Source organism: Stenotrophomonas ginsengisoli (genome assembly GCF_001431485.1).
Taxonomy (GTDB): Bacteria; Pseudomonadota; Gammaproteobacteria; order Xanthomonadales; family Xanthomonadaceae; genus Stenotrophomonas; species Stenotrophomonas ginsengisoli.
Genome location: NZ_LDJM01000017.1, coordinates 1 through 55,895 on the forward strand (window position 1 = coordinate 1; position 55,895 = coordinate 55,895).

General features: G+C 65.7%; 51 protein-coding genes, 8 tRNA genes and 2 pseudogenes (1 of these 61 running past the window's edge). 51 read left to right on the plus strand and 10 right to left on the minus strand.

Features of this window, described 5'->3' with window-relative positions:
• Positions 1–81: 81 nt before the first annotated feature.
• The 24 genes and pseudogenes from ABB30_RS06855 (at position 82) to ABB30_RS06970 (ending at position 21,846) form a co-directional block, all read left to right on the plus strand.
• Positions 82–158 (plus strand) — tRNA-Met (locus ABB30_RS06855).
• Between the two features lie 186 nt (positions 159–344).
• Positions 345–938, plus strand: coding sequence for a ribosome maturation factor RimP (rimP, locus tag ABB30_RS06860; RefSeq protein WP_057637575.1), 594 nt, complete (start codon positions 345–347; stop codon positions 936–938).
• Positions 939–945: 7 nt separating this feature from the next.
• Complete coding sequence (nusA, locus tag ABB30_RS06865) at positions 946–2,451, plus strand: transcription termination factor NusA (protein WP_057637576.1); 1,506 nt, start codon at positions 946–948, stop codon at positions 2,449–2,451.
• Positions 2,452–2,548: 97 nt separating this feature from the next.
• Positions 2,549–5,197, plus strand: a complete 2,649-nt coding sequence (infB, locus tag ABB30_RS06870; RefSeq protein ID WP_057637577.1) for a translation initiation factor IF-2 — start codon at positions 2,549–2,551, stop codon at positions 5,195–5,197.
• A gap of 54 nt (positions 5,198–5,251) precedes the next feature.
• Positions 5,252–5,680 (plus strand): 30S ribosome-binding factor RbfA, encoded by a 429-nt coding sequence (gene rbfA / locus ABB30_RS06875; RefSeq protein ID WP_057637578.1) that lies wholly within the window; start codon positions 5,252–5,254, stop codon positions 5,678–5,680.
• A gap of 87 nt (positions 5,681–5,767) precedes the next feature.
• A complete protein-coding gene (gene truB, locus ABB30_RS06880; protein ID WP_057637579.1) occupies positions 5,768–6,679 on the plus strand; it encodes a tRNA pseudouridine(55) synthase TruB in 912 nt (303 codons plus the stop codon).
• A gap of 172 nt (positions 6,680–6,851) precedes the next feature.
• Positions 6,852–7,112, plus strand: coding sequence for a 30S ribosomal protein S15 (gene rpsO / locus ABB30_RS06885; RefSeq protein WP_057637580.1), 261 nt, complete (start codon positions 6,852–6,854; stop codon positions 7,110–7,112).
• Between the two features lie 149 nt (positions 7,113–7,261).
• Positions 7,262–9,373: a polyribonucleotide nucleotidyltransferase gene (gene pnp / locus ABB30_RS06890; protein WP_057637581.1), complete on the plus strand. Its 2,112-nt coding sequence runs from the start codon at positions 7,262–7,264 to the stop codon at positions 9,371–9,373.
• 154 nt (positions 9,374–9,527) lie between these two features.
• A pseudogene (locus ABB30_RS06895) lies at positions 9,528–11,991 on the plus strand (DNA internalization-related competence protein ComEC/Rec2).
• Positions 11,909–12,586 carry a MotA/TolQ/ExbB proton channel family protein gene (locus ABB30_RS06900; protein ID WP_057637583.1) on the plus strand — a complete coding sequence of 226 codons (678 nt, stop codon included), beginning with the start codon at positions 11,909–11,911 and terminating at the stop codon, positions 12,584–12,586. Before ABB30_RS06895 ends, ABB30_RS06900 begins: the two are co-directional and overlap by 83 nt.
• A gap of 1 nt (position 12,587) precedes the next feature.
• The gene (locus ABB30_RS06905; RefSeq protein WP_057637584.1) at positions 12,588–13,010 is read left to right on the plus strand and encodes an ExbD/TolR family protein; all 423 of its coding nucleotides are present in this window, start codon (positions 12,588–12,590) and stop codon (positions 13,008–13,010) included.
• Entirely contained in the window at positions 13,007–14,746 is a 1,740-nt protein-coding gene (gene msbA / locus ABB30_RS06910) for a lipid A export permease/ATP-binding protein MsbA (RefSeq protein ID WP_057637585.1), read from the plus strand. The genes ABB30_RS06905 and msbA overlap by 4 nt, the downstream gene beginning before the upstream one ends.
• A gap of 6 nt (positions 14,747–14,752) precedes the next feature.
• Complete coding sequence (lpxK, locus tag ABB30_RS06915; protein ID WP_057637586.1) at positions 14,753–15,757, plus strand: tetraacyldisaccharide 4'-kinase; 1,005 nt, start codon at positions 14,753–14,755, stop codon at positions 15,755–15,757.
• Between the two features lie 52 nt (positions 15,758–15,809).
• Positions 15,810–16,580, plus strand: a complete 771-nt coding sequence (kdsB, locus tag ABB30_RS06920) for a 3-deoxy-manno-octulosonate cytidylyltransferase (RefSeq protein ID WP_057637629.1) — start codon at positions 15,810–15,812, stop codon at positions 16,578–16,580.
• Entirely contained in the window at positions 16,577–17,041 is a 465-nt protein-coding gene (locus ABB30_RS06925; RefSeq protein WP_484600287.1) for a low molecular weight protein-tyrosine-phosphatase, read from the plus strand. The genes kdsB and ABB30_RS06925 overlap by 4 nt, the downstream gene beginning before the upstream one ends.
• 23 nt (positions 17,042–17,064) lie before the next feature.
• The gene (locus ABB30_RS06930) at positions 17,065–18,480 is read left to right on the plus strand and encodes an outer membrane protein assembly factor BamB family protein (protein WP_057637587.1); all 1,416 of its coding nucleotides are present in this window, start codon (positions 17,065–17,067) and stop codon (positions 18,478–18,480) included.
• Positions 18,480–20,339, plus strand: a complete 1,860-nt coding sequence (uvrC, locus tag ABB30_RS06935) for an excinuclease ABC subunit UvrC (RefSeq protein ID WP_057637588.1) — start codon at positions 18,480–18,482, stop codon at positions 20,337–20,339. Before ABB30_RS06930 ends, uvrC begins: the two co-directional genes overlap by 1 nt.
• 4 nt (positions 20,340–20,343) lie before the next feature.
• Positions 20,344–20,964, plus strand: coding sequence for a CDP-diacylglycerol--glycerol-3-phosphate 3-phosphatidyltransferase (gene pgsA, locus ABB30_RS06940; RefSeq protein WP_057637589.1), 621 nt, complete (start codon positions 20,344–20,346; stop codon positions 20,962–20,964).
• A gap of 46 nt (positions 20,965–21,010) precedes the next feature.
• Positions 21,011–21,086, plus strand: a tRNA-Gly gene (locus ABB30_RS06945).
• A gap of 70 nt (positions 21,087–21,156) precedes the next feature.
• Positions 21,157–21,232 (plus strand) — tRNA-Gly (locus ABB30_RS06950).
• Positions 21,233–21,291: 59 nt separating this feature from the next.
• Positions 21,292–21,367, plus strand: a tRNA-Gly gene (locus tag ABB30_RS06955).
• A 58-nt stretch (positions 21,368–21,425) separates the two neighbouring features.
• Positions 21,426–21,501, plus strand: a tRNA-Gly gene (locus ABB30_RS06960).
• Positions 21,502–21,625: 124 nt separating this feature from the next.
• Positions 21,626–21,701 (plus strand) — tRNA-Gly (locus ABB30_RS06965).
• 71 nt (positions 21,702–21,772) lie between these two features.
• A tRNA-Cys gene (locus ABB30_RS06970) sits at positions 21,773–21,846 on the plus strand.
• A gap of 147 nt (positions 21,847–21,993) precedes the next feature.
• Here the strand turns inward: ABB30_RS06970 and ABB30_RS06975 are convergent.
• Positions 21,994–23,028 (minus strand): 4Fe-4S dicluster domain-containing protein, encoded by a 1,035-nt coding sequence (locus ABB30_RS06975; protein WP_057637590.1) that lies wholly within the window; start codon positions 23,026–23,028, stop codon positions 21,994–21,996.
• Positions 23,019–23,315, minus strand: coding sequence for a hypothetical protein (locus tag ABB30_RS06980; protein ID WP_057637591.1), 297 nt, complete (start codon positions 23,313–23,315; stop codon positions 23,019–23,021). The genes ABB30_RS06975 and ABB30_RS06980 overlap by 10 nt, the downstream gene beginning before the upstream one ends.
• A 167-nt stretch (positions 23,316–23,482) precedes the next feature.
• On the opposite strand from ABB30_RS06980, the gene hemN reads away from it, so the two are divergent.
• The 4 genes from hemN (at position 23,483) to ABB30_RS07000 (ending at position 28,104) form a co-directional block, all read left to right on the plus strand.
• On the plus strand, positions 23,483–24,892 hold the full coding sequence (gene hemN, locus ABB30_RS06985; protein ID WP_057637592.1) for an oxygen-independent coproporphyrinogen III oxidase: 1,410 nt from the start codon (positions 23,483–23,485) through the stop codon (positions 24,890–24,892).
• Positions 24,893–24,943: 51 nt separating this feature from the next.
• Positions 24,944–25,030: transfer RNA gene (locus ABB30_RS06990), tRNA-Leu, on the plus strand.
• Between the two features lie 131 nt (positions 25,031–25,161).
• On the plus strand, positions 25,162–26,448 hold the full coding sequence (locus ABB30_RS06995; RefSeq protein ID WP_057637593.1) for a nucleotide sugar dehydrogenase: 1,287 nt from the start codon (positions 25,162–25,164) through the stop codon (positions 26,446–26,448).
• Between the two features lie 30 nt (positions 26,449–26,478).
• Entirely contained in the window at positions 26,479–28,104 is a 1,626-nt protein-coding gene (locus ABB30_RS07000; protein WP_057637594.1) for an FMN-binding glutamate synthase family protein, read from the plus strand.
• 74 nt (positions 28,105–28,178) lie between these two features.
• On the opposite strand, the gene ABB30_RS07005 is transcribed toward ABB30_RS07000, so the two are convergent.
• Complete coding sequence (locus ABB30_RS07005) at positions 28,179–29,417, minus strand: TIGR03862 family flavoprotein (protein ID WP_057637595.1); 1,239 nt, start codon at positions 29,415–29,417, stop codon at positions 28,179–28,181.
• Complete coding sequence (locus tag ABB30_RS07010) at positions 29,417–29,863, minus strand: FKBP-type peptidyl-prolyl cis-trans isomerase (protein ID WP_152980621.1); 447 nt, start codon at positions 29,861–29,863, stop codon at positions 29,417–29,419. The genes ABB30_RS07005 and ABB30_RS07010 overlap by 1 nt, the downstream gene beginning before the upstream one ends.
• 71 nt (positions 29,864–29,934) lie before the next feature.
• On the opposite strand from ABB30_RS07010, the gene ABB30_RS07015 reads away from it, so the two are divergent.
• From ABB30_RS07015 to ABB30_RS07025, 3 genes are all read left to right on the plus strand, one after another.
• Positions 29,935–30,288: a DUF6164 family protein gene (locus tag ABB30_RS07015; protein WP_057637596.1), complete on the plus strand. Its 354-nt coding sequence runs from the start codon at positions 29,935–29,937 to the stop codon at positions 30,286–30,288.
• Positions 30,289–30,317: 29 nt separating this feature from the next.
• Positions 30,318–31,157, plus strand: a complete 840-nt coding sequence (locus ABB30_RS07020; protein ID WP_083489748.1) for a sulfurtransferase — start codon at positions 30,318–30,320, stop codon at positions 31,155–31,157.
• A gap of 63 nt (positions 31,158–31,220) precedes the next feature.
• On the plus strand, positions 31,221–32,216 hold the full coding sequence (locus ABB30_RS07025; RefSeq protein WP_057637597.1) for an LLM class flavin-dependent oxidoreductase: 996 nt from the start codon (positions 31,221–31,223) through the stop codon (positions 32,214–32,216).
• Here the strand turns inward: ABB30_RS07025 and ABB30_RS07030 are convergent.
• Positions 32,209–32,859 carry an exopolysaccharide biosynthesis protein gene (locus tag ABB30_RS07030; protein WP_057637598.1) on the minus strand — a complete coding sequence of 217 codons (651 nt, stop codon included), beginning with the start codon at positions 32,857–32,859 and terminating at the stop codon, positions 32,209–32,211. The two genes, ABB30_RS07025 and ABB30_RS07030, sit on opposite strands and share 8 nt — an antisense overlap.
• Entirely contained in the window at positions 32,840–34,144 is a 1,305-nt protein-coding gene (locus ABB30_RS07035) for a hemolysin family protein (RefSeq protein ID WP_057637599.1), read from the minus strand. Before ABB30_RS07035 ends, ABB30_RS07030 begins: the two co-directional genes overlap by 20 nt.
• Before the next feature lie 275 nt (positions 34,145–34,419).
• Between ABB30_RS07035 and ABB30_RS07040 the strand changes: the two genes are divergently transcribed.
• Together ABB30_RS07040 and ABB30_RS07045 are read left to right on the plus strand one after the other, a co-directional pair.
• Entirely contained in the window at positions 34,420–35,046 is a 627-nt protein-coding gene (locus ABB30_RS07040; protein WP_057637600.1) for a DUF47 domain-containing protein, read from the plus strand.
• A 12-nt stretch (positions 35,047–35,058) separates the two neighbouring features.
• Positions 35,059–36,180 carry an inorganic phosphate transporter gene (locus tag ABB30_RS07045; RefSeq protein WP_057637601.1) on the plus strand — a complete coding sequence of 374 codons (1,122 nt, stop codon included), beginning with the start codon at positions 35,059–35,061 and terminating at the stop codon, positions 36,178–36,180.
• 245 nt (positions 36,181–36,425) lie between these two features.
• Here ABB30_RS07045 and parE read toward each other — a convergent pair whose 3' ends face one another.
• Positions 36,426–38,315: a DNA topoisomerase IV subunit B gene (gene parE / locus ABB30_RS07050; RefSeq protein ID WP_057637602.1), complete on the minus strand. Its 1,890-nt coding sequence runs from the start codon at positions 38,313–38,315 to the stop codon at positions 36,426–36,428.
• Between the two features lie 170 nt (positions 38,316–38,485).
• Between parE and ABB30_RS07055 the strand changes: the two genes are divergently transcribed.
• The 8 genes and pseudogenes from ABB30_RS07055 (at position 38,486) to truD (ending at position 45,537) form a co-directional block, all read left to right on the plus strand.
• The gene (locus tag ABB30_RS07055) at positions 38,486–38,734 is read left to right on the plus strand and encodes a hypothetical protein (RefSeq protein ID WP_057637603.1); all 249 of its coding nucleotides are present in this window, start codon (positions 38,486–38,488) and stop codon (positions 38,732–38,734) included.
• A gap of 125 nt (positions 38,735–38,859) precedes the next feature.
• Positions 38,860–40,506, plus strand: coding sequence for a CTP synthase (pyrG, locus tag ABB30_RS07060; RefSeq protein ID WP_057637604.1), 1,647 nt, complete (start codon positions 38,860–38,862; stop codon positions 40,504–40,506).
• Between the two features lie 92 nt (positions 40,507–40,598).
• Entirely contained in the window at positions 40,599–41,429 is an 831-nt protein-coding gene (gene kdsA / locus ABB30_RS07065) for a 3-deoxy-8-phosphooctulonate synthase (RefSeq protein ID WP_057637605.1), read from the plus strand.
• 153 nt (positions 41,430–41,582) lie between these two features.
• Complete coding sequence (gene eno / locus ABB30_RS07070) at positions 41,583–42,875, plus strand: phosphopyruvate hydratase (RefSeq protein WP_057637606.1); 1,293 nt, start codon at positions 41,583–41,585, stop codon at positions 42,873–42,875.
• 8 nt (positions 42,876–42,883) lie between these two features.
• Entirely contained in the window at positions 42,884–43,219 is a 336-nt protein-coding gene (gene ftsB, locus ABB30_RS07075) for a cell division protein FtsB (protein WP_057637607.1), read from the plus strand.
• Positions 43,216–43,905: pseudogene (gene ispD / locus ABB30_RS07080) on the plus strand (2-C-methyl-D-erythritol 4-phosphate cytidylyltransferase); the annotation flags it as partial. The gene ftsB and the pseudogene ispD, both read left to right, overlap by 4 nt.
• Before the next feature lie 43 nt (positions 43,906–43,948).
• Positions 43,949–44,449, plus strand: a complete 501-nt coding sequence (ispF, locus tag ABB30_RS07085; protein ID WP_057637609.1) for a 2-C-methyl-D-erythritol 2,4-cyclodiphosphate synthase — start codon at positions 43,949–43,951, stop codon at positions 44,447–44,449.
• Positions 44,446–45,537, plus strand: coding sequence for a tRNA pseudouridine(13) synthase TruD (gene truD, locus ABB30_RS07090; protein ID WP_083489747.1), 1,092 nt, complete (start codon positions 44,446–44,448; stop codon positions 45,535–45,537). Before ispF ends, truD begins: the two co-directional genes overlap by 4 nt.
• A gap of 55 nt (positions 45,538–45,592) precedes the next feature.
• Here truD and ABB30_RS07095 read toward each other — a convergent pair whose 3' ends face one another.
• A complete protein-coding gene (locus ABB30_RS07095; protein WP_057637610.1) occupies positions 45,593–46,138 on the minus strand; it encodes a Smr/MutS family protein in 546 nt (181 codons plus the stop codon).
• 84 nt (positions 46,139–46,222) lie between these two features.
• On the opposite strand from ABB30_RS07095, the gene surE reads away from it, so the two are divergent.
• From surE to ABB30_RS07115, 4 genes are read left to right on the plus strand one after another with little or no spacing between them, the layout of a single operon-like run.
• Positions 46,223–47,002 (plus strand): 5'/3'-nucleotidase SurE, encoded by a 780-nt coding sequence (surE, locus tag ABB30_RS07100; protein WP_057637611.1) that lies wholly within the window; start codon positions 46,223–46,225, stop codon positions 47,000–47,002.
• A 41-nt stretch (positions 47,003–47,043) separates the two neighbouring features.
• The gene (locus ABB30_RS07105; RefSeq protein WP_057637633.1) at positions 47,044–47,685 is read left to right on the plus strand and encodes a protein-L-isoaspartate(D-aspartate) O-methyltransferase; all 642 of its coding nucleotides are present in this window, start codon (positions 47,044–47,046) and stop codon (positions 47,683–47,685) included.
• Between the two features lie 2 nt (positions 47,686–47,687).
• Entirely contained in the window at positions 47,688–48,335 is a 648-nt protein-coding gene (locus ABB30_RS07110; protein WP_057637612.1) for an exopolysaccharide biosynthesis protein, read from the plus strand.
• Positions 48,336–48,388: 53 nt separating this feature from the next.
• Positions 48,389–49,213: a peptidoglycan DD-metalloendopeptidase family protein gene (locus ABB30_RS07115; RefSeq protein WP_245626445.1), complete on the plus strand. Its 825-nt coding sequence runs from the start codon at positions 48,389–48,391 to the stop codon at positions 49,211–49,213.
• Between the two features lie 95 nt (positions 49,214–49,308).
• Here the strand turns inward: ABB30_RS07115 and ABB30_RS07120 are convergent, their stop codons facing one another.
• Together ABB30_RS07120 and yhbY are read right to left on the minus strand one after the other, a co-directional pair.
• Positions 49,309–49,683, minus strand: a complete 375-nt coding sequence (locus tag ABB30_RS07120) for an Mth938-like domain-containing protein (RefSeq protein WP_057637613.1) — start codon at positions 49,681–49,683, stop codon at positions 49,309–49,311.
• A gap of 7 nt (positions 49,684–49,690) precedes the next feature.
• On the minus strand, positions 49,691–49,996 hold the full coding sequence (yhbY, locus tag ABB30_RS07125) for a ribosome assembly RNA-binding protein YhbY (RefSeq protein WP_057637614.1): 306 nt from the start codon (positions 49,994–49,996) through the stop codon (positions 49,691–49,693).
• 66 nt (positions 49,997–50,062) lie between these two features.
• On the opposite strand from yhbY, the gene rlmE reads away from it, so the two are divergent.
• The 6 genes from rlmE to miaA all read left to right on the plus strand — a co-directional run.
• Positions 50,063–50,692: a 23S rRNA (uridine(2552)-2'-O)-methyltransferase RlmE gene (gene rlmE / locus ABB30_RS07130; protein WP_057637615.1), complete on the plus strand. Its 630-nt coding sequence runs from the start codon at positions 50,063–50,065 to the stop codon at positions 50,690–50,692.
• A gap of 54 nt (positions 50,693–50,746) precedes the next feature.
• A complete protein-coding gene (ftsH, locus tag ABB30_RS07135) occupies positions 50,747–52,684 on the plus strand; it encodes an ATP-dependent zinc metalloprotease FtsH (protein WP_057637616.1) in 1,938 nt (645 codons plus the stop codon).
• A 4-nt stretch (positions 52,685–52,688) separates the two neighbouring features.
• Entirely contained in the window at positions 52,689–53,036 is a 348-nt protein-coding gene (locus tag ABB30_RS16770) for a hypothetical protein (RefSeq protein WP_245626446.1), read from the plus strand.
• The gene (gene folP, locus ABB30_RS07145) at positions 53,036–53,935 is read left to right on the plus strand and encodes a dihydropteroate synthase (protein WP_057637617.1); all 900 of its coding nucleotides are present in this window, start codon (positions 53,036–53,038) and stop codon (positions 53,933–53,935) included. The genes ABB30_RS16770 and folP overlap by 1 nt, the downstream gene beginning before the upstream one ends.
• A 72-nt stretch (positions 53,936–54,007) precedes the next feature.
• Positions 54,008–55,495, plus strand: coding sequence for a sodium/proline symporter PutP (putP, locus tag ABB30_RS07150; RefSeq protein ID WP_057637618.1), 1,488 nt, complete (start codon positions 54,008–54,010; stop codon positions 55,493–55,495).
• 18 nt (positions 55,496–55,513) lie between these two features.
• Positions 55,514–55,895, plus strand: the beginning of a protein-coding gene (miaA, locus tag ABB30_RS07155; protein ID WP_057637619.1) for a tRNA (adenosine(37)-N6)-dimethylallyltransferase MiaA. The gene runs 602 nt beyond the window's last position; only the first 382 of its 984 coding nucleotides appear in the window; the start codon lies at positions 55,514–55,516; its stop codon lies beyond the right edge, outside the window.

Consider the following 55,895-nt stretch of genomic DNA (forward strand, 5'->3'; position numbering starts at 1 on the left):
AATCCTGCCCCCGCTACCAGATCGGTGATGTCGCAACGCTTGATTTATGTTCAAGCCTGCCGCATCATGTGCAACTTCTGTTGCGGGATGGAGCAGTCTGGCAGCTCGTCGGGCTCATAACCCGAAGGTCGCAGGTTCAAATCCTGCTCCCGCTACCAGTTGACGGTGCATCTGCAAGGATGTCGCGGTCGTACTGGGCTCCAAGGGTGGTCAAGGCCCTTGATACCGGAATCCAGTATTACCGGAGTTGTACCGGATAAGGGCCCAGAGGGCCCTTTTTCGTTTTCTGGCGCCGGCAATTCATCTTGCCCGGAGCCCCCAATCAAGAACTATCAAGGCAGGCCGTGAGCGACAAGGCAACCGAAATCGCCAATTTGCTGGCTCCCACCGTCCAGGCACTGGATCTGGAACTGCTGGGCGTGGAATACCTGACTGCGCCGGGTGGTGCAACCCTGCGTCTGTACATCGAAGTGCCGCAGGCGTTGCTTCAAACCCGTGGCGAAGTGGATATCGACGATTGCGAGCGCGTCAGCCGCGAAGTGTCCGCGCAGCTGGACGTGGAAGATCCGATCAGCGTGAATTACACCCTGGAGGTGTCTTCGCCGGGTCTGGATCGCCCGCTGTTCACCCTGGCCCAGTTCGCCCGCCACCAGGGCGAGTCGGCCAAGGTCCAGCTCAAGCTGGCCAGCAACGGCCGCCGCCGTCTGCAGGGGGAGATCCTCGCCGTTGACCAGGCTGCTGGCGAAGTGACCTTCAAGGTCGACAATGCCGAGTTCGTGGTCAGCTTCGAGAACATCGACAAGGCACGCATCATTCCGGACTGGGCCGCACTGGGCCTGGCTCCGAGCAAGCCCAAGGGCCCGGCGCCGAAAAACGCCGACAAGGCCAACAAGAAACCATCCAACCAGTCGGCGGCCAAGAAGCCGCGCGCGGAGTAAGCCAACAATGAGCAAGGAACTTTTGCTGGTCGTGGATGCGGTCGCCAATGAAAAGGGCGTGCCGCGCGAAGTGATCTTTGATGCGATCGAGGCCGCACTGGCTTCGGCTGCCAAGAAGCGCTACGTCGACCAGGATGTGCTGGCACGTGTGACCATCGACCACAAGGATGGCAGCTATGTCACCTACCGTCGCTGGGAAGTGGTGGCCGACGACGTGGTGATGGAGTCGCCTGACCGCCAGATCCGCATGATGGATGCGGTGGACGAGGCTGAAGACCCGCAGATCGGCGATTACATCGAAGAAGTGATTGAAAACCCGGATTTCGGCCGCATTGCCGCCCAGGCTGCCAAGCAGGTGATCGTGCAGCGTGTGCGCGAAGCCGAGCGCCAGCAGGTGGTGGATGCGTGGATTGACCGTGTTGGCGAGCTGATCACCGGTGTGGTCAAGCGCGTGGAGCGTGGCAATGTGTATGTGGACCTGGGCGGCAACGCCGAGGGCTTCATTCCCAAGGACAAGGGCATCCCGCGCGACGTGCTGCGTGCCGGCGACCGCGTACGCGGCTACCTGGCTGAAGTGCGCAGCGAACCGCGTGGCCCGCAGCTGTTCATCAGCCGCGCCGCACCGGAATTCATGATCGAGCTGTTCAAGCTGGAAGTGCCGGAAGTGGGCCAGGGCCTGGTCGAGATCAAGGCCTGTGCACGCGACCCGGGCGACCGCGCCAAGATCGCCGTGCTGACCAACGATCCGCGTACCGATCCGATCGGTGCCTGCATCGGCATGCGCGGTTCGCGCGTGCAGGCGGTGACCAACGAGCTCAATGGCGAGCGCGTGGACATCGTGCTGTGGAACGAGAACCCGGCCAACTTCGTCATCAATGCCATGGCCCCGGCCGAAGTGCAGTCGATCATCGTTGATGAGGACCGCCACTCGATGGACCTGGCCGTGGCCGAGGAGCGTCTGGCCCAGGCCATCGGCAAGGGCGGCCAGAACGTGCGTCTGGCCTCGCGCCTGACCGGCTGGCAGCTCAACGTGATGACCTCCGAGCAGGTCCAGGCCAAGAGCGAGGCCGAGCAGGCCAAGGCCCGCGACCTGTTCATGGAAAAGCTGGAAGTGGACGAGGAAATCGCCGCCATCCTGGTGGGCGAGGGCTTCGGTACCGTGGAAGAAATCGCATACGTCCCGGTCGGCGAACTGCTGGCCGTGGATGGCTTTGACGAGGATGTCGTGGAAGAGCTGCGTGCCCGTGCACGTGATGCCCTGCTCAACGACGCCCTGGCGGTGGAAGAGGCTGATGATGCGCCGGCAGCTGACCTGCTGGCCATCGAAGGCATGGATGAGGCGACGGCCTTTGCCCTGGCGGCAAATGGCGTTCGCACCAGTGAGGACCTGTCGGATCTGGCGGCCGACGAGATCCTCGAGTTTGGCATCGAGAACATGGACCAGGCCCGCGCTGCGGCGCTGATCCTGGCCGCTCGTGCCGAGGAGATCGCCCGCCTGGAGCGCGGCCAATGAGCCAGCGATGACCCCGCCCCTGGTCCGCCCAGGGCGTAGAATTCGCGCCCCCCTGCACGAGGTGTGAGGGGGGCGCCAGAACGATCATAGGATCTCAATGTCGCAGCAAACTACCATCCGCAAGCTTGCCGAACTGGTCAACACGCCAGTGGACACCTTGCTTGAACAGCTGGCTGGCGCCGGCATGAAATTCAGTGGCCCCGATCAGGTGGTGACATCCGCCGAGAAGGTCAAGCTGCTGGGTTTCTTGCGTCGCAGCCATGGCAAGACCGAAGAAGCGCCCAGCGCTGATGCCGGTGCTGCCAAGAAGATCACCCTGGCTCGTCGCAAGGTCCAGGAAGTGACCGTGGACGGCAACAAGGGTGGCCGTGGCAAGACCACGGTCAATGTTGAAGTCCGGCAGAAGCGCAGCATCCCCAAGGTTGCCGGCGCCGGCTCGAAGATGACGCCCGACGAGGAGCGTGCCGACATCCTGCGCAAGCTGGAAGAGTCGCGTCAGCGCAACCTGGAAGAGCAGCGCATGTTGGCCGAAAAGGACCGTCTGCGTGACGAGACGCGTGCCCGTGAGCAGGCCGAGGCCGAAGCGGCCAAGCAGCGCGCCGAAGAAGAAAAGCGTGCTGCCGAAGAGGCTGCCCGTGCTCCGGCACCGGCTCCTGCGCCGGCTGCCGCCGCTCCTGCGCGCGAGGCCGAAGCACCGGCCCGTGCTGCACGTCCGGCCGCCCCGGCCCGTGACGCCGCCGCTCCGGCCCGTCGTGGCCCGGGTGGCAACACCGGTGGCAATGATGACCGTGGCCGTGGTCCGCGCGGCCAGCTGCACCTGCCGCCGGGTGACCGCAGCGGCCGTCGTGGCCCGTCCTCGGCCAATACCGCAGGTCGCGGCCGCCCCGGTGCCAAGGGTCCGGCCGGCCGTCGTGGCTTTGACAACCACAGCCGTGGCAGCAGTGCCAACAGTGGTCCGCACGGGTTTGAGCGTCCGACCGCACCGGTGGTGCGCGAAGTGGCCCTGGGTGACACAGTCACCGTGGCCGACCTGGCCCAGAAGCTGGCCCTGAAGGGCGGCGAAGTGGTCAAGGCGCTGTTCAAGATGGGCGTGATGGCCACCATCAACCAGTCCATCGACCATGACACCGCAGTGCTGGTCACCGAGGAACTGGGCCACAAGGCCGTGCGTGCCAGCAGCGATGACGCTGAAGACGCACTGCTGGCGCTGGTGGACAACGACCAGGGCGAAGCCCAGGCACGTCCGCCGGTGGTCACCATCATGGGCCACGTCGACCACGGCAAGACCTCGCTGCTGGATTACATCCGCCGCACCAAGGTCGCCAATGGCGAAGCCGGCGGCATCACCCAGCACATCGGTGCCTACCACGTTGAAACGCCCAAGGGCGTCATCAGCTTCCTGGATACCCCGGGCCATGCCGCGTTTACCTCGATGCGCGCCCGTGGTGCCAAGCTGACCGACGTGGTCGTGGTGGTGGTGGCAGCCGATGACGGCGTCATGCCGCAGACCAAGGAAGCCATCCAGCACGCCCGCGCTGCCAATGCGCCGATCGTGGTGGCGATCAACAAGATCGACAAGTCCTCGGCCGACCCGATGCGGGTCAAGAACGAGCTGCTCTCCGAGCAGGTCGTGGCCGAAGATTTCGGTGGCGATGTGCAGATGATCGAGATCTCGGCCAAGACCGGCCAGGGCATCGATGACCTGCTTGATGCGATCAGCCTGCAGGCCGAAGTGCTGGAGCTGAAGGCCGTGTCCGAAGGCCGCGCCGCTGGCGTGGTGATCGAATCCTCGCTGGACAAGGGTCGTGGCCCGGTGGCTACCGTGCTGGTCCAGAGCGGCACCCTGAAGAAGGGTGACTACCTGGTCTGCGGCGTGCAGTACGGCCGCGTGCGTGCCCTGTTCGACGAAACCGGCGCCCAGCCCGACCAGGCTGGCCCGTCCATTCCGGTCCAGGTTCTGGGTCTGTCCGGCGTGCCGGATGCCGGTGATGACTTCGTCGTGGTTGAAGACGAGCGTCTGGCCAAGGAAGTGGCCCAGCAGCGCGAGGTCAAGCGTCGTGAGTCGCGTCTGGTGGCTTCGGCCGGCAGCCGCATGGAAGACATCATGGCCCAGCTGGGCAAGGGCGAAGGCCAGCAGGTGCTCAACCTGGTGATCAAGGCCGACGTGCAGGGTTCGGTGCAGGCACTGAGCCAGGCCCTGGTGGCCCTGTCCAACGAAGAAATCCGCATCGATGTGATCCGCGCCGGCGTGGGCGGCATCACCGAGTCGGACGCCAACTCGGCAGCTGCTTCCAAGGCCACCGTGATCGGCTTCAATGTGCGTGCCGATGCAGCTGCGCGCAAGATCATCGAGTCCAACGGCATCGACCTGCGTTACTTCTCGATCATCTATGACGTGATCGACCAGGTGAAGCAGGTGGCCTCCGGTCTGCTCGGCGTGGAAATCCGCGAAGAGATCATCGGTACGGCCGAAGTGCGCGATGTGTTCCGCTCCTCCAAGCTGGGTGCGGTGGCCGGCTGTATGGTCATCGAAGGCGTGGTCAAGCGCTCCAAGCCGATCCGCGTGCTGCGCGACAGCGTGGTGGTGTTCGAAGGCGAGCTGGAATCGCTGCGTCGCTTCAAGGAGAACGTTGATGAAGTCCGCAACGGTACCGAATGCGGTATCGGCGTGAAGGCTTACAACGACGTCAAGCCGGGCGACCAGATCGAGTGCTTCGAGCGTATCGAAGTGGCTCGTACGCTGTAACCCAAAGGCAAGGCCCGGATCCGTCCGGGCCTTGCGTTGAACCACGGAGGCACTATGCCGAAGAGTTTTCACCGTACCGATCGCGTCGCCGCCCAGCTGCGTCGTGAACTGGGTACCCTGGTGCACGAGGCCGTGCGCGAAACCGGCCTGCCGTCGGTCAGCGTCTCGGACGTGGAAATCAGCCGTGACCTGGCCCATGCCAAGGTGTTTGTCACCGCACTGATGCCCGAGCGTTCGGTCGAGGCGGTCAAGGGCCTGCGCGAAATGGCCCGCGAGATCCGCATGGAGCTGGCCCGGGCGATGAAGCTGCGGCATGTGCCGGAGCTGCATTTCCATTACGACCAGTCGCTGGACAACGGCGAACGCATCTACAACCTGCTGCGTGACCTGCCCGAGTTGCAGGCCGACCGCGAGCAGGCTGAGGGTGAGCAGGCCGACGCTGCCGACGACGACGTCGACGGCCAGCCGTCCGCGCCGCGCTGATCCAGCCAGGGCCCGCAACGTGCGGGTTGCCACATCCGACAACGGGCGGCCATTGCAGGCCGCCCTTGTCCTTTCTGACCAACTGTCATGCGTGAAAAGATCCAATTCCGTCGCCTGGACGGCATCCTGCTGCTGGACAAGCCGCAAGGCCTGAGCTCGAACAATGCGCTGCAGATGGCCCGCCGGCTGCTGCGCGCCGACAAGGGCGGCCACACCGGTGCGCTGGATCCGTTGGCCACCGGCCTGCTGCCGCTGTGCTTTGGCGAAGCGACCAAGATTGCCGGCCTGCTGCTGGGTTCGGCCAAGGCCTACGAGGCCGAAATCGCGCTGGGCACGACCACCGACACCGACGATGCCGAAGGCCAGGTGTTGCGCACGCGGCCGGTGCCGGCGCTGTCGCTGGCCCAGGTGGAACAGGCCCTGGCCGGGTTCATCGGCCTGATCGAGCAGCGTGCCCCGATTTACTCGGCGCTCAAGCAGGGCGGGGAACCGCTGTATGTGAAGGCCCGTCGTGGCGAGAACATCACCGCGCCGGTACGCCAGGTGCAGGTCGATGCGATCGAACTGCTGGCCCTGGAGGGCGAGCGCCTGCGCCTGCGCATCACCTGTGGTTCGGGTACCTACATCCGCTCCATTGCCCGCGACCTGGGCGAACTGCTGGGCTGTGGCGCCCATATCACCGTGCTGCGCCGGCTCTGGGTGACCCCGTTCGATGCGCCGCGCATGTACAGCCTGGAAGAGCTTCGGCAGATCCTGGCCGAGGGTGGGGAGGCGGCGCTGGAGGCCTGCCTGCTGCCGCTGGGGCAGGGCTTGTCGCACTTTCCGCGCATCGAGCTGGAACAGGCCCATGCCGACCGTTTCAACATGGGCCAGCGCCTGCGCAACCGTGAATGGGCGGCCGGGCAGGTCACCGTGTTCGATCCCGCTGGCCGGGCCATCGGCCTGGGGCAGGTGGATGCAGACGGGCTGTTGGCCCCGCAGCGGCGCTTCAATCCCTGAACGATCACGCTGCGCTGCACCAGTCGCCTTGTGGCTGACACCGGCGGCCGGTACAATCTCGCGGCCGTGCATGGCCTGTGTCATGTGCGGCCCATTCCATTACAACCGGCGGGCATGTGTGGTTGCGTCATCAGGACGTTTCTACCGGCCTCGCATCTAAAGAGAAGCAATCATGTCGATCGACACCCAGAAGGTCATTGAAGAAAACAAGCGCGGCGCTGCCGACACCGGTTCGCCGGAAGTCCAGGTCGCCCTGCTGACTGCCCGCATCGAGCAGCTGACCGAACACTTCAAGATCCACAAGAAGGATCACCACAGCCGTCGCGGCCTGCTGCAGCTGGTCAACCGCCGCCGCAGCCTGCTGGACTACCTGAAGTCCAAGAACGTCGAGCGCTACAAGGCTCTGATCGAAAAGCTCGGTCTGCGTCGCTAATCGAGTTTCCAACCGCGGCGCAGCGATGCGCCGCGGTTTGTTTATGGCTGTTGCTGTTTTGTAAACAAGCCGGATCCTCCCGGCAAACCGTTGGTGGCATGGGTTGCCGGCGGCCCAACTGAAGAAAGCATTCCGAAAGGACACCCCTCGTGGCAAAAATCACCAAAACCTTCCAGTACGGCAAGCACACCGTCACGCTCGAGACCGGCGAAGTCGCCCGTCAGGCAAGCGGCTCGGTCATCGTCAAGATGGATGACACCGTGTTGCTGGTCACTGCCGTCGCTGCCAAGAGCGCGCGCGAAGGCCAGGACTTCTTCCCGTTGACCGTGGACTACCAGGAAAAGTTCTACGCCGGTGGCCGTATCCCGGGTGGTTTCTTCAAGCGTGAAGGCCGTGCGACCGAAAAGGAGACCCTGATCTCCCGCCTGATCGACCGTCCGATCCGTCCGTTGTTCCCGGAAGGCTACAAGAACGAAGTCCAGATCATCGCCACGGTGATGTCGATGAACCCGGAAGTGGACGGTGACATCCCGGCCCTGATCGGTGCCTCGGCTGCCCTGTCGCTGGCCGGCACCCCGTTCAAGGGCCCGATCGGCGCTGCCAAGGTCGGTTACAAGGACGGTGAATACATTCTCAACCCGACCGTCTCCGAGCTGAAGGAATCGCAGCTGGAGCTGGTGGTTGCCGGTACAGCCAATGCCGTGCTGATGGTGGAATCCGAAGCGGCCCTGCTGAGCGAAGACGTGATGCTGGGCGCCGTGACCTTCGGTCACCGCGAAATGCAGAAGGTCATCAACGCGATCAACGAGCTGGTTGCCGAAGCCGGCGCCAAGACCTCGACCTGGGAAGCCCCGGCCAAGAATGACGCGCTGATTGCCGCCCTGAAGGACGCCGTTGGCGGCCAGCTGGCAGCTGCCTTCCAGATCCGCGACAAGCTGGAGCGTCGCGACGCCATCGCTGCGGTCAAGAAGTCGGTGGTCGAAGCCCTGGCCGAGCGCGTTGCCGCCGAAGGCTGGAGCAATGCCGAGCTGTCCTACGAATTCGGCGAGCTGGAATACCACACCATGCGTGACTCGGTGCTGGAAACCAAGGTCCGCATCGACGGCCGCGCCCTGGACACCGTGCGTCCGATCACCGTGAAGGCCGGCGTCCTGCCGCGCACCCACGGCTCGGCGCTGTTCACCCGTGGTGAGACCCAGGCCATCGTGGTCACCACCCTGGGCACCGCCCGTGACGGTCAGGTCATCGACGCCGTCTCCGGTGAGTACAAGGAAAACTTCCTGTTCCATTACAACTTCCCTCCGTACTCGGTGGGTGAGTGCGGCCGTTTCGGTGCCCCGAAGCGTCGCGAAATCGGCCACGGCCGTCTGGCCAAGCGCGGCGTGCTGGCCGTGATGCCGACCATCGAGGAATTCCCGTACACCATTCGCGTGGTCTCGGAAATCACCGAATCCAACGGTTCCTCGTCGATGGCCTCGGTCTGCGGTTCCTCGCTGGCCCTGATGGACGCCGGCGTGCCGGTCAAGGCACCGGTGGCTGGTATTGCCATGGGTCTGGTCAAGGAAGGCGACAAGTTCGTCGTCCTGTCCGACATCCTGGGTGACGAAGATCACCTGGGCGACATGGACTTCAAGGTGGCCGGCACTTCCGAAGGTATCTCTGCCCTGCAGATGGATATCAAGATCGAAGGCATCACCGAAGAGATCATGAAGCAGGCACTGGCCCAGGCAAAGGGCGGCCGTCTGCACATCCTGGGTGAAATGGCCAAGGCCCTGACCGCTCCGCGCGAAGAGCTGTCCGATTACGCCCCGCGCCTGCTGACCATCAAGATCCACCCGGACAAGATCCGCGAAGTGATCGGCAAGGGCGGTTCGGTGATCCAGGCGATCACCAAGGAAACCGGCACCCAGATCGACATCCAGGACGACGGCACCATCACCATTGCATCGGTGAACAATGCCGCTGCCCAGGAAGCCAAGCGTCGCATCGAGCAGATCACCTCCGACGTCGAACCGGGCCGCATCTACGAAGGCAAGGTCGCCAAGATCATGGACTTCGGTGCATTCGTCACCATCCTGCCGGGCAAGGACGGTCTGGTCCACGTCTCGCAGATTTCCTCTGATCGCGTGGAGAAGGTCTCCGACGTGCTCAAGGAAGGCGATGTGGTCAAGGTCAAGGTGCTGGAAGTGGACAAGCAGGGCCGTATCCGCCTGTCCATGAAGGCTGTGACCGAAGGCGAAGGCGTGCCGGCTGCCGAATAAGGCCGCTGCAGCGTCAACGTGATGAAAAAGCGGGCCTTGTGCCCGCTTTTTCTTTGCCTGTGCATTTGCCTGAGGCCGGCTTGCGGGCTTGGCTGCTGTGGGCCGGCAGTGTCCGCGGCCAAGCTGGCAGCAATGCAGGCAAAGGGGCAGGGCAATGCGGCAAGCGTGTTGGCACGGCGCGGGTGGCGCCTTGTTGGTGGCCTTGCTCGCCGGTGCCGGGCTGGGCCTGCTGTTGCCGGTACTGCTGCCGCGGCTGGTGCTGTGCTTGATCGCCCTGGTTGCCGGCTTGCTGGTCTGGCGCAGGCCCGTGCTGCGCCTGCCGGCGCTGGTGTTGCTTGGTGCGGTGTGGGCGCAGCTGCATGCCGCCCAGGTGCTGGGGCAGCAGTGGCCGGCCACACGCGATGGGCAGGTGCTGCAGGTGCATGGGCGCATCGTCAGCCTGGTCGAGCAGCAGCCCGGGCGCAGCCGTTTCACCCTGTTGGCCGATGAGGTGGGGCACAACGACGGGCAGGTGCGCGGGCGGCGGCTGGCCGTGGTGTGGAGTGACCGGCCTGATGGCAGTGTGGATCCGCAGCGTGCGCAGCTCGATGCCGGCCAGCACTGGCAATTGAGCCTGCGCCTGCGGCGCCCGGACAGCCGGCACAACCCTGGTGGTTTCGATGCGGGGCGTCAGGCGCTGTCGCTGGGGCTGCATGCCAATGCCCAGGTCAGTGCGGGTGGACAGCAGCTGGCGGCGGCCAGGGGCGGCCTGCAACCGTGGCGGGCACGCATGGCGCGGGCAATCGAGCAGGCCGTACCGGCCAGCCAGGCCGGCTATCTGCGGGCACTGACCGTGGGCGATACCGGTGGGCTGACCCAGGCGGACTGGCAGCGCCTGCGTGTCACAGGCCTGACCCATCTGGTGGCCATCTCCGGGTTCCATGTGGGCCTGCTGGGTATCGTGGCCGCCCAGTTGGCCTGGGCTGTGTGGCGCCTGTTCCCGGCCCTGGCCCGGCGCTGTCCGCGGCCACAGGCCATGGCACTGGCGGCGCTGGGCGGTGCGCTGCTGTACGCCGCCGCTGCCGGTATGGGGCTGCCGGCGGTGCGTACCGTGTTGATGATTGCCGTGGTCTGTCTGGCACGGCTGTCGCGGCGGGTGATCGGCATCTGGCGCAGCGTGGGCCTGGCCTTGTTGGCGGTGCTGGTGGTCGATCCGTTGGCCCTGCTGATGGCCGGTTTCTGGCTCAGTTTTGCCGGTGTGGTCTGGTTGGCCTGGACCCTGCCGCATGGGCTGACCTCGCCGCTGCGCAGCCTGCTGGCGGCCCAGGGCGTGGCTACGCTGGGGCTGTTGCCGCTGACCGTGCTGCTGTTCGGCCAGGCCTCGCTGATCGGACCGCTGGCCAATCTGCTGGCCATTCCGTGGTGGTCGCTGGTGGTGGTGCCGCTGTGTGTGCTCGGGCTGCTGCTGGAGGCGTCGGCTGACGGGGCAGGGCAGTGGGCCTGGCAATTGGCCGGGCAGGCCTTCATGCCCAGTTGGGAGCTGTTCGGCTGGATGGCAACAACGGGCCGGGCATTGTGGTGGCTGCCTGAAAGCGGCCTGTTGGCCGCCTTGCTGGCCCTGTGTGCCGCGGCGGTGGCCTTGTTGCCGCGCAGCCTGCCCGGGCGATGGCTGGGGCTGCTGTTGTGGCTGCCCTTGTTGTGGCCGCAGCGGCAGGCACCGGCAGTGCATGGCGCGGTGGAGCTGCACGTGCTCGATGTCGGCCAGGGGTTGGCGATCGTGGTGCGCACGGCAGGGCACACCCTGCTGTATGACGCCGGGCCGCGCTCGCGCAGCGGCTTTGATGCCGGCGAACGCATCGTGCTACCAGCCCTGCACGCACTCGGGGTGCGTCGGCTGGATCGTCTGATGCTCAGCCATGGCGATGCCGACCATGCCGGTGGATTGCAGGCGGTGCGCGATGGCCTGCCGGTGGCCCGGGTCAGTGGCCCGGCCGGTGTGCCGCAGCCGGTGGACACGCATTGCCGGGCAGGCGAGCAGTGGCACTGGGACGGGGTCCACTTCCAGGTGTTGCACCCAGGCCTGCATTTTCCCTATCTGGGCAACGATGCCAGTTGCGTGCTGCGCATCGACAGCGCGCATGGACGTGTGCTGCTGACCGGGGACATCAGTCAGGTGGTGGAGCAGCGCTTGCTCGCGGTGGACCGGGCGGCCCTGCGCGCGCAGGTGGTGGTGGCCGCGCACCACGGCAGCAATTCCTCCTCCTCCGGTGCTTTCGTCAAGGCGGCCCAGGCACGCCTGGTGCTGGTTTCGGCCGGTGCCGGCAACCGTTTCGGCCATCCGCATCCGGACGTGGTGCGGCGCTGGCAGCATGCCGGTGCCGAGGTGCTGGAAACTGCAGACAGCGGCGCGTTGCGGGTCTGGCTGGATGACGATGGCCTGTCTGTGCGCCAGCGCCGGTTCTGGCGCAAACGGCTGTGGCACGGCAACGGATGATGCGTTGCGGCTGTTATCCTATCGAGCAGATAGCTTGTGGCCGATGGCCTGGGGGTTGAAAGGTGTGGGAACTGGTCAAGGCCGGCGGATGGCCGATGTTGCCGTTGATTGTGCTGGGCATCCTGGGGGTGGCAATCATCCTTGAGCGCCTGTGGACCCTGCGCCGTAACGAGGTGCTGCCTCCGGGGCTGGGCGCCGAAGTGCGCAGCTGGGCTGCCCGTGGCCGGCTGGAACCGTCCCACCTGCAGACCCTGCGTGACAATTCACCGCTGGGCGCGCTGCTGGCTGCCGCACTGGAAGCACGCAACCGTCCGCGCGAGCAGATGCGCGAGCGCATCGAGGACACCGGCCGTCATCTGGTCCACCGCATGGAACGTTACCTGCCGGCGTTGTCCACCATTGCTTCGGCTGGCCCGCTGTTGGGTCTGCTGGGAACGGTGATCGGCATGATCCAGATGTTCCTGGGCCTGATGGACCACGGCGCCGGCGACGTCAGCCAGCTGGCCGGCGGCATCGGCAAGGCGCTGGTGTGTACCGCCACCGGTATGGCCGTGGCCATTCCGGCCCTGATTGCCCACCGTTTCTTCCGCGCCCGCGTCAGTGGCTACGTGGTGGAGATGGAGAAGGAAGCCGGCGCGCTGATGGATGCGCTGGATGGCCGTCCGGCGGTGATGGCGGCAGCGGCCAAGCCGGCAGCACCGGCAGCGGCGGCCCCGGCTGCGCAGCCGGCGCGGAGCTGACATGCGTATCGGTGACAACAGCCAGCACGATGACACCCAGATTGATCTGGTGCCGCTGATCGACGTGATCCTGGTGCTGATCATCTTCTTCGTGGTCACCACCACCTTCGACGTGCGCTCGACCATCCAGCTGGAGCTGCCCAAGGCCAGCGAGCAACCGGCCAGCGAGCCGCTGCGTGGTCTGGGGGTGCTGGTCAATGCCGATGGCCGTTACTTCGTCAACGACCAGGAAGTGCTGCGCACCGATATCGAATCGCTCAAGCACGCTCTGGCCGAAGCGGCCGGTGATGACCGCCAGCAGACCGTGTTGCTGCGTGCCGATGCACGCACCCCCTACCAGGCAGTGGTGACGGCGCAGGATGCGCTGGGCCAGCTCGGCTTCCGCCGGATTGCCATTGCCACCGCTCCGGATGCCGCGCAATGAAACCCGAGGCAACTGCCTGGCAGGTTTACCGCCGCTTGCTCGGCTTCGCCAAGCCCTACCGCTTGCTGCTGGGCATGGCGGTGCTGGGCCTGCTGATCGAGGCCGGTGCCGGCAGCTATTTTCTGGCCATGATGAGCCCGGTGACCAACAGCCTGGTCAATCCGAAGGACATCAACCTGTGGATGCCGGCGGCGATCATCGGCCTGTTCCTGCTGCGCGGGGTGGCCGGTTACCTGACCGACATCGGCATGGGCAAGGCGGCGCGCAGCATTGCCCGTGACCTGCGGGTCAAGGTGCTGGACAAGTACATGCGCCTGCCCGGCCAGCGCTTTGACGCCGAACCGGTGCCGTCGATGCTGGTGCGCCTGGGGTCGGATGCCGACCAGGTGGCCCAGGCTGCCGTGGATGCGATGAAGGTGGTGCTGCAGCAGTCCATGCAGGCGCTGGGCGCCTTGCTGGTGATGCTGTGGTACAGCTGGCAGGTGACCCTGGCCATCTTCGTGCTGGCACCGCCGCTGGCCTGGGTGATGAGCAAGGTGGCCAAGCGCTACCGCAAGATCAGCCACCGCATCCAGGAAAGCAGTGCCGAACTGATGCAGTCGGCCGAGCAGACCCTGTCGGCCAACCAGGACGTCAAGATCTACGGTGCCCAGCAGGGCGAGCTGCAGCGCTACCAGGGCCAGGCCAATGTGCACCTGCGCCTGGCGGTGAAGGTGGAGGCCACGCGCAGCATTTCCTCGGCCATGGTGCAGCTGATCGGCTCGGTTGGCCTGGCTGCGCTGTTGCTGATTGCCAGCCACGAGGCGGCTGCCGGGCGCTTGAGCGTGGGTGATTTTGTCGGCCTGATGATGGCAATGATGGCCATCATTCCGGCCCTGAAGCAGCTGACCAATGTGCAGAACATGACCCAGCGCGGGATTGCCTCGGCGCAGCGTCTGTTCAACGTGCTCGATGCCGCCGACGAGCCGGACAGCGGCAACCGTGCGCTGCAGCGCAGCCGCGGCGAGCTGGAGTTCCGCGGCGTCACCGCTACCTATGAAGGGCAGACCAAGCCGGCCCTGGCCGATGTCAGCTTCATTGCCCGCCCCGGTACGGTCACCGCAATTGTCGGGCGTTCGGGCAGTGGCAAGTCGACCCTGATCAAGCTGATTCCGCGCTTCTACGAGGCCCAGGGCGGGCAGATCCTGCTCGATGGCCATCCGTTGCAGGATTACCGCCTGGCCGATCTGCGCCGGCAGATTGCCATGGTCGGCCAGCAGGTGATGCTGTTTGATGGCAGCATTGCCCAGAACGTGGCCTATGGCGAACTGCGCGAGCGCAGCGACGAGCAGTTGCAGCAGGCCATTGTCGGGGCCAATGCGCGCGAATTTGTCGCGCAGATGCCGCATGGCCTGGACGAGCCGGTCGGGGCCAAGGGCGGCCGCCTGTCCGGTGGCCAGCGCCAACGCCTGGCCATTGCCAGGGCGATGCTCAAGGACGCGCCGATCCTGATCCTGGACGAGGCCACCGCCGCGCTGGACAACGAATCGGAGCGTCTGGTGCAGGAGGCGCTGGAAACCCTGATGCCCGACCGCACCACCCTGGTGATCGCGCATCGCCTGTCCACCATCGAACATGCCGACCAGGTGCTGGTGATGGATCACGGCCGCATTGTCGAACGCGGTACCCATGCCCAGCTGCTGGCCACTGGTGGCCTGTACGAGCATCTGTACCGCATGCAGTTCCGCGAAAGGTAAGACCTGATGGGCGCACAGACCCCTGATTACTGGTACGACGCCGAAGCGCTGGTGCCGTTGTGGGCTGCGGCCCTGGCGCCGCTGTACGAAGGCGTGGGCGCACTGCGTCGCGGCCTGTACCGGCGCGGCTGGCTGCGCAGCCAGCGGGTCGAGGTGCCCGTGGTGGTGGTGGGCAACATCACCGCCGGGGGCACCGGCAAGACCCCGTTGACCATTGCCCTGGTCCAGCGCCTGCGCAGTGCCGGCTACAAGCCGGGTGTGGCCAGCCGTGGTTATGGCCGCGAGCAGGCCGGCAGCCCGCGTTGGATCGAGGCAGACACGCCGGCCAGCCTGGGGGGCGACGAGCCGGTGCTGATTGCACGCAAGACCGGGGTGCCGGTGCGGGTGGATGCCGACCGCGTGGCCGCGGCACGGGCCCTGATCCAGGCCGGCTGTGATGTGGTGATCAGTGATGACGGCCTGCAGCACTATCGTCTGGCGCGCGATATCGAGATCGAAGTGGTCGATGCCCAGCGGCGTTACGGCAACGGGCGCCTGATTCCGGCCGGGCCGCTGCGTGAGCCGGTGCAGCGCGCGGCCGCCTGCGATTTCCGCGTCGTCAACCTGGGCGTGGACGGACGTGCCGAGGATGTGGGTTTTGGTCATTGGCCGATGCGTCTGGACATCAACCAGGCCTTGCCCCTGGTGGGCGGGCGCGAGCGCAGCCTGGCCAGCTTTGAAGGCCAGCGTGTGCATGCGGTGGCCGGTATCGCCCACCCGGAGCGGTTTTTCCAGATGCTGCGCCAGCGCCATGTGGCGGTGGTGCCGCATGCCTTTGCCGACCACCATGAGTTCGTGCCGGCCGATTTCGAGTTTGCCAGCCGCCTGCCGTTGCTGATGACCGAAAAGGATGCGGTGAAGTGCGCCGGCTTCGCCCAGCCCGGACAGTTCAGCGTGCCCCTGCTGGCCGAGCTGCCCGAGGCATTCTGGGTTGGCCTGCTGGACCGGCTGGAACAGCTGCGCCCACGTTGAGTGCGGGTCTGGGGCACACTAGGCCGTCTGTTTTCCTGTCGAGCCTGTGATCATGTCTGCCCCGGATTTTGTCGTTGCCATTCCCGCCCGTTTCAGCTCATCGCGCCTGCCCGGCAAGCCGCTGGGGTTGATCGGCGGCGAGCCGATGGTGGTACATGTGGCGCGCCGCGCGCTGGCCGCCGGCGCCCGCCAAGCCTGGGTGGCCACCGATGATGTGCGCATTGCCCAGGCCCTGGACGGGGTGGAGGGCATCCAGGTGGCGATGACCGCGGCCACGCATGCATCGGGTACCGACCGTCTGGCCGAATGTGCAGCCATCGCCGGTTGGCGTGATGACACCATCGTGGTCAACCTGCAGGGCGATGAACCGTTCGCCCCGGCTGCCGGTATCCGCGCCGTGGCCGCGGCCCTGGTGGAGCAGGCCACGCCGATGGCGACCCTGGCCACCCCGGTGAGCACGGCCGCCGATCTGTTTGATCCCAACGTGGTCAAGGTCGTGCGTGATGCGCAGGGGCGGGCGCTGTATTTCTCGCGTGCACCGCTGCCGTGGCCGCGTGATGCCTTTGCTGTTGACCGCACTGTGTTGCCGCAAGGTCAGCACTGGCTGCGCCATATCGGCATCTATGCCTACCGTGCCGGTTTCCTGCGCCAGTTCGCGGCGATGCCGGCCGGGCGTCTGGAGCAGATTGAATCGCTGGAGCAGCTGCGGGTGCTGGAGGCAGGCCATGCCATTGCGGTGGGCTTGAGCCCGGCCCCCTTCCCGCCCGGCATTGACACGGCCGAGGACCTGGCGCGGGCCAACGCCTGGCTGGCCGCACAGTGACCGCGCTGCTGGTGGTCTGCCTGGGCAACATCTGCCGCTCCCCGCTGGGCGAAGGCGCGTTGCGCGCGGCCTTGGCCGTAGCCGGGCTGGCATCGCAGGTGCGGGTGGATTCGGCCGGTACCGGCAGCTGGCATGCCGGCCAGGCACCGGATGCGCGTGCGCAGGCCTGTGCGCTGCGTCACGGCGTGGACATCGGCGCGCAGCGTGCGCGGCAATTGTCGGCGCAGGATTTTTTCGACTTCGACTGGCTGCTGTGCGCCGATGCCGACAACCTCGCCGCCGCCCGCGCACTGGCTCCTCCGGGGCTGGAAAGCCGCGCCGTGCTTTGGCTGGAATGGGCCGGGCAGGGACAGGGCGCGCAGCTGCCTGACCCCTATTACGGCAGCGATGCCGACTTCGGGCAGGTCTGGTCCCTGGTGAGCGCCGCCGCCCGGGTCACCTGCCAACGGGTGGCACGATAATTGCCTTTGGGCATAATCGGGGAATGAACGCTACCCAGCTCTCGCAAGATCTGCCCGAATCGGCTACCTGGCTCAATGCGCCGCCGGCCACCCTGATGCACTTCCAGGGCCGGCCGTTGGTGGTGGCCTTTGTCAATGCGGCTTCGGCCTGGTGCCAGCAGCGGCTGCAGGAGTTGCAGCAATGGCAGGTGCGTCATCCCGGGCGGGTGCAGCTGGTCGTCGTACAGGTGCCGCGTTTTGACTGCGAGCGTGACGGCCAGCACTCGTTGGCCATGCTGGCACAGTGCGGCATCCAGGCGCCGGTGCTGCTGGATCTGGACTGGCAGGCCTGGCGCCGTTTCAGCGTGGAAAGCTGGCCGACCTTGGTGATGATCGATGCCGGCAGCCGCGAGGTCGAGCGTCTGGTTGGCCTGGGCCAGGCGCTGGACCCGGTACTGAGCCAGCTCAGCCAGGGGGTGAAGCCGCTGCCGGTCAATCCGATGACCCAGCAGCTGCTGGGAGGCGCCGCGCTGGAACGTACGCTGCGCTACCCGGCCGGCCTGCATGCCACCCGTGATCGCCTGTACATCGCCGACTGCGGGCATCACCGCATCCTGGAGTGCACCCATCAGGGGCGGATCCTGCGTCAGTTCGGCATGGGCACCGCCGACTGGTCCGACGGCAGCAGCGATGTGGCGGCCTTCAACCGCCCGCGATCGGTGACCCTGGGGCACGGCCATCTGTATGTGGCCGATACCGGCAACCACTGCATCCGCCGCATCAACCTGCTCAGCGGCCAGGTCGATACCCTGATCGGCACCGGCAAGGCGGGCGAGCCGCGCGAGATGGTGCTGGCCCAGGCCGGTGACAGTGCCCTGCTGCAACCTGCCGCGGTGAGCCTGATGGACAACCAGTTGCTGCTGGCCATGACCGGCGACAACCGCATCTGGAGCTATGACCTGGGCACGCGCCAGCTGAGCTGGCGGGCCGGCTCCGGGGCGGTCGAGCTGCGTGATGGCAGCGGCCAGATGGCCGCCTTTGCCCAGCCCTGCGCGCTGACCGTGGCCAACAAGACCCTGTATGTGTGTGATGCGCTGAGCTCCTCGGTGCGCAGCATGCAGCTGCGTGGCGAGCTGGTGCAGACCGTGACCGGGCAGGGCATGTGGCAGCACGGTCTGGCCGACGGCAACCGCAGCCAGGCTCTGCTGCAGTACCCGCTGGCCATTGCCGCCGACCAGGAGGCGCAGGTGCTGTGGGTGGCCGATGCCGGCAACGGCAAGCTGCGCCGCATCCGTTTGGGCAATGGCCAGGTCAGCACTGTGGAACTGGCCCGCCCGCTGTACGGCGCGGCCGGTCTGGCGGTGGATTCGGGTGTGGTCTGGATTGCCGATACCGAGGCCTGTGCGGTACTGCGGTACGATCCGCACACCGGCCAGTGTGTCGACGTTCCGATCGGATAATGAGTCCAGGCAGTACCGCTGACAGCAGTTTTGATGGCAAGGCCTTTGCGGCCGGATTGAGTACGGCCCCGGGGGTGTACCGCATGTATGCGGACGATGACACCCTGTTGTATGTGGGCAAGGCGCGCGCGCTGCGCAAGCGTGTGGGCAGCTACTTCAACGGCTCGCCGAAGAACGCACGCATCAGCGTGATGCTCTCGCAGGTGGCGCGGATGGAGGTCACGGTCACCCGTACCGAGGCCGAGGCCTTGCTGCTGGAAAACCAGCTGATCAAATCCCTGGGCCCGCGTTACAACGTGGCCCTGCGCGATGACAAGAGTTACCCCTATGTGCTGCTGACCCGCGAGCGCTGGCCGCGGATCGCCCTGCACCGTGGCCCGCGCAGCCACAACGGGCGTTACTTCGGCCCGTATCCCGGCGTCACCGCGGTGCGCGAGACCTTGAACCTGATGCACAAGCTGTTCGGCCTGCGCAGCTGCGAGGACAGCGTGTTCCGCAACCGCACCCGGCCCTGTCTGCAACATCAGATCGGGCGCTGTTCGGCGCCCTGCGTGGAGCGCGTCAGTGATGTGGAGTACACCGAGGCGGTACGGCGTGCGGCGATGTTTCTGGACGGGCGCAGCGATGCCCTGATCAACGAGCTCGGCCAGCAGATGCAGGTGGCCAGTGATGCGCTGGATTTCGAGCAGGCCGCGCGTCTGCGTGACCTGGTCAAATCCCTGCGCAGCATGCACAACCGGCAGTACGTCGATGGCCAGGCGCTGGACCTGGATGCCCTGGCCTGTGCGATGGACGGCGCCAATGCCTGCGTGATGCTGTTGTCCTTCCGCGATGGCCGCAACCTGGGCACGCGTGCGTTCTTCCCGCGCACCAACGGCCAGGACAGCGCCGAAGAGGTGCTGGCCGCCTTCGTGTCGCAGTACTACAGCGAACAGCCGGCGCCGGCAGAGATCCTGCTGGACCGTGAAATCGAGGAGTCCGGGCTGATCGAGGCGGCACTGAGCGAGGCGGCCGAGCGCCGGGTGCAGCTGAAGTGGAATGTGCGCAACGAACGTGCCGGTTACATCGCCCTGGTCAGCCGCAATGCGCAGGCGGCGCTGTCCCAGGAGCTGTCCAGCCGGGGTGCCCAGCGTGTGCGCAGCGAGGGCCTGCAGGCGTTGTTGCAGTTGCCGGCCCCGGCCAACCGGGTGGAGTGTTTTGACATCAGCCACACCATGGGCGAAGCCACCGTAGCCTCATGCGTGGTGTTTGATGCCAATGGCCCGGTCAGCAGCCAGTACCGGCGCTACAACATCAGCGGCATCACGCCCGGTGATGATTACGCGGCCATGCACCAGGCGCTGGAGCGTCGTTTCCGCAAGTCGGTGGAGGAGGACGGGGTGTTGCCGGATGTGCTGCTCATCGACGGCGGCGCCGGGCAGCTGGCCCAGGCCCAGTCGGTGCTCGATGCACTCGGCGTGCAGGGCGTGATCCTGGTCGGTGTGGCCAAGGGGCCGCAGCGCCGCGCCGGCGAGGAGACCCTGGTCCTGCCCGATGGCAGCAGCCTGCGGCCGGGGGCGGCCAGCCCGGGCCTGCAGTTCATCCAGCAGGTGCGTGACGAGGCGCACCGCTTTGCCATCACCGGCCATCGCGCGCGCCGGCAGAAGGCCCGCGCCACCAGTCGTCTGGAAGACATCGAGGGAATCGGCCCGCGCCGGCGGGGCGCATTGCTGCGCCATTTCGGCGGCCTGGGTGGGCTCAAGGCGGCCGGACAGGCGGAAATTGCCCGGGTTGAAGGCATCAGCGCTGCGCTTGCTGCGCGTATCTACGCTAATCTTCATGGATTGTCGGAAGTGCCTCCGACGAATGAGTCGACGTAACGTAATGAATTTGACCCTCCCCACCTGGTTGACCCTGTTGCGCATCGTGATGATTCCGGTGCTGGTGCTGGTGTTCTACCTCCCCTACAAGTGGACCAACTTTGCCTGTGCGGCAGTATTTGGCCTGGCTGCGATCACCGACTGGCTGGACGGCTGGATCGCCCGGCGCTGGAACATGCAGTCTGCCTTCGGTGCTTTCCTGGACCCGGTCGCCGACAAGCTGATGGTGGCGGTGGCGCTGTTTTTGATCGTGCAGGGTCATCCGACCCCGTGGATGGCGTTCTGGGCCGCAGTGATCGTCGGCCGGGAGATTGCGGTGTCGGCCTTGCGTGAATGGATGGCCGAGCTGGGCCAGCGGGCCAAGGTCGGTGTGGCCATGATCGGCAAGATCAAGACCACCGTGCAGATGATCGCCCTGTTGTGCCTGCTGTACTCGGTGACCCCGGGTCAGCAGCAGACCCGCGATATCTGGCTGGGTGAGCCGATCTTCCACCTCGGTGACTGGCTGTTGGCCGCTGCCGCATTGCTGACCCTGTGGTCAGGCCTGCAGTACCTGTGGGCTGCCTGGCCGAGCCTGAAGGCCGATGAGATGGCGGCCCGGGAAAAAGTGAAATCCAAGCAATAAATACTGTTGACGAAGGCGTGAAGTGGTGTATTATTTCGCCTCCCATGCGGGAATAGCTCAGTTGGTAGAGCGCAACCTTGCCAAGGTTGAGGTCGCGAGTTCGAGTCTCGTTTTCCGCTCCAGTCTGCAAAGCCCTGTTCACAGGTGCTTGCAGGCAGTGAAGCGAAAGCAACGCTGAGGGAAGGAAAATCTGCGGGAATAGCTCAGTTGGTAGAGCGCAACCTTGCCAAGGTTGAGGTCGCGAGTTCGAGTCTCGTTTCCCGCTCCAATTTTCCAGCAGCCGCAAGGCTGCAGTCACCACCGGATACCAAGCGGTGGGGCATCAATGCGGGAATAGCTCAGTTGGTAGAGCGCAACCTTGCCAAGGTTGAGGTCGCGAGTTCGAGTCTCGTTTCCCGCTCCAGTTTCCAGCGGCCGCAAGGTCGTGGTCATCACCGGATACCAAACGGTGGGACATCCCTGCGGGAATAGCTCAGTTGGTAGAGCGCAACCTTGCCAAGGTTGAGGTCGCGAGTTCGAGTCTCGTTTCCCGCTCCACGATGTCATGACCGACCTGTCTTCCAGTGGACAGGGCCTGCATCATCAGCCCTTCGGGGATGAAATTCAGGCAGATAAATACTGGTGTGGAACGTGAAATTTCGGTATCATGTTCGCATCCCAAGCGGGAATAGCTCAGTTGGTAGAGCGCAACCTTGCCAAGGTTGAGGTCGCGAGTTCGAGTCTCGTTTCCCGCTCCAGATTCAACAAGGTTCCGTGTCGCGGGGTCTTGTGCGCAATGGGCATCGTTGGCCCGATGCAACAGCTTGTTGGCCTGATGGCAGAGTGGTTATGCAACGGATTGCAAATCCGTGTACGCCGGTTCGATTCCGACTCAGGCCTCCAATAAAAAGCCCCGCATAGCGGGGTTTTTTATTGCCTGTTTGTCCCCTGGGGCTTGTCGTGGCCTGCTTTGCAGGTCCGGGTGGTCCCTTGGGCAAGCCAGGCAGACATGGGGCGGTGTGTGGATGCGTAATGCAGCTGCACTACGTGTTACAGCACGATCAGCGCGATCACGGCACTGGCGACCAGCATCACGCAGGCCAGCATGGTGCGCCGCCGCCAGTAACGCACAGGCAGGCCGTCAGCGGCCGCCTGGCTCTGATGGAGGATCAGGCCGCCGGGCAGGCCGTGCCGGGCCAGGGCGTCATCACAGGCGGTGATGCAGCGGCCGCAATCCAGGCAGCTGGCATCAAATCCGTTGCGCACGTCCAGCCGCAGGGGGCATTGCTGTTGGCAGGCGCCGCAATCCAGGCAGTCGCCCAGTCGGTCCGGGGCAAAGCGAGGCCAGCTGCCTGCGATGGCTGGATTGGCCGCACGCAGCACGTAATCCTGGGCGGTGGTCCGGTTGAGCAGGGCCCGTCCGCGGGCCTGGATTCCCGGCAGGCCGGCCGCACGCGGGCCACGAGGTTCACCGCGGCGCAGCTGGTAGCGCACATGCGGGGTGTGCGCATCGCCAATGAAGGGCTGCAGACGGGCGAAGGGGCACAGTTCGGTGCACAGGCGGCTGCGCAGGAAGTGGATGTTGGCCCAGGTGGCCAGGGCATAGAAGGCTGCCCAGAACACGGTCCACGCATTCCAGCCGTCGCCGGCTGGAGGCAACAGGCTGCGGATCGGGGTGAAGTAGCCGATGAAGCTGATCCCGGTCCAGATCGCGAGCAGGACCCAGAGCAGGTTGCCGAGGGGTTTGCCGGCACGCATCAAGTGCTGGTGCACGCGGCCCAGGATGGACTGCGGGCAGGCCAGGCCGCACCACAGACGCCCGCCCAGATGGGTAAGCAGGTACAGCAGGCTCAGGGCACAGGCGCCCAGGGCGAGCAGGACGGGCAGGGCGGCGGTGTCCAGCTGCCAGCCCAGCAGCAGGGCCCGGCGCTGGGCCAGATCGAGCAGGATCGCCGGCTGGCCCTGGATCAGCAGCCAGGGCAGGCCGTAGAACGCGGCCAGCAGCAGGGCCGCCAGCGGCCGGCGCAGGCGTTGTGTCAGTGCGGGTGTGGTGGCGCAGGGCGGTTGCGGCAGGGTCAGTCCCATTGCTCGTCATCCATGCGGGCCGGCGGTGGCGGGGTGGGGCGCAGCATCAGCCAGGTGATGGCACTGGCCAGGCTGGCCACTGCCCAGAACATGAAAAAGCCCAGGCTGTAGCCGGTGATCCGGCTGCTGGCCACCGCCGGCCAACTGATGGCGGCCAGCGCCAGTGGATCGATCAGGGTGAAAAAGACCCCGGTGGCCAGTGCGGCCGCCACGAAGGCCGGCCACAGGATCAGGCCGGCGGTGCGCAGGTGTGGGCGGGTTGGCGATGAATCGATGGGCTTGGACATGAAGGCCTCACGACAAGGTCGCCCGGACGGGCAGCGAGCGGACCTAGGCTAGGGGCTGGATGCGGGGCCGGCATTGATCGCGATCAATGGGGTCGGTGCAAGGCCGGCGTGTACGGGATTGATCGGCATCAACGCAGGCCAATGCGGAGTGTGCGATCTTGCGCACTATGGAAAACGACCACTCCCCGGCAGCCCGTCTGGGCTGGAACTTCGATGCCGAACTGCTGCGCCGCCATGACCGGCCGGGTCCGCGCTATACCTCCTATCCGACCGCACCGCAGTTCCACGATGGTTTCGGCCAGCAGCAGCTGCAGGCAGCGGCGGCGCGCAGCAATGCCAGTGGCCGGCCGCTGTCGCTGTACGTGCATGTGCCGTTCTGCACCAGTCCCTGCTTTTACTGTGGCTGCAACCGCATCATCACCCGTGACCTGAGCCGTGGTGCGGCCTATGTGGCGCAACTGCTGCAGGAGGCCGAGCGCATGGCGGCCCTGTTCGGGCCCTGCCGGGAAGTGGTGCAGCTGCATTTCGGCGGTGGTACCCCCAACTTCCTGAGCCCGGCGCAGTTGCGTGAGTTGCTGGGCGGGCTGCGCCGCTTGTTCCGTTTCAGTGATGATCCCGGGCGCGACATCTCCATCGAGCTGGATCCGCGCATGATCACGCCGGCCCAGGTGGCCGAACTGGGGGCGATGGGTTTCAACCGCGCCAGTCTGGGCGTGCAGGACATCGACCCCTGCGTGCAGGAGGCCATCAACCGGATCCAGCCGCTGGAGCAGACCCTGGCGGTGATCAATGCCTGCCGTCAGTACGGCCTGCGTTCGGTCAACCTGGATCTGATCTATGGCCTGCCGCGGCAGTCGGCGGCCGGATTTGCGCAGACTGTCGATGAAATGCTCGAGCAGCGTCCGGAGCGGCTGGCCATCTATGGTTATGCGCACCTGCCGCACCTGTTCCGGGCCCAGCGCCAGATCGATGATGCCGATCTGCCCAGTGCCGAGGACAAGCTGGCCCTGCTCGGCATCGCCGTGGACAAGCTCACCGCCGCCGGTTACCAGTACATCGGCCTGGACCACTTCGCCCTGCCGGACGATCCGCTCGCCCAGGCCCAGCGGCAGGGGCAGTTGCACCGCAACTTCATGGGCTACACCACCCACGCGCAGACCGACCTGATTGGTCTGGGTGTCAGTGCAATCAGCCATATCGACAACACCTACAGCCAGAATCCGCGCGATCTTCCGGCCTGGGAGGAAGCCCTGGCCGGCGGTGGGTTGCCGGTGTGGCGTGGCATCGAGCTCAGTGCCGATGACACGCTGCGTGCGGCACTGGTGCAGGACCTGATGTGCCACGGCCAGGTGGACATGGCGGCCTATGAGCAGCGCTCTGGCGTGGCATTTGCCGATTATTTCGCCGAAGACCTGCAGCGCTTGCAGGCACTGCAGGCCGACGGTCTGGCCCAGGTCAAGGACGGGGTGATTAGTGCCACGCACTGGGGGCGGCCGCTGCTGCGTCTGCTGGCCATGTGCTTTGACCCGTACCTGCATGGAAAACAGGGCGAACAGCGTTTTTCCCGCGCTATCTGAGCCGCGGGTGTATTCCGCAAACGCTTGTTTTCAGGCACCCTATGGCGGTCTGCCCGGATGGCGAAATCGGTAGACGCAGCGGACTTAAAATCCGCCGGGGGCAACTCCTTGCCGGTTCGATCCCGGCTCCGGGCACCAGATCAAAAACCGCCGCAAGGCGGTTTTTTATTGTCCTGATCCGCACAAAACAGGTTGTGGACTGGCTGGCAGGGGGCGCTGGGGCTACAGTGCAGGCTTGCCTTGTTGTGACTGCGGGATGGGTGCGGGTGATGGGGATTGCAATCAGTGCGGCTGACCGGCCGGTGATCGGGATTGTGGGCCTGGGGTATGTAGGCCTGCCGCTGGCAGTGGCCTTCGGCCGTCAATTGCCGGTAGTCGGTTTTGATATCGATGCCCGGCGCGTGGCCGAACTGCGTGCAGGCCATGACCACACCTTGGAAACCCGCGACGAAGACCTGGCTGCTGCGGTGCAACTGGATTTTGCCGATGATCCGGCTGCCTTGTTGCCCTGCAATACCTATATCGTCACCGTGCCGACTCCGATCGATGCACATGAGCAACCCGATCTTGAACCTTTGCGTTCGGCCTGCACTTTGCTCACCTGTGTGCTGCGCCCGGGTGATCTGGTGATCTTCGAATCCACGGTGTATCCGGGCACCACCGAAGAGGTGTGTGTGCCCTTGCTGGAGGCCGGTAGCGGCCTGCAGTTCAATCAGGATTTCTACGTGGGCTACAGCCCGGAGCGGATCAATCCGGGTGATCATGCGCGGCGCTTGGCCGATATCTGCAAGGTCACCTCCGGCTCCACCCCTGAAGTGGCACAGGTGGTGGATGCGCTCTACAGGCGCATCATCACTGCCGGTACCTGGCTGGCATCATCAATCAAGGTGGCCGAGGCGGCCAAGGTGATCGAAAACATCCAGCGCGACGTCAATATCGCCCTGGTCAATGAGTTGGCCCTGATTTTCGACCGGCTCGGCATCGATACCCTGGACGTGCTGGAAGCGGCGGGCAGCAAGTGGAATTTCCTGCCGTTCCGGCCTGGCATGGTCGGCGGGCACTGCATTGGCGTGGATCCGTACTACCTGCTGCACAAGAGCATGAGCGTGGGTTACCACCCTGACCTGATCCATACCGCCCGTTCGGTCAACAACCGGGTGGTGGCGCATGTGGCCGGCAAGGTGCAGCAATTGCTGGCATCACGTGGCAAGGCAATAGCCGGGGCCCGGATCCTGGTACTGGGGGCGACCTTCAAGGAAGACTGTCCTGATCTGCGCAACAGTCGCGCGTTGGACCTGGTGCGTCGTTTCAGCAGCGCCGGTGCGCAAGTGACCTGCTGTGACCCCTGGGCAGACCCGGTGCTGGCGCTGCAGCAAGAAGGGGTGCAGGTGGTTGCCGATCCGTCCAGCGGCCATGACGCTATCGTGCTGGCAGTGGCGCATGCGCAGTACCGTGCGCTGTCAGCTGAACAGATCCATGCCATGGGGCATGCAAATACCGTGATTTACGACGTCAAATCGGTCTGGCCACGCCATTTGGTCGATGAGCGGTTGTAGACTGCCCGCGTTCATTTTTTGAGACATCCCATGCATCGTTACCTGGCGTACCTGCTGGCCATCGTGTTGTTCCCGGCGTCTGTGATGCTGGCCTTCAAGTGGCCCGTCTGGTACTGGGGCGCGGCCTTGTTCGCGGTGATGGTCATCATCGGTACGGTGGACGTATTGCAGAACCGCAGCGCGCTGCGGCGCAATTACCCGGTGCTGGTGCATTTCCGCTATTTCTTCGAATCCATCGGCCCGGAAATCCGCCAGTACTTCATCCAGAACGATCTGGAGAACGTGCCTTTCTCGCGCCAGGACCGCAGCCTGGTCTACCGCCGCTCGCGCAACGAGATGGATGTGCTGCCCTTCGGCACCCTGCGCAGCGCCTACCAGGTCGATTACGAGTGGATCAACCACTCCATGCGTCCGGCCCGGATCGACAACACCGATTTCCGCGTGACTATCGGCGGCCCGGCCTGTACCCAGCCGTATTCGGCCAGTGTGTTCAACATCTCGGCAATGAGCTTTGGCGCGCTGTCGGCCAATGCGGTGCGTGCGCTCAATGGTGGTGCCAAGCTGGGCAATTTTGCCCAGGACACCGGTGAGGGCAGCATTTCGCCCTATCACCGCGAGCGCGGTGGTGACCTGATCTGGGAAATCGGTTCGGGTTATTTCGGCTGCCGCGATGCGCAGGGCAATTTCAATGAAGAGCGCTTCATCGAAAATGCTTGCAGCGACCAGGTCAAGATGATTGAAATCAAGCTGTCCCAGGGCGCCAAGCCCGGTCACGGCGGCGTGTTGCCGGCGGCCAAGGTCAGCGAGGAAATTGCCCTGACCCGCGGTGTGCCGATGGGCGTGGACTGCGTGTCCCCGCCGGGGCATTCGGCCTTCTCCACCCCGGTGGAGCTGTTGCAGTTCGTGGCCCGCCTGCGTGAGCTGTCCGGTGGCAAGCCGGTGGGCTTCAAGCTGGCCATCGGCCATCCCTGGGAGTGGTTCGGCATCGCCAAGGCGATGCAGGAAACCGGCCTGATGCCCGACTACATTGTGGTCGACGGTGCCGAAGGTGGTACCGGTGCGGCGCCGGTGGAGTTCATGGACCACGTCGGCGTGCCGATGAACGAGGCGCTGATGCTGGTGCACAACACCCTGGTCGGGCTGAACATCCGCCAGTACATCCACATCGGTGCGGCCGGCAAGATCACCAGCGCCTTTGACATCGCGCGCACCATCTCGATGGGCGCGGACTGGTGCAATGCCGGGCGGGCCTTCATGTTCTCGCTGGGCTGCATCCAGGCCCTGAGCTGCCATACCGACAAGTGCCCGACCGGTATTGCCACCCAGGACCGGGCGCGCTCGAGCAACCTGGACCCGACCCACAAGACTGCGCGGGTGTTCAATTACCACCGCAATACCATGCGTGCGCTGGGTGAGCTGCTTTGCGCTGCCGGCCTGACCCACACCGACCAGCTCGGCCCGGAGCACATCCTGCGCCGGGTGTCGCCGACCCAGATCCGTTCGCTGGGCTCGCTGTACCGGTTCCTGGAGCCGGGCGAGCTGCTCCAGGGACAGCCCGAGCACAGCGTGTTCCGTGACTACTGGCCTCTGGCACGGACCGATTCGTTCGACCCGCCGGCACGTATCCAGGCCCTGCGCGACAGCCGTCTGCACTGAGCCTTGCCCCTGTTGGCAAAAAAAGCCCCCGTCAGCAGGCGGGGGCTTTTTTGTTGCCGGCAGTGCCGGGTCAATCAGGGCGCTTGCTGCAACCAGTGGCTGGCCCCGGCCGCGGCCACCGCGCCGGAGGCGAAGCAGGCAGTGAGCAGATAGCCGCCGGTGGGTGCTTCCCAGTCCAGCATTTCCCCGGCGCAGAACACCCCGGGACGCTTGTTGAGCATCAGGGCCGGGTCCAGTTCCTCCAGGCGTACGCCGCCGGCCGAGCTGATCGCCTCGGCGATCGGGCGCGGTGCGCGCAGGGTCAGCGGCAGGCGCTTGAGGGTGTGGGCCACCGCATCCAGGTCATCGCCGGCGCTGCGGCCGAGGATTTCATACAACAGGGCCGCCTTGACCCCGCCGATGCCGGCCTGGCGGCGCAGGTGCTCACTGAAGCTGCGGCCCTTGCGCGGGCTGGCCAGATCCGTGCGCAGGCGCTGCAGGTCGCGGCCGGGCACCAGGTCCAGGGCCAGCACGGCGTGGCCATCGCGGTTGATGGCCTGGCGCAGGTCCGCGCCAATGGCATAGACCAGGCTGCCCTCGATGCCGGCCTGGCTGACCACGCACTCGCCCTGCAGCTGGTGCTCCTGGTCGTGGCCATCGCGCCAGTGGGCGATCACCGGCTTGATCGGCGCGCCGGCCTGGCGCTGGATGAAATGCTCGCTCCAGTCCACATCGAAACCACAGTTGGCCGGCTCCAGCTCGGCCACGGCAATGCCTTGCTCGCGCAGCGGGGCGACCCATTGGCCGTCGCTGCCCAGCTCGGGCCAGCTGGCCCCGCCGGTGGCCAGGATCACCGCCCGCGCGCTGGCCTGCAGCGTGCCTTCCGGGGTGTCGAACAACAGCTGGCCGGCCGGGTCAAAGCCGGTCCAGCGATGGTTCACGCGCAGGGCCAGGCCCTGTTCCTTCAGGCGTCTGACCCAGCCGCGCAGCAGCGGGGCGGCCTTGCGGTCCTCGGGGAATACCCGGCCCGAACTGCCGATGTAGGTATCGATGCCGAAGCTGCTGGCCCACTGGCGCAGGGCCGGGCCGTCGAACACGTCCAGCCACTGGCCTACGGCCTGCGCGCGTTCGCGGTAGCGGCTGTCGAACAAGGGGCGGGTGTCGGCATGGGTCAGGTTCAGGCCGCCCTTGCCGGCGATCAGGAACTTGCGCCCGGGCGAGCCCTTGGCCTCGAACAGGGTCACCTGGTGGCCGGCGGCAAGCAGGCGCTCGGCGGCCATCAGCCCGGCCGGGCCGCCACCGATGATCGCCACTTCAGTACGCAATGCCGGCATCAACGTGACTCGATGCCAAGCAGCTGCACCTCGAACACCAGCGAGGCATTGGCCGACAGCGGGCCGACCCGGCGCTCGCCGTAGCCGTAGTCCGGCGGGATCATCAGCACACGGGTGGCACCGATCTGCATACCGGCCACGCCTTCATCCCAGCCGCGGATCACCTGGCCGGCACCAACGGTGAAGGAGAACGGCTGGCCACGGTCCAGCGAGCTGTCGAACTTGGCGCCGCGCTGCTGCGGGGCATCGGCATCGAACAGCCAGCCGGTGTAGTGCACGCTGACCTTCTGCCCGGGCTGGGCGCTGGCGCCGTCGCCGGGCTGCTGGTCGATGATCTGGAACTGGCTGATCGGATCGCTGGGCGGCAGGGCCTGCGGCGCCGGGGTGCAGGCGGCCAGGGCGGCCAGCAGCGGCAGGGTGAACAGGGAGCGGGGCATCAGGGCCATGGTGGTCAGGCATCTATCGGCGTACAGCCGGGCCGACAAGGTTAACAAGCGTTACGGCTATCATGCTTGGCATGGCACGCCTGCTTTTCAAATTGCGCCACGTCGAGGCCGATGAATTCGACGAAGTGACCACCGCCCTGGACCAGGCGCAGGTGGATTGGTACCAGACGGCCGCCGGCCTGCTGGGCTTCAGCGCGCCGGCAATCTGGGTGCGTGACAGCGCCGATTACCCGCGGGCGCGGGAGGTGATCGAGGCCAGCCAGCTGGCACGGGCGCAGCGCCTGCGCAGCGAACAGGCGCAGCAGCCTGCACTGGGCTTCAGCGCGCACCTGCGCCAGGCGCCACTGCAGGTGCTAGGGGGCCTGCTGCTGATGGCACTGATCATCGGCTTCGTGCTGTGGCTGCCCTGGCTGCTGTGGCGCTGAGTCAGCCGCAGCTGGCTACAATGGCCGGCATGATCGTCAATACCGCCGCCTATCATTTCGTCCCCCTGGAAGAAGACCTCCAGGCCCTTCGTGAACAGTTGTTCCAGCGTGCCCAGGGCCATGGCCTGATGGGCACGGTGCTGGTCTCCCCGGAAGGCTTGAACCTGTTCCTGGCCGGCAGCGCCGAGGGCATTGATGCCTTCTACGCGCCGCTGCAGGCCGATCCGCGTTTTGCCGGCATGGTGATCAAGCGCAGCTACAGCCAGCACATGCCGTTTGCACGCCTGAAGGTGAAGCTGAAGAAGGAAATCATCAGCTTCCGCCGTGCCGACGGCCAGCCACTGGACTACCCGCGTTCGCCGGGTGTGTCGCCGCCGACCCTGGCGCGCTGGCTGGCCCAGGGCCATGACGATGCCGGCAGGCCGGTGGTCATGCTCGACACCCGCAACCAGCAGGAAGTGGCCCATGGCACCTTCACCGACGCGCTGACGTTTGCCATCGACAAGTTCACCGATCTGCCCGAGGCGCTGGAGCCGCACCGTGAATCGCTCAAGGACAAGACCGTGGTCAGCTTCTGCACCGGTGGCATCCGTTGCGAGAAGGCGGCCCTGTGGATGGTCAATGACGGCATGGACAACGTGCTGCAGCTGGACGGCGGCATCCTGGCTTATTTCGAGCAGGTTGGCGGCGCCCACTATGACGGTGGCTGCTTCGTGTTTGACGAACGGGTTTCGCTGGACCCGCAGCTGTCCCCGCTCAAGGATGCGCCGGTGCTGCCGGCCGATGCGCCGGTGACGCCGAATCCGAACAAGGCCGGGCGCGCACGGGTGCGCAAGGCGGCTGCCGAGGCAGCTGCCGCCCAGCCGTAACCATCCTGTCGCTGCCGTGGCTGCGCTGTCAGGCACGGTAGCGGCATCTTGCCGGAGTGGCCGATGATCCCGCTTTCCCTGCTTGACCTGGCCCCGGTGGGCGAGGGCCAGAGCATTGCCCAGGCCTTTGCCGACATGGGCCAGTTGGCCCGCCTGGCCGACCAGCTCGGCTACCACCGCTACTGGCTGGCCGAACACCACAACATGCCCGGTGTGGCCTCGGCGGCGACCTCGGTGCTGATCGGTCACCTGGCCGGGCTGACCTCGCGCATCCGCGTGGGCGCCGGCGGCATCATGCTGCCCAACCACAGTCCGCTGCAGGTGGCCGAACAGTTCGGTACCCTGGCCAGCCTGTATCCGGGGCGTATCGATCTGGGCCTGGGACGCGCACCGGGGACCGATCACGCCACCATCCGCGCCCTGCGCCGTTACAACGACCAGGCCGACCGTTTCCCGCAGGACGTGCAGGAGCTGCTGCATTACCTGGCCCCGGTACAGCCCGGGCAGGCGGTGCAGGCCGTGCCCGGTGGCGGCATCGGTGACGGCCTGCCAGTGTGGATGCTCGGCTCCAGTACCTTCGGCGCGCGCCTGGCGGCCCATCTGGGGCTGCCATATGCGTTTGCCTCGCACTTTGCCCCGGATCAGCTGCGCGCCGCGCTGGCGGTGTACCGCAGTGAGTTCCGTGCTTCGGCGCGGTTGGCCAGCCCGTATGCGGTGGTGGCCATGAATGTGGTCGCTGCCGACAGCCGCGAGCAGGCGCGCCATCTGTTCACCAGCCTGCAGCAGTTGTTCGTCAACCTGCGCCGCGGTGCGATCGGCAAGCTGCCGGCGCCGGTGGATGACATCGACCAGGTCTGGCTGCCGCACGAACGCCCTGGCGTGGAGCGGGCGCTGGCGGTTTCGGCGGTGGGCGATGTGGCCGACGTGGCGGCGCAAATGCGGGCGGTGGTGGACGAACTGGCGCCGGATGAGCTGATGATCACCGCCAACATCCATGACCCGGCCGCACGCCGGCATTCCTTTGCCCTGGCCATGCAGGCCTGGCAATCGCTCAGTTGAACAGGTCGTTGGCCAGGCGGGTCAGGTAGGTCAACAGCTGCCCGGAGCTGATGCCGAAAAAGGCGATGGCCGCCACCCCGCCCAGCCAGTTGAGCAGCATCAGACGCCCGTCGCGTTCGAGCAGGGCCAGTGCAAACAGCATCAGCTGGAAGCCGAACAGGTAGTTGGTGAACGGAATCGGCAGCGACAGCAGCAGGCCGAGCAGGATCAGCTGGGCGCCGGTGAACAGGCGCGCTGCCAGCGGTTCGATGGTGAGGGCCAGACGCGGCTTGAGCACGCTGTCCAGCCAGGTCAGGGGGCGCTGCAACTTGCTGACAAAGCGGTGCAGGGTGCGCCGGCGCGGTCCGCGACGGGCGATCGGCGCAGGCAGCCACGGGCTGCGCAGGCCGACCAGCATCTGCGCACCGATCAACATCACCAGCGGGCCGCTCAGGGCCCCGGCCACACCCGGCAGCGGGATGAAGGCCGGCAGGATGGCCAGCAGCAGGAACATGCCGAAGGCGCCCTGGGCCAGGCCGCCGAGCACATCCTGGATATGCAGGTGCTGCTCGCCATCGCCCTGGCTGGCCATGGCCAGCAGGGTGCGGATGCCCTCGTTGCGCGGCACCCCGGCCGCGCCCGGATCACGGGGTGCGGTCGTCATCGTCACTGTCGCTGAGCTGGCGCAGCAGGATCTTGTCCACGCGGGCGCCATCCAGGTCGATCACCTCGAAGCGCCAGCCGGACAGGTCCAGCCATTCGCCGGTCTGCGGGATACGGCCGAAACGATCGATGCACAGGCCGGCCACGGTGTTGTAGGTCGCCTCCTCGGCGTCGGGCAGCTCGGCCCCGGCCATCAGTTCACGCAGGTCCTCCACCGGCAGCGAGCCGTCCACCAGCAGCGAGCCGTCGGCGCGGGTGACCACCAGCGGGGCGTCATCATCATGGTCGACCACCTGCAGCCGGCCCACCACTGCGCCCATCAGGTCGGAGACCGTGACCAGGCCCTGGATCTCGCCGTATTCGTCCACCACCAGTGCCATGGACTGGTGTTCCTCACGGAAGATTTCCAGCAGCTTCATCGCATGGGTGGATTCGGACACATACACCGGCTCGCGCAGGTTCTGGAACAGGCCGTCGCCCTGGCCGTGGGTGAGCAGGGTCTTGACCTCGAGGATGCCGGCGATGTCCTGGTCATTGCCGCGATAGACCGGGTAACGGGAGAAGGCGTGCTCGCGCATCGATTCCAGGTTGGCTTCCTGGTCATGCTGGGTATCCAGCCAGGCGATGCGGTTGCGCGGGGTCATCAGGCTTTCGGCGGTCCGGTCGCCCAGGCGCATGACACGGTTCATCATGTCCCGTTCCTGGCTGTCGATCACGCCGGCCTCGTGGCTTTCGGCCACCAGCATGCGGATCTCCTCTTCGGTCACCGCATCGGCCTGTTCCTTGCCCAGGCCCAGGGTGCGCAGGACCAGGCGGGTGGAGCGCGAGAGCAGCCACACAAAGGGATAGGCCAGGCGGGCCAGCCAGGCCATCGGCACGGCGACCACGCCGGCAATCTGTTCCGGGCGGGTGATGGCCAGGCGCTTGGGCACCAGTTCGCCGAAGATCAGCGTCAGGTAGGTGATCAAGGCGACCGCTGCGCCCTTGCCGGCGGTTTCGGGGTAGGCAAATTCCGGCGCGATGCGCTGGATCATGGTGGCCAGTTCGCGGCCGATCGATTCGCCACCGAACACACCGGTCAGGATGCCGATCAGGGTGATGCCGATCTGCACGGTGGACAGGAATGCCTCGGGCTTTTCGGCCAGGGCCAGGGCGCGGGCGGCACGCTGGCTCTGGCTGGCCTGCTGTTTCAGGCGGCTCTTGCGCGAGGTCATGACCGACATTTCGGACATGGCAAAGAAGCCGTTCAGCAGAATCAGCGCGATGACAATCAGAAACTCAAACACGGGTCTTCCCCCGGCTGATGGCCCAGGGAAGCGGGCGTGAATGGTCGGTGCGGGCGGCTGTTGCAGCGGCCGGCACCTGCGTTGGATAAGGGTCGTCTTCCATAGGTTGCACCCGAAGGTGCGCTCAGGATGCTAGCAGAGCAGGTGGGTGTTGCGTAAACATCCGTTCAGCCAACGGGCGGTTGGCGCCATCGAAATTTCGCAAAAACGCCATCGCGGCGTCATAATTGCGCCTTGATGCCATCCCCTCCGTGATGGCGACCTCCAGGTTTCCTATGTTCTCTCTGCAGACCATTTTCGGGTCCGGCAAGCAGTTCTATGTCTTGTTGGACGATGCCGCCCAAGCGGCTTATGACAGCGCCAAGGCGCTGCACACCATGATGCGCGAAGGGGAATCCCAGCCCGCGCTGGATGCTTTCAAGCTGGCCCGTCTGCGTGGCCGTGCCACTTCTGAAAAGGTGGCCAAGGAGCTGGTGGACAGCTTCATGACCCCGATCGAGCGCGAGGACATCGAAGCACTGGGCTCGGCCCTGTACAAGATTCCCAAGCAGATCGAGAAGTTCGCCGATCGTTACTCGCTGGCGGTCAAGCACCTGGACCAGATCGATTTCGCCCCGCGTGCGGCGATGCTGGAACAGGCTGCCGCCGTGGTGGTGGAAATGGTGGCCGACCTGCGCCACATGAACCTGGACCGCATGACCGCGCTGAATGAAAAGCTGCGCTCGCTGGAAAACGAAGCGGACCGCCTGATGCTGGAGCTGTACCGGGACATCTATTCCGGTCGTCTGGACCATCTGCAGATGTTCCTGCTCAAGGAATTCTTCGAGATCCTGGAAAAGGCCATTGACCGCTGCCGTGGCGCCGGTGTGGTGGCCTACCAGATCGTGCTGAAAAACAGCTGACGGGGGCGCACGATGCTCACCCTCGTCCTGGTGGTGATCCTGGCAGCCCTGGTGTTTGAATTCATCAACGGCTTCCACGATACCGCCAACTCCATTGCCACCGTGGTGGCCACCAAGGTGCTTTCGCCAGGCCATGCAGTGATGCTGGCCGCGGTGATGAACCTGATCGGTGCGCTGACCGGCACGGCTGTGGCGATGACCATTGCCAACGGCATCATCAATACCGATGTGGTCCTGGTGACCCCGCAGGTGATCCTGTGCGCGCTGCTTGGTGGCATCGTCTGGAACCTGATCACCTGGTGGAAGGGGCTGCCGTCCTCGTCTTCGCATGCGCTGATCGGTGGCCTGTGCGGTGCGGCACTGGCAGCGGCTGCCAACAACTGGGATGCGCTGCTGTGGTCCGAACAGCTGGGCAGCTGGGCCCAGAACAAGGGCATCCTGTGGAAGGTCGTGCTGCCGATGATCACCTCGCCGGTGGCCGGCTTTGTGCTCGGCATCGTGGTGATGTGCCTGCTGTGGGGGGCGATTTCGCTGCTGGCCAAGGCCGGTGGCTGGATCGGCCGTCTGGCCCGTCCGCGCATCGTCAACATGTTCTTCGGCAAGGCGCAGATCGCCTCGGCGGCCTTCATGGGCTATGCCCACGGCCACAACGATGCGCAGAAGACCATGGGCATCATCGCCATGACCCTGATCAGTGCCGAGGCAACCGGTGTGCTCGATGACCTGCCGTCGTGGCTGGCCTTCATGCATCCGGCTGCCAACGATGGCCAGGCCATTGCCACCTGGATCGTGCTGACCTGTGCGGTGATCATGGCGGCCGGTACGGCCTCGGGCGGCTGGAAGATCATCAAGACCCTGGGTCACAAGATGGTCAAGCTGCATCCGATCCACGGTTTTGCTGCCGAGACCGGCTCGGCCACCATCCTGGTGGCGGCGGCCCATTTCGGTATGCCGGTGTCCACCACCCACTCGATCTCCACCGCGATCATGGGGGTGGGTTTTGCCAAGAACCCGCGTTCGCTGAAGATCGGCGTGATCGAGCGCATCCTGTGGGCCTGGGTGCTGACCATCCCGGCCTCGGCACTGTGCGCCTGGATCATCCTCAAGGGCATGGAAATGATGGGCTGGGCATAAGCCCTGCCGCCAGCAATTCGCCTTGCCTGCAAGACAAAAAGCCCGCCAATCGGCGGGCTTTTTGTTGTCTGCGTGCACGGCGCTTGGTGGGCTGTCGGTAGCTGTCCTTGGCCGGCTGCGCCTGGTGGCGGTGGCCGGGCAAAACAAAACCTGCCGTTTCGGGCAGGTCCTGTCGATCGTGCAAGGGTGGGCGGCGGCCGGCTTCTGCCCGCAGGCGTGTTGCCACGCCCCGGGACAGTGCGCGCTCAGACGTCCAGCGAGGCCAGGTCACCCTTGGTTTCCAGCCAGCCCTTGCGGTCAGACGCACGCTTCTTGGCCAGCAGCATGTCCATCAGGGCCACGGTCTGCTCGCTGTCATCCACGGTGAGCTGGACCAGGCGGCGGGTATCGGGGTGGATGGTGGATTCACGCAGCTGCGAGGGGTTCATTTCGCCCAGGCCCTTGAAGCGGGTCACGCTGGGCTGGCCCTTGGCCTTCTCACGGGCCAGCTTCTCCAGCACGGCGCGCTTTTCGTCCTCGTCCAGGGCGTAGAACACCTGCTTGCCCAGGTCGATGCGGAACAACGGCGGCATCGCCACGAACACATGGCCGGCCCGCACCAGCGAGGGGAAATGCTTCAGGAACAGGGCGGCCAGCAGGGTGGCGATGTGCAGGCCGTCGGAGTCCGCATCGGCCAGGATCACGATCTTGCCGTAACGCAGGCCGGCGATGTCCTCCTTGCCCGGGTCACAACCGATGGCGATGGCCAGGTTGTGGACTTCCTCGCTGGCCAGCACGCTGTTGGAGGACACCTCCCAGGTGTTCAGAATCTTGCCGCGCAGCGGCATGATGGCCTGGAAATCCTTGTCGCGCGCCTGCTTGGCACTGCCGCCGGCCGAGTCACCTTCCACCAGGAACAGTTCGGTGCGCGAGAGGTCCTGGCTGATGCAGTCGGCCAGCTTGCCCGGCAGGGCCGGGCCGGCGGTGACCTTCTTGCGCACCACCAGCTTTTCGGTCTTCAGGCGCGCGCTGGCGCGCTCGATGGCCAGCTGGGCAATGCGCTCGCCCATTTCCACGTTCTGGTTCAGGGCCAGGGCGAAGGCGTCATGCACCGCGCCTTCGACAAAGGCGGCCGCCTGGCGCGAGGACAGGCGCTCCTTGGTCTGGCCGGAGAACTGTGGGTCGGTCATCTTCATCGACAACACGAAAGTGACGCGGTCCCAGACGTCTTCCGGGGCCAGTTTGACCCCGCGCGGGAGCAGGTTGCGGAAGTCGCAGAACTCGCGCAGGGCTTCGGTCAGGCCGGTACGCAGGCCGTTGACGTGGGTGCCGTGCTGGGCGGTGGGAATCAGGTTGACGTAGCTTTCCTGGACCAGCTCGCCTTCCGGGGCCCAGGCCAGGGCCCAGTCCACCACTTCGGTTTCCTTCTTCACGCTGCCCACGAACAGGCTCGGCGGCAGGATCTCGCGCTCGCCGATCTCGGCCTTGAGGTAATCGCTCAGGCCGTCCTCGTAGAACCAGGTCTCGGTCTCGCCGGTGGCTTCGTCATGCAGGGTGACGGTCAGGCCCGGGCACAGCACGGCCTTGGCGCGCAGCAGGTGGCGCAGGGCGCGGGCGTTGATCTTGGGGCTGTCGAAATAGCCCGGGTCGGGCCAGAAGCGCAGCCGGGTGCCGGTGTTTTTCTTGCCGACCGAGCCGACCACTTCCAGCGGGCTGGCGCGGTCACCGTTGCGGAAGGTGATGTGGTGCTCGGCACCGTCACGCTTGATGTGGATCTCCACCAGGGTGGACAGCGCGTTGACCACGCTCACACCCACGCCATGCAGGCCGCCGGAGAAGGTGTAGTTGCGGTTGGAGAACTTGCCGCCGGCATGCAGGCGGGTCAGGATCAGTTCCACACCCGGGATGCCTTCTTCCGGGTGGATGTCCACCGGCATGCCGCGGCCGTCATCGGCCACCTCGCAGCTGCCGTCCTTGAACAGGGTGACCGATACGGACTTGGCATGCCCGGCCAGGGCTTCGTCGACCGAGTTGTCGATCACTTCCTGCGCCAGGTGGTTCGGGCGCGAGGTGTCGGTATACATGCCGGGACGGCGCTTGACCGGGTCAAGGCCGGAAAGGACTTCGATGTCTGCGGCGTTATAACGGGTGTTCATGGGCGGTGTAGCGATGTGTTGACGGGCAAGTGTGGCGGCTAAGGGAGAATTTTGCACCCCACATGTTCAGTGCCAGTGCGGCCCGAACGCGGTATCATTGCCACCCGGTTGGACAGTACGAGCGCTTTTCGCCGTACCAGGCCGGCCTCCGATCAAAAGGAGTGATTGCCATGAAGCCCCGCACCCTGCTGACTCTTGCCGCCCTTGTGGGCGCCGCTGTCGCCGTCCCGGTGGTACTGGCCAGCAATCCCCCGCCGGCCGCTGCCGGCAAGGCTGACGCCGCGTCGGCCGAAAAGCCCACCGATGATGCCCAAGCCCGCGCCGCCCGTCGCGCTGCTGCCGCTGCCGCGCACCGTGCGCGTGGCGAGCAGGCCCCGCCGCCGCGTGAGGAAGAAGAGGAAACCAAGCGCAAGCCGTAAGGCTTGCTGCCGCTGTCCGTGCGCCCCGACTCGACTCGGGGCGCACTTTTTTTAGTTCCGTCCTCAGTGGCCCTGGTGGCTGCTGGTGCCCTTCACATATTCGTTTCCGGGAGGCTTTAAGCCCCATGACTCCCCTGATTTTTGTTACCGGTGGTGTGGTTTCCTCGCTTGGCAAGGGCATCGCTGCCGCTTCGCTGGCATCCATTCTTGAAGCCCGTGGCCTGAAGGTCACGATGATGAAGCTGGACCCCTACATCAATGTCGATCCGGGCACCATGAGCCCGTTCCAGCACGGTGAGGTGTATGTCACCGATGACGGTGCCGAGACCGACCTGGACCTGGGCCACTACGAGCGTTTCGTGCGTACCCGGTTGAGCCGCAAGAACTCGGTGACCACCGGCCGCATCTACGAGAACGTGATCCGCAAGGAGCGCCGTGGCGACTACCTGGGCGCCACCGTGCAGGTCATCCCGCACATCACCGACGAAATCCGTCGTTGCATCGATGCGGCCACCGAAGGCTTTGACGTGGCCCTGGTGGAGATCGGCGGCACCGTCGGTGACATCGAGTCGCTGCCGTTCCTGGAAGCCATCCGCCAGGTGCGTACCGAGCGCGGCGCCTCCAAGGCGCTGTTCATGCACCTGACCCTGGTGCCGTTCATCGGCGCAGCCGGTGAGCTGAAGACCAAGCCGACCCAGCACTCGGTCAAGGAACTGCGTTCGATCGGCATCCAGCCGGACGTGCTGCTGTGCCGCTCCGAGCATGCCATTCCCGATGGCGAGCGCCGCAAGATCTCGCTGTTCACCAACGTGCCCGAGCGTGCGGTGATCTCGGTGCCGGACGTTGACGTGCTGTACAAGATCCCGATGGGCCTGCACGGCCAGGGCCTGGACGAGATCGTGATCGACCAGCTGGGCCTGCGCGAGAAGGTCGGCCCGGCCGACCTGCACGAGTGGGAGGCGGCCGTTGATGCGACCGTGAACCCGGACGATGCGGTCACCATCGCCGTGGTCGGCAAGTACATCGACCACCAGGACGCCTACAAGTCGGTGGCCGAGGCGCTCAAGCACGGCGGCCTGCGCCAGCGCACCAAGGTCACCCTGAAGTGGCTCGAAGCGCAGGACCTGGAAGGCAGTGACATGTCGGCCCTGGCTGATGTGGACGGCATCCTGGTGCCGGGCGGCTTCGGTGACCGTGGCTTTGAAGGCAAGGTGCTGACCTCCCGCTATGCCCGCGAGAACGGCGTGCCGTACTTCGGCATCTGCTATGGCATGCAGGCCGCGGTGGTGGATTACGCCCGTCACGTGGCCGGCCTGGAAGGAGCCAATTCCACCGAGAACGACCGCCAGTCGGTGCACCCGGTGATCGGCCTGATCACCGAATGGCGCACCGCTACCGGTGAAGTGGAAAAGCGCGACGAGAAGTCCGATCTGGGTGGCACCATGCGCCTGGGCCTGCAGGAGCAGCGCCTGAAGCCGGGCACGCTGGCCCGTGAGCTGTACGGCAAGGATGTGGTGGCTGAACGCCATCGTCACCGCTACGAGTTCAACAATCGCTACCGCACCCAGCTGGAGGATGCCGGCCTGGTGATCGCCGGCAAGTCGATGGATGACACCCTGGTGGAAGTGGTCGAGCTGCCGCGCGCTGCCCATCCGTGGTTCCTGGCCTGCCAGGCGCACCCGGAGTTTCTGTCCACCCCGCGTGACGGCCACCCGCTGTTCATCGGTTTCATCGCTGCCGCGCGCGCCTGCAAGGCCGCCAAGGCTGACTGACCGATCGCCGCCGCCGGCAACAGGCCTTGCTTGTTGCCGGCAGTGCCACCATCTGGCCCAGGTGATGGCGCCAATGCCAATGAGGAAACAACATGAAACTGTGTGGCTTTGAGGTTGGTCTGGACCAGCCGCTGTTCCTGATCGCCGGCCCCTGCGTGATCGAATCGATGCAGCTGCAGCTGGACACCGCCGGCAAGCTGAAGGAAATCACCGGCAAGCTGGGGGTCAACTTCATCTTCAAGTCCAGTTTCGACAAGGCCAACCGCACCTCCGGTACCGCCTTCCGTGGCCCGGGCCTGGAAGAGGGGCTGAAGGTGCTGGCCGAGGTCAAGAAGCAGATCGGCGTGCCGGTGCTCACCGACGTGCACGAATACACCCCGATGGACGAAGTGGCCTCGGTGGTGGACGTGCTGCAGACCCCGGCCTTCCTGGTCCGGCAGACCGACTTCATCAAGAAGGTGTGCGCGGCCGGCAAGCCGGTGAACATCAAGAAGGGCCAGTTCCTGGCACCGTGGGACATGAAGCCGGTGGTGGAGAAGGCCAAGTCCACCGGCAACGAGCAGATCATGGTCTGCGAGCGCGGTGCCAGCTTCGGCTACAACAACCTGGTCAGCGACATGCGCTCGCTGAGCGTCATGCGCGAGACCGGCTGCCCGGTGGTGTTTGATGCCACCCATTCGGTACAGCTGCCGGGCGGGCAGGGCACCAGTTCCGGTGGCCAGCGTGAACACGTACCGGTGCTGGCACGCGCGGCGGTGGCCGTGGGTGTGTCCGGCCTGTTCGCCGAAACCCATCCCAATCCGTGCGAGGCGCTGTCCGACGGCCCCAATGCCTGGCCGCTGGATCGCATGGAGGAACTGCTGGAGACCCTGATGGAGCTCGATGCAGTGACCAAGAAACACGGTTTCTCGCGCTTCGCCTGATCCTGTGGTTTGCAAAAGCGGCGCCTTCGGGTGCCGTTTTTTGTTGTGATGTGCCCGCACGTCCTGTCTGGATTTGGCGCAAAGCCACCGGGCAGGGGATAATTGCCGCCGGCCCGACCGGCCTTCTTCCAAATTGACGGTAACGACCTCGCTATGACCGCTATCCGCAGCATCCACGCCCGTGAAATCCTCGACAGCCGTGGCAACCCCACGCTGGAAGCTGAAGTCACCCTGGCCAACGGCGCCTTCGGCCGCGCGGCCGTGCCGTCCGGTGCTTCCACCGGCACCAAGGAGGCAGTGGAACTGCGCGATGGCGACAAGACCCGTTACCTGGGCAAGGGCGTGCGCAACGCCGTGGACAACGTCAACACCACCATCGCCGCCGCGCTGGCCGGTTTTGACGCCGCCGACCAGGCCGGCCTGGATGCCAGGCTGATTGCCCTGGACGGCACCGAGAACAAGGGCCGCCTGGGCGCCAACGCCCTGCTGGGTGTTTCCATGGCTGCTGCCCACGCCGCTGCTGCCGCTGCCGGCCAGCAGCTGTGGCAATACTTGGCCGGCAAGACCGGCGTTGCTCCGGCCCTGCCGGTGCCGATGATGAACATCATCAATGGCGGCGCGCATGCCGACAACAACGTGGACTTCCAGGAGTTCATGGTGCTGCCGGTCGGTTTTGATTCCTTCTCCGAGTCGCTGCGTGCCGGCACCGAGATCTTCCATTCGCTCAAGAGCGTGCTCAAGGGCCACGGCCTGAGCACTGCGGTGGGCGATGAGGGCGGTTTTGCCCCGGACTTCCGTTCCAACGTCGAAGCCCTGGACACCATCCTGGAAGCCATTGGCAAGGCCGGCTACACCGCCGGCGAGGACATCCTGCTGGGCCTGGACGTGGCCTCCAGCGAGTTCTTCGAAAACGGCAAGTACAACCTGGTCGGCGAGAACAAGCGCCTGACTTCCGAGCAGTTCGTCGACTTCCTGGCGGACTGGACCAACCAATACCCGATCATCACCATCGAAGACGGCCTGGCCGAGAACGACTGGGCCGGCTGGAAGCTGCTGACCGAGCGCATTGGTGGCAAGGTGCAGCTGGTCGGCGACGACCTGTTCGTGACCAACCCGAAGATCTTTGCCGAAGGCATCGAGTCGGGCACCGCCAACGCCATCCTGATCAAGGTCAACCAGATCGGCACCCTGAGCGAGACCCTGGAGGCCATCGCCATGGCCGACCGCAACCAGTATGCGGCCATCGTCTCCCACCGCTCCGGCGAGACCGAAGACACCACCATCGCCGACATCGCCGTGGCCACCACCGCCACCCAGATCAAGACCGGCTCGCTGTGCCGCTCTGACCGTGTGGCCAAGTACAACCAGCTGCTGCGCATCGAGCAGGCGCTGGGTGCCCAGGCCCGCTACGCCGGCCGTGATGCGTTCGTGTCGCTCAAGCGCTGAGACGTGCGATGAGAGACTGGCGATGGCTGCTGCTGGTATTGGCCCTGGTGGTTGGCTTGCTGCAGCATCGCCTCTGGCTTGGCCCGGGCAATTCGGGCCAGGTGCAGGCACTGCAGGCCCAGGTGGATGCGCAAAAGCGCGACAACGAGGGTCTGCAACAGCGCAATGACGCCCTCGCCGCCGAGGTCATGGACCTGAAGGACGGCGAGAGTGCGATCGAAGAGCGTGCCCGCAGCGAGCTGGGCATGATCAAGCCGGGCGAAAAGTTCTATCGCGTGGTTGAATCCAGCGGCCTGCCGCCCGCACAGCCGCAAGCGCCGCTGGCCGGCGGGGTGGGGCAATGAGCGCGGCGATCTGGGTGGTGGTGCCGGCCGCGGGCCGCGGCACCCGTTTTGGGGGGGCGGTGCCCAAGCAATACCTGGATGCCGGTGGCCAGCCGGTGATCGCCCACACCCTGGCGGCACTGCTGGGCAACCCGGTCGTGGCCGGGGTGATGGTGGTGATCGCCGAAAACGATGCCGACTGGCCGGGCTGGACCGCATTGGGCGACAAACCGGTGCTGACCTGCTCCGGTGGGGCCACCCGTGCCGATTCGGTACTGGCCGGCTTGCTGGCCCTGCCCGAGAGTGTGCGCGCCGATGACTTCGTGCTGGTCCATGATGCGGCCCGGCCCAACCTGCGCCAGTCCGACCTGACCCGCCTGCTGGAAGTGGGGCGCGCCGATCCGGTCGGCGGCATCCTTGCCGCGCCGGTGCGCGACACCCTCAAGCGTGCCGGCAATGACGGCGGCATCGATGCCACCGAACCGCGCGAGCGCCTGTGGCGCGCCTTTACCCCGCAGATGTTCCGCCGCCACCAGCTGGTGCGCGCGCTGCAACAAGCCGGTGCTGCCGGTGTGGACGTCACCGATGAGGCCATGGCCATCGAACGGCTGGGCCTGCGCCCGCTGCTGATCGAATGTGCCGAGGACAATTTCAAGGTCACCACCCCGGCCGACCTGGCCCGTTTCGAATTTGAACTTTCCCGCCGCGCCTGATCCCAGCCCGCGTGCGTGTCGCGCCCAGGAGGCTGTGATGAGCAATACCCCTTTCCCGCCGGTCCGTATCGGTACCGGTTATGACGTCCATGCCTTCGGCCCCGGCGATGCCGTGATGCTCGGTGGTGTGGCCGTGCCGCACAGCTGCGGTGTGCTGGCCCACAGTGATGGTGACGTGGTCCTGCACGCCCTGTGTGATGCCATGCTCGGTGCCCTGGCCCTGGGTGATATCGGCCAGCATTTCCCGCCCAGCGATGCACGCTGGAAGGGCGCCGATTCGATGGCCTTCCTGGTCCATTGCAACAGCCTGTTGGCCGAGCGTGGCTGGCAGGTGGGCAATGCCGATGTCACCGTGATCTGCGAGCGGCCCAAGGTCGGCCCGCATGCCCAGGCCATGCGCGAACGCATTGCCAGCGGGCTGGGGATTGCACTGGACCGGGTCAGCGTCAAGGCCACCACCACCGAAAAGCTGGGTTTTACCGGCCGTAGCGAGGGCATTGCCGCGCAGGCGGCCGTATTGCTGGTGGCTGCCCCGTGAGCGATCTTCCGCGTGCTTTTGGCCCTGCGGTGATGCAGGCGGTGCTGCGCAGCAGTGCCGAGGATTTCCAGGTCACCGAGTTGCCGGCCTTTGCCCCCAGTGGCGATGGCGAGCACCTGTTGTTGACCATCGAAAAACGCGGCCAGAACACCGTGCAGGTGGCCAAGTGGCTGGCACAGTGGGCTGGCGTGGGCGAAATGGCGGTCAGCTATGCCGGTCAGAAGGACCGTCATGCCCTGACCGTGCAGCGCTTTTCGGTACATCTGCCGGGCAAGGATTCGCCGGACCCGGCCAGCTTCGCCCCGGAAGGTGTACGTGTGCTGGAAGCGGCGCGGCACAACCGCAAGCTGCAGCGCGGTGCGCTGACCGGCAACCGTTTCACCTTGGTGTTGCGCCAGGTGCAGGGTGAGCGTGCAGTTATCCAGACGCGTTTGGAGCAGATCGCTGCCCGCGGCCTGCCCAACTGGTTCGGCGAGCAGCGTTTCGGCCACGGTGGCGGCAATATCGGCCAGGCCCTGGCCATGTTTGCCGGGCGCCGGGTGCGTCGTGACCAGCGTTCGATCCTGCTCTCGGCAGCCCGCTCGCAGTTGTTCAACCAGGTGCTGGCCGCCCGCGTGGCTGCCGGCAACTGGGACAGCGCGCTGGAAGGCGAGGTCTGGCAGCTCAATGGCAGCCGCAGCGTGTTCGGTCCGGAGGAGTTCACGTCGGCATTGGCCGAGCGTCTGGCCGGTTTCGACATCCATCCTTCGGCCCCGTTGTGGGGTGAGGGCGAGCTGCGCAGCAGCGGTGCCGCTCGTGAACTGGAAGAGCAGGCCCTGGCTGACGAGGTGGCCCTGCGTCTGCGCGCCGGGCTGGAAAAGGCCGAGTTGCGCCAGGAGCGACGCTCCTTGCGGTTGAAGCCGGACGGTTTGTCCTGGCAATGGTTGGGCGAGGATGTGTTGCAGCTGCGCTTTGCCCTGCCGCCGGGCTGCTATGCCACCGCTCTGGTGCACGAGCTGGGCGAGGCGGTGGATGCCGGCCAGGCCGCGCGTGCGCGGACCCCGCTTGCCGGCAATGCCGATGAGGCAGTGGACACGCCGGCGGGCTGATCGCCGCGGGTGTGCGCAAGCACCCGCCTGCCGGTGATTGTCGCAGGTGGTGTTGCTATTGCCGGGCCAGCAGTACCAGGACCGCACCGGTGCCGCCCTGGTTGGCCGGGGCCGAATGGAAGGCCAGGACATCGGCGCGCAGGCGCAGCAGGCGGTCCACCAAGTTCTTCAGCACCGGGGCGCCGCCATCGGCCTGCAGGCCCTTGCCGTGGATGATGCGCACACAGCCATAGTCATGCGCATGCGCCTCGATCAGGAACTGGCGCAACAGGCGCTCGCCCTGGGCGGCACTGGCGCCGTGCAGGTCCAGCTCGTCCTGCACCGAATACTGGCCCTTGCGCAGGCGTTGCAGGGTGCGGTTGGGCAGGCTGTCGCGCCGGTAGCTGAGCACGTCGCCGCCTTCCACCGGCAAGGCGGACTGCAGCAGGCGGGCAAATTCGCCGCGCGCCAGCGCCTCGTCCTGCTCGGCCATGCGTGCGCGTGGCTTGGGACGGGGGCGTTGCTGGGCAGGGATCGACGGTGATTGCTCGGGCAACGGCGTCACTTCGCCGATCGCCCAGCGGAACAGGGCCGCCGGATCCTCATCATCTTCGGGAAACATGGCACACAGCCTACCTGAGCAGGGCAATCAAGCAAGCACGGGGGCAGTTGGGCCGTTATCATGGGGTGGTAATCGAGGAACCCCATGCGCGTATTAGTTTCCAACGACGATGGTGTCGATGCCGAAGGCATCGCTGTACTGGCCAGCCACCTGCGCCAGGCCGGACACGAAGTGACCGTGGTGGCGCCGGATCGCGACCGTTCGGGTGCCAGCAATTCGCTGACCCTGGACCTGCCGATCCGCGTGCGCCGGGTCGACCCGCACACCTATGCGGTGGCAGGCACGCCGACCGACTGCGTCCACCTGGCCCTGACCGGCCTGCTGGAGCAGGAGCCGGACATCGTGGTGTCCGGCATCAACAATGCGGCCAACCTCGGCGATGACGTGATCTATTCGGGCACCGTGTCGGCGGCGATGGAAGGGCGTTTCCTCGGCCTGCCGGCCGTGGCCGTGTCCCTGGTCAGCCGCAACCACCAGCCCCAGCATTTTGAAACCGCAGCCCGCGCCGCCGTGCAAATCGTGGCCCGCCTGGTGGCCGATCCGCTGCCCAGCGACACCATCCTCAATGTCAACGTGCCCGACCTGCCGTACGAGCAGTTGCGCGGTTTCGAGGTCGGCCGGCTGGGCAACCGCCACCGCGCCCAGGGCTGTGTGCCGCATACCGACCCGCGCGGCAATGTCGTGTACTGGATCGGCCTGGCCGGCGCGGAGGCCGATGCCGGCCCGGGAACCGATTTCCACAGCGTGCGCAGCGGCCATGTGGCCATCACCCCGATCCATGTCGACCTGACCCGTTTCCAGTCACTGGAAAAGGTGGCCGGCTGGGTCAGCGGGCTGGATGCGTCGCTGGAGGTGGCGCAGTGAAGGCAGCGTTCCGTTTGCCGGCGCAGGCCGCCGGCATCGGCATGACCTCCCAGCGCGTGCGCGACCGTCTGGTCGAGCGCCTGCGCGAGAACGGGATCAGTGACGAGGCCACCCTGGAGGCGATCCGGCTGGTGCCGCGGCACCTGTTCATCGACGAGGCGCTGGCCAGCCGTGCCTACGAGGACACCGCCCTGCCGATCGGCCATGGCCAGACCATCTCCCAGCCCTGGGTGGTGGCACGCATGACCCAGGCGGTACAGCAGGTGGCGCCACGCAAGGTACTGGAAGTGGGGACCGGCTCGGGCTACCAGGCCGCGGTGCTGGCCGCGCTGGGCATGGAGGTCCACACCGTGGAGCGTATCGGTGACCTGCTGCGGCAGGCGCGCAAGCGTTTCCGCTCGCTCGGTATCGAAGTGCGCAGCAAGCACGATGACGGCCATCTGGGCTGGGCCGAGCATGGCCCGTTCGACGCCATCGTGGTCACCGCCGCTGCTGCAGCGCCGGCCCTGGTGGATGGCCTGGTCGACCAGCTGGCCGTGGGTGGTCGACTGGTTGCACCGGTGGCCGGCGCGGGCAATGCCCAGTCGTTGCTGCAGATCACCCGCCTGGCCGATGGTCAGCTGGAACAACAGGTACTGGCACCGGTGACCTTTGTCCCATTGCTGGCGGGATTGCTGGATTGAACATGACCGATCAAACAAACAATGCCGCCGGCGAAGGTTCGCTGGGGCAGCAGGTGGCGCGGCTGATCGACGAGCTGCCGGCTGACTTCCTGCGCCTGGACGAGCTGCTCAAGCGCGTGGGCGATGAAGGCCTGCTGCTGCTCACGGTGATGATGACCCTGGTGTTCCTGATCCCGGTGTCCATTCCCGGGGTGAGTACGGTGTTTGGAGGGGCGATCCTGCTGATAGGCATCAGCCGGGTCAGCGGTCGGCCGCTGTGGTTGCCGCAGCGTCTGGCCCAGCGTCCGCTGGCCACCGAAAAACTGCGCCCGGCACTCAATCGTGGCTTGGTATGGATCGGCCGGCTCGAGCGCATCAGTCGCCCGCAGCGCCTGCCGCAACTGGCCAATGGGCGCGTGATGGAGCTGTTCAACAACCTGTGCTTCATTGCCGCCGCGCTGCTGTTGATGGCGCCGTTCGGCTTCATTCCGTTCAGCAACACCATTCCCGGCCTGGCCTTGCTGCTGTACGCCATCGGCATGATCCAGCGTGACGGTGGTGCGATTGCGCTGGGTCACCTGGCCAACATCGCCACTGTTGTCTACTTCAGCTTCCTCATCGGCGGCGGTGGTGCAGCCGTGCACGGGCTGTGGCAACATTTTTCAGGTTGATCGAGCGCGGTCCGGCACAGCCGGTCCGGCTTGATGTATCCAGGAGCAACAACATGATCGAAGCGAACCGCAGCAAGCGGTTGCAATGGATGGCTGGCTCGATGCTGGCTGCGGCAATGCTCAGTGCCTGCGGCACGGCGACCGTGCGCCCGTATCCGGGCCAGAGCAGCAGTGGCAGCAGTGCCGCCGCTTCCAGTGTGCCGGTACGTTCGGTGGCCAAGCCCGGGCAGACGGTGACCATCCGCAAGGGCGACACGGTGTATGCGCTGGCACGCATCCATTCCATCACCCCGGCTGACCTGATTGCCTGGAACAACCTGAGCAATCCGTCCAACATCCACCCGGGGCAGGTGTTGCGCCTGTACCCGGGCACGGCCTCCAGTGGCAGCACGGCCACTGCCTCGCGCCCGGCCACTGCCGGTACCTCGGGCAGCAGCACCGGCAGCACGGCAGCGACGCGTCCGGCCACCACGCCGGCAGCGTCCACCACGACCCCGGCCATTTCCGGCATCAGCTGGCGCTGGCCGGCCGATGGTGCGCTGGTGGGGCGTTTCGTCAACGGTGATGCCACCAAGCAGGGCGTGGACATTGCCGGTGCCAGTGGCGATGACGTGCGCGCTGCGGCCGCAGGCACGGTGGTGTATTCCGGTGCCGGCCTGGTCGGTTACGGCGAGCTGATCATCATCAAGCACAACGACCAGTGGCTCAGCGCCTATGGCCACAACCGCAAGCGCCTGGTCAACGAAGGCCAAAGCGTGCGTGCCGGCGACAAGATTGCCGAAATGGGCCGTACCAGTGCCGCCCGTGACATGCTGCACTTTGAAATCCGCCACAACGGCAAGCCGGTGGATCCGCTGCAGTACCTGCCGCGCCGTTGAGACCCTTGCCGCGGTTATGGTCCAGCAAAAAGCCCGGCTCAGGCCGGGCTTTTTGCTGGATGCAGGGCAGCGCACGCGCCGGCGCCGGCTCAGGATCAACCGGGCAGGATCAACGCGGTGACCACCTTGCGTGCCTCGCTGGCCAGCACGTTGTAGGTGCGTGCGGCCGAGGCGTTGTTCATCACTTCAATGCCGACGCCGCGCGACAGGCAGTAGGCCATCACCGCCGCCGGCGGGAACACCTGGTCCTGTCCGGTGCCCAGGATCAGCACGCTCGGGCCCATGGCCAGCAGCGGCTGCAGGTCCTCCTCGCGCAGGGCGCGCGCATCGCTGACCGCCCAGCTTTCCAGCAGCTGGTCCGGGGCAACGGCGAAACTGGCGGTGAGCACGCGATCATTGACCTTGGCGCGCTGGCCATCGGCCGCACGCAGGGCATAGGTGTAATCGGGACGGTCGTGGCTGAAATGCATGGAGGGCTCAGCCGCGCGGCAGGACGATCTGACGCTTGTCCTTGCTCGGACGGTACAGCACCACGGTGTGGCCAATATGCTGGACCAGGGCGGCATTGCTGCCTTCCACGATCACGGCAATCAGTTCCTTGCGGCTGTCACGGTCTTCGGCGGCAACCTTGACCTTGATCAGTTCGTGCTGCTCCAGGGCAAGGTCCAGCTCGGCAAGAAACGCCTCGCTGACACCCTTGCCTCCGGTCTGGAGCAGAGCCTTCAGATCATGGGCCTGGCCACGGAGGAAACGGGTTTGGGCGGAGGTAAGCTGGATGGACATGCAGTAATGACAGGTTGCTAGGGACGATCAGGGTATCATGGCCGCCCCGAACCTCCGTATTGCCCGATGTCGCGCAGTCAAAGTAGCCAACGCTGGTTGAAAGAGCATTTTTCCGACCCCTTCGTGAAGAAGGCCCAGGCCGAGGGCATGCGCTCGCGTGCCGCCTACAAGCTTGAAGAACTCTTGCAACGTGACCGCTTGCTGAAGCCGGGCATGGTGGTGGTCGACCTTGGGGCTGCCCCGGGTGGCTGGTCGCAGCAGGTGCGCCGGCAGATGGGCGACAAGGGTCGTGTGTTTGCCCTGGACATCCTGGACATGCCGCCGCTGGCCGGGGTGGACTTCCTGCACGGGGATTTCCGTGATGAACAGGTGCTGGCTACCTTTGAGGGCATGCTCGACGGTGCGGCCGTGGACCTTGTGTTGTCCGACATGGCCCCCAATAAGAGTGGTGTGGATGCGGTTGACCAGCCGCGCATGATGTATCTGGCTGAACTTGCTCTGGATTTTGCCGACAACCACCTCAAGACCGGTGGCGCGTTCCTGATCAAGCTGTTCCACGGTGAAGGGTTTGACGATTACGTGAAGGAAATGCGCCGCCGTTACGACAAGGTGGTCATCCGCAAGCCTGAAGCCTCGCGTAAGCGTTCGCCGGAAGTCTATGCGTTGGGCCAAGGCAAGCGTGCCCAGATCAAGTAAGCTCGAACCAATGACCCAGCGTCACGATTTGAAGGGAAACCGGAGCCAATGAGGATGAACGACGTGACCAGAAATTTGCTGTTGTGGGTGGTCGTCGCCGTCGTCCTGATGGTGGTGTTCCAGAGTTTTTCGCCGCGTGCCGGTGGCGCCGGTGCGTCGATGCCGACCTATTCGCAGTTCCTGGACGAGGTCGATGCCGGCAACGTGCAGCAGGTCACCATCAGTGGTGACGCGCGTGAAATCAGCTACACCTCGCGCAGTGGTGCCACCCGCACCACGGTCAATGCGCCGTTCGATCGTGATCTGATCAACGTGCTGCGCGCCAAGAAGGTGGACATCGTGCAGGAGCCGGCCGCTGGCCCGGGCTTCTGGTCGCTGGTGCTCAACTTCCTGCCGGTGCTGCTGTTGATCGGCTTCTGGATCTTCATGATGCGTCAGATGCAGGGCGGTGGCGGGGCCGGCAAGGGCGCCATGTCCTTCGGCAAGTCACGCGCCAAGCTGCAGAGCGAGGATCAGGTCAAGGTCACCTTTGCCGACGTTGCCGGTTGCGACGAGGCCAAGGAGGAAGTCGGCGAGCTGGTCGAGTTCCTGCGTGACCCGTCCCGCTTCACCAAGCTGGGCGGCAAGATTCCGCGCGGCGTATTGATGGTGGGCCCGCCGGGTACCGGCAAGACCCTGCTGGCCAAGGCGATTGCCGGCGAGGCCAAGGTGCCTTTCTTCTCGATCTCCGGTTCGGACTTCGTGGAAATGTTCGTCGGTGTCGGTGCCAGCCGTGTGCGCGACATGTTCGAGCAGGCCAAGAAGCACGCCCCGTGCATCATCTTCATCGATGAAATCGATGCCGTCGGCCGTCACCGCGGTTCCGGTACCGGCGGTGGCAATGACGAACGCGAGCAGACCCTGAACCAGATGCTGGTGGAAATGGACGGCTTCGAAGGCGGGGAGGGCGTGATCGTGATCGCTGCCACCAACCGTCCGGATGTGCTGGACAAGGCCCTGCTGCGCCCGGGCCGTTTCGACCGCCAGGTGATGGTCAGCCTGCCCGACATCAAGGGTCGCGAGCAGATCCTCAAGGTCCACATGCGCAAGATTCCGGCCGCCGATGACGTGCGGGTGGAAGTGCTGGCACGCGGTACCCCGGGCTTCTCCGGTGCCGACCTGGCCAATCTGGTCAATGAGGCCGCGCTGTTTGCCGCCCGTCGTGGCAAGAGCGAAGTCGACATGAAGGACTTCGAGGACGCCAAGGACAAGATCTACATGGGTCCGGAGCGCCGCTCGATGGTCATGCGCGAGGAAGAGCGCAAGGCCACGGCCTACCATGAATCCGGCCATGCGGTGGTGGCGATGTCCCTGCCCAAGGCCGACCCGGTGCACAAGGTCACCATCATGCCGCGTGGCTGGGCTCTGGGCTTGACCTGGCAGCTGCCCGAGCACGACTCCTTCAGCAAGTACAAGGACCGCATGCTCGAGGAGCTGGCGATCCTGTTCGGTGGCCGCATCGCCGAGGAGATCTTTGTCGGCCAGGTGTCCACCGGTGCTTCCAACGACTTCGAACGCGCCACCAAGATGGCCCGTGCGATGGTCACCAAGTACGGTATGAGCGATGTGCTGGGCACCATGGTGTACGCCGATGAGGAAGGTGGCTACGGCATTGCCAGCCGCACCATCTCCGAAGCGACCCAGCAGAAGGTGGATGCCGAGATCCGTCGCATCCTCGATGAGCAGTACGCGGTTGCCTACAAGATCCTGGACGAGAAGCGCAGCGTGGTCGAAGCCATGACCGCCGCGCTGATGGACTGGGAAACCATCGATGCCGAGCAGGTCAAGGCACTGATGGAAGGCCGTGAGCCGGCTCCGCCGGCCGGCTGGGTCAAGCCCAATGACAGCGGCAAGAGCGATGACGGTGGCCCGCAGGCCGGTGAGGCTGTCAGTGACGGTGCGCCGGATCCGGCACCGACGCCGGTGGCTGAGCAACCCGCCGGGCAGCACTGAAGAAGTGATGATGTGGAAAAGGGCCGGCATTGCCGGCCCTTTTTCATGCATGCCGTTTGGTGCGGGCCGTCCCTTGCCAGGCTGCGCGGGTGCAGCCGGCCGCCGCCTGGGCGACAATGCCGGCATTGATTTCTGCCATGCCGAGTATTGCCCCATGTCCACGCCGACGCCGCCGACCCCGATCAATCACACTGCCGAGATGGTCATCGGTACCATTTTCGGGGTCATGTACGGCCTGAAGAATGATGATTACCTGACCGGCATCTTCGTCGGCGTGGTCGCTGGTGTGGTGCTCAGTGTGTTGCACACCTGGATCGCGGTGCGCCGTCGCAAGCGCGGGGATGAGTCCTGATGTTTGATACCCGCGCCAGCCTGCGCTGCGGCAGTCGTCAGCTGTATCTGGACCGGCCGCAGGTGATGGGCGTGCTCAACCTGACTCCGGATTCGTTCTCCGATGGTGGCCAGTACGACGGTCTGGAGGCTGCCTTGGCCCATGCCCGGCAGATGCTCGCCGAAGGGGCGAGCATCATTGATGTGGGGGGAGAGTCCACCCGGCCCGGTGCCAGTGCGGTCAGTGCGGACGATGAGATTGCCCGCGTCGTGCCGGTGATCCAGCAGCTGGCGGCCAGCAGTGATGCGGTGGTCAGTGTGGATACCTTCAAGCCGGAGGTGATGGCCGCGGCCATTGCCGCCGGGGCGCACATGATCAATGACATCCAGGCCCTGCAGCAGCCCGGTGCGCTGGAGGTGGTGGCCGGCAGCGAGGTGGCGGTGGTGCTGATGCACGCGGTCGGCGGCCCGTACGACGCCGGGCAACCGGCCGACTATGCCGATGTGGTCGAGCAGGTGCATGGTTTCCTGGCCCAGCGGGTGCTGGCATGCGAGTTCTCCGGGATCGACCGGCAGCGCCTGGTGCTCGACCCGGGCTACGGCTTCAACAAGGACAGCGTGCAGAACTTCCAGCTGCTGGCCGGGCAGTGCGCCCTGCGTGGGCTTGGCCTGCCGCTGCTGGCCGGGCTGTCACGCAAGCGCTGCATCGGTGAGGCCACCGGGCGCGGGCAGGCGGCCGAACGGGTCCATGGTTCACTGGCGGCGCATCTGGTGGCCGTGCAGAACGGCGCGGCGATCGTGCGTGTGCATGATGTTGCCGCCACCGTGGACGGGTTGCGCGTGTGGGAGCGCATCGCCGCCGCCGCTCCTCGCACGTCTGTGCCGGATTCGGCAAAGCCGGCGTGGCCCGATGAATTTTGAGTGCGCGCTGTTGCTGGCTTGTCAGTGATTGTTTAGCGTGCAGTCATTGTCCTGGTTTCCGAACGCGTGCTCATGACTGTCAGTACCCCGCTGCTCGTAACGTTTCTGGCCTACCTGCTGGTGATGATTGTCATTGGTTTGTGGGCGTGGTGGCAGACCAGGAGTTTTGACGACTACATCCTCGGCGGGCGCTCGCTCGGCCCGGTAGTGACCGCACTGAGTGCCGGTGCCTCGGACATGAGTGGCTGGCTGCTGATGGGCCTGCCCGGTGCGCTGTATGCCACCGGCCTGGCCGAGGCCTGGATTGCCATCGGTCTGTGCATCGGCCAGTACCTGAACTGGCGCCTGATCGCCGGCCCGCTGCGCGTGTACACCGAGCGCACCAACAACGCGCTGACCCTGCCGGACTTCTTCACCCATCGTTTTGACGACAAGGCGCGGGTGCTGCGGGTGCTCTCGGCGCTGGTGATCCTGGTGTTCTTCGCCGTGTACTGCGCCTCGGGTGTGGTGGCCGGCGCGCGCCTGTTCGAACAGGTCTTCGGCATCGATTACAGCACCGCGCTGTGGATGGGGGCGGTGGCCACGATCGCCTATACCCTGATTGGCGGCTTCCTGGCGGTGAGCTGGACCGACACGGTCCAGGCCACCCTGATGATCTTTGCCCTGGTGCTGACCCCGGTGATGGTCGCCATCGGCGCCGGTGGCCTGGATGCAGCCACCCTGGCCATCGAGCAGGTCGACCCGCAGCGTCTGTCCTGGGTCGGTGCTGGCGGCATGGTGGCGGTGATCTCGGCCCTGGCATGGGGCCTGGGTTATGTCGGCCAGCCGCACATCCTGGCCCGCTTCATGGCCGCCGACAGCATCAAGACGATCCCGGCCGCACGCCGTATCGGCATGGTCTGGATGATCGCCTGCCTGGGCGGCGCGATCGCCGTGGGCATGTTCGGCATCGCTTACTACGCCCAGCACCCGGAACTGGCCGGCCCGGTCAATGCCAACCCGGAGCGTGTATTCATGGCCCTGGCCGGTGACCTGTTCAACCCGTGGATTGCCGGTGTGCTGCTTTCGGCCATCCTGGCCGCGGTGATGAGCACCCTGTCGTGCCAGTTGCTGGTGTGTTCCTCGGCGTTGACCGAAGACTTCTACCGCGGCTTCCTGCGCCCCAAGGCCAGCCAGCGCGAGCTGGTCTGGGTGGGGCGGGGCATGGTCGGGGCGGTGGCCCTGCTGGCCATCTTCATTGCGCGTGATCCGGACAGCCGCGTGCTCGGCCTGGTCAGCTATGCCTGGGCCGGCTTCGGTGCCGCCTTCGGCCCGGTGGTGATGCTGGCCCTGTTCTGGGAGCGGATGACCCGCAACGGCGCAGTGGCCGGCATCCTCGCCGGTGCCCTGACCGTGGTGCTGTGGAAGTACACTGGCAGTGCCCTGTATGAGATCGTGCCCGGCTTCATCGCCTGCACCGTGGCCATCGTTGTGGTCTCGCTGCTGGGCAAGGCGCCGGCGCCGGCAGTCGTGGCCACCCACAAGGCGGTACACGACGAGCTGCGCCAGCACGGTTACTGATTGCAGTCTGGAGTTGTGATGGGAGCAGATGCCCGTCCATCGGGCATCGCCCTGATGGGCCCGACCGCCTCGGGCAAGACCGCCACCGCCATTGCGCTGGCCAAGGCCCTGGATGGTGAAATCGTCAGCGTCGATTCGGCCCTGGTCTACCGTGGGCTGGATATCGGTGCGGCCAAGCCGGACCTGGCCGAGCGTGACGGGGTGGTGCACCACCTGCTGGATGTGCGTGATGCGTGGGATGCGTATTCGGCGGCAGATTTTGCCGCCGATGCACGCGCCGTCATCGATGACATCCTGGCCCGGGGCAAGCTGCCGATCCTGGCCGGCGGTACCGGCCTGTATTTCCAGTCGCTGCTGCAGGGGCTCTCGCCGATGCCGGCGGCCGATCCGCTCATGCGCG

Excerpts from the sequence above, each read along its gene's own strand:
- ABB30_RS07095 (WP_057637610.1), bottom strand. The coding sequence starts at position 46,138 with ATGTTTCCCGAAGATGATGAGGATCCGGCGGCCCTGTTCCGCTGGGCG.
- ABB30_RS07020 (WP_083489748.1), top strand. The coding sequence starts at position 30,318 with ATGATCGTCAATACCGCCGCCTATCATTTCGTCCCCCTGGAAGAAGAC.
- kdsA (WP_057637605.1), top strand. The coding sequence starts at position 40,599 with ATGAAACTGTGTGGCTTTGAGGTTGGTCTGGACCAGCCGCTGTTCCTG.
- ABB30_RS07010 (WP_152980621.1), bottom strand. The coding sequence starts at position 29,863 with ATGGCCCTGATGCCCCGCTCCCTGTTCACCCTGCCGCTGCTGGCCGCC.
- ABB30_RS07025 (WP_057637597.1), top strand. The coding sequence starts at position 31,221 with ATGATCCCGCTTTCCCTGCTTGACCTGGCCCCGGTGGGCGAGGGCCAG.
- parE (WP_057637602.1), bottom strand. The coding sequence starts at position 38,315 with ATGAACACCCGTTATAACGCCGCAGACATCGAAGTCCTTTCCGGCCTT.
- ABB30_RS06995 (WP_057637593.1), top strand. The coding sequence starts at position 25,162 with ATGGGGATTGCAATCAGTGCGGCTGACCGGCCGGTGATCGGGATTGTG.
- infB (WP_057637577.1), top strand. The coding sequence starts at position 2,549 with ATGTCGCAGCAAACTACCATCCGCAAGCTTGCCGAACTGGTCAACACG.
- folP (WP_057637617.1), top strand. The coding sequence starts at position 53,036 with ATGTTTGATACCCGCGCCAGCCTGCGCTGCGGCAGTCGTCAGCTGTAT.
- ABB30_RS07105 (WP_057637633.1), top strand. The coding sequence starts at position 47,044 with ATGACCTCCCAGCGCGTGCGCGACCGTCTGGTCGAGCGCCTGCGCGAG.
- ABB30_RS07005 (WP_057637595.1), bottom strand. The coding sequence starts at position 29,417 with ATGCCGGCATTGCGTACTGAAGTGGCGATCATCGGTGGCGGCCCGGCC.
- ABB30_RS06980 (WP_057637591.1), bottom strand. The coding sequence starts at position 23,315 with ATGTCCAAGCCCATCGATTCATCGCCAACCCGCCCACACCTGCGCACC.
- yhbY (WP_057637614.1), bottom strand. The coding sequence starts at position 49,996 with ATGTCCATCCAGCTTACCTCCGCCCAAACCCGTTTCCTCCGTGGCCAG.
- uvrC (WP_057637588.1), top strand. The coding sequence starts at position 18,480 with ATGAGTCCAGGCAGTACCGCTGACAGCAGTTTTGATGGCAAGGCCTTT.
- pyrG (WP_057637604.1), top strand. The coding sequence starts at position 38,860 with ATGACTCCCCTGATTTTTGTTACCGGTGGTGTGGTTTCCTCGCTTGGC.
- rpsO (WP_057637580.1), top strand. The coding sequence starts at position 6,852 with ATGTCGATCGACACCCAGAAGGTCATTGAAGAAAACAAGCGCGGCGCT.
- ABB30_RS07040 (WP_057637600.1), top strand. The coding sequence starts at position 34,420 with ATGTTCTCTCTGCAGACCATTTTCGGGTCCGGCAAGCAGTTCTATGTC.
- putP (WP_057637618.1), top strand. The coding sequence starts at position 54,008 with ATGACTGTCAGTACCCCGCTGCTCGTAACGTTTCTGGCCTACCTGCTG.
- ABB30_RS07030 (WP_057637598.1), bottom strand. The coding sequence starts at position 32,859 with ATGACGACCGCACCCCGTGATCCGGGCGCGGCCGGGGTGCCGCGCAAC.
- surE (WP_057637611.1), top strand. The coding sequence starts at position 46,223 with ATGCGCGTATTAGTTTCCAACGACGATGGTGTCGATGCCGAAGGCATC.
- rlmE (WP_057637615.1), top strand. The coding sequence starts at position 50,063 with ATGTCGCGCAGTCAAAGTAGCCAACGCTGGTTGAAAGAGCATTTTTCC.
- truB (WP_057637579.1), top strand. The coding sequence starts at position 5,768 with ATGCGTGAAAAGATCCAATTCCGTCGCCTGGACGGCATCCTGCTGCTG.
- ABB30_RS07055 (WP_057637603.1), top strand. The coding sequence starts at position 38,486 with ATGAAGCCCCGCACCCTGCTGACTCTTGCCGCCCTTGTGGGCGCCGCT.
- ABB30_RS06930 (WP_057637587.1), top strand. The coding sequence starts at position 17,065 with ATGAACGCTACCCAGCTCTCGCAAGATCTGCCCGAATCGGCTACCTGG.
- ABB30_RS07115 (WP_245626445.1), top strand. The coding sequence starts at position 48,389 with ATGATCGAAGCGAACCGCAGCAAGCGGTTGCAATGGATGGCTGGCTCG.
- rbfA (WP_057637578.1), top strand. The coding sequence starts at position 5,252 with ATGCCGAAGAGTTTTCACCGTACCGATCGCGTCGCCGCCCAGCTGCGT.
- nusA (WP_057637576.1), top strand. The coding sequence starts at position 946 with ATGAGCAAGGAACTTTTGCTGGTCGTGGATGCGGTCGCCAATGAAAAG.
- ABB30_RS07120 (WP_057637613.1), bottom strand. The coding sequence starts at position 49,683 with ATGCATTTCAGCCACGACCGTCCCGATTACACCTATGCCCTGCGTGCG.
- ABB30_RS06905 (WP_057637584.1), top strand. The coding sequence starts at position 12,588 with ATGCGTATCGGTGACAACAGCCAGCACGATGACACCCAGATTGATCTG.
- ABB30_RS07015 (WP_057637596.1), top strand. The coding sequence starts at position 29,935 with ATGGCACGCCTGCTTTTCAAATTGCGCCACGTCGAGGCCGATGAATTC.
- ftsB (WP_057637607.1), top strand. The coding sequence starts at position 42,884 with ATGAGAGACTGGCGATGGCTGCTGCTGGTATTGGCCCTGGTGGTTGGC.
- msbA (WP_057637585.1), top strand. The coding sequence starts at position 13,007 with ATGAAACCCGAGGCAACTGCCTGGCAGGTTTACCGCCGCTTGCTCGGC.
- lpxK (WP_057637586.1), top strand. The coding sequence starts at position 14,753 with ATGGGCGCACAGACCCCTGATTACTGGTACGACGCCGAAGCGCTGGTG.
- ABB30_RS07110 (WP_057637612.1), top strand. The coding sequence starts at position 47,688 with ATGACCGATCAAACAAACAATGCCGCCGGCGAAGGTTCGCTGGGGCAG.
- ispF (WP_057637609.1), top strand. The coding sequence starts at position 43,949 with ATGAGCAATACCCCTTTCCCGCCGGTCCGTATCGGTACCGGTTATGAC.
- ABB30_RS07045 (WP_057637601.1), top strand. The coding sequence starts at position 35,059 with ATGCTCACCCTCGTCCTGGTGGTGATCCTGGCAGCCCTGGTGTTTGAA.
- kdsB (WP_057637629.1), top strand. The coding sequence starts at position 15,810 with ATGTCTGCCCCGGATTTTGTCGTTGCCATTCCCGCCCGTTTCAGCTCA.
- ABB30_RS07000 (WP_057637594.1), top strand. The coding sequence starts at position 26,479 with ATGCATCGTTACCTGGCGTACCTGCTGGCCATCGTGTTGTTCCCGGCG.
- pgsA (WP_057637589.1), top strand. The coding sequence starts at position 20,344 with ATGAATTTGACCCTCCCCACCTGGTTGACCCTGTTGCGCATCGTGATG.
- eno (WP_057637606.1), top strand. The coding sequence starts at position 41,583 with ATGACCGCTATCCGCAGCATCCACGCCCGTGAAATCCTCGACAGCCGT.
- hemN (WP_057637592.1), top strand. The coding sequence starts at position 23,483 with ATGGAAAACGACCACTCCCCGGCAGCCCGTCTGGGCTGGAACTTCGAT.
- ftsH (WP_057637616.1), top strand. The coding sequence starts at position 50,747 with ATGAACGACGTGACCAGAAATTTGCTGTTGTGGGTGGTCGTCGCCGTC.
- ABB30_RS06975 (WP_057637590.1), bottom strand. The coding sequence starts at position 23,028 with ATGGGACTGACCCTGCCGCAACCGCCCTGCGCCACCACACCCGCACTG.